The 57,671-nt window shown below is 69.8% G+C and carries 45 protein-coding genes, 1 tRNA gene and 1 pseudogene (2 of these 47 only partly in view); 27 read left to right on the top strand and 20 right to left on the bottom strand.

The features are described 5' to 3' along the window. From trpB to ABCR94_RS22695, 7 genes are all read left to right on the top strand, one after another. Positions 1 to 908: the 3' portion of a tryptophan synthase subunit beta gene (gene trpB, locus ABCR94_RS22665; protein ID WP_347121639.1), read on the top strand. It extends 385 nt beyond the left edge of the window; the window shows 908 of its 1,293 coding nt (coding positions 386-1,293); its start codon lies beyond the left edge, outside the window; it ends in the stop codon at positions 906 to 908. Beyond that, complete coding sequence (gene trpA, locus ABCR94_RS22670) at positions 905 to 1,720, top strand: tryptophan synthase subunit alpha (RefSeq protein WP_347121641.1); 816 nt, start codon at positions 905 to 907, stop codon at positions 1,718 to 1,720. The genes trpB and trpA overlap by 4 nt, the downstream gene beginning before the upstream one ends. Before the next feature lie 72 nt (positions 1,721 to 1,792). Beyond that, on the top strand, positions 1,793 to 2,623 hold the full coding sequence (locus ABCR94_RS22675) for a DsbA family protein (RefSeq protein ID WP_347121643.1): 831 nt from the start codon (positions 1,793 to 1,795) through the stop codon (positions 2,621 to 2,623). A 69-nt stretch (positions 2,624 to 2,692) separates the two neighbouring features. Further along, positions 2,693 to 3,634 carry a prolipoprotein diacylglyceryl transferase gene (gene lgt, locus ABCR94_RS22680; RefSeq protein ID WP_347121644.1) on the top strand — a complete coding sequence of 314 codons (942 nt, stop codon included), beginning with the start codon at positions 2,693 to 2,695 and terminating at the stop codon, positions 3,632 to 3,634. A gap of 217 nt (positions 3,635 to 3,851) precedes the next feature. Further along, positions 3,852 to 4,583, top strand: coding sequence for a VIT1/CCC1 transporter family protein (locus ABCR94_RS22685; RefSeq protein ID WP_347121645.1), 732 nt, complete (start codon positions 3,852 to 3,854; stop codon positions 4,581 to 4,583). Positions 4,584 to 4,882: 299 nt separating this feature from the next. Then, a complete protein-coding gene (gltB, locus tag ABCR94_RS22690; RefSeq protein WP_347121647.1) occupies positions 4,883 to 9,502 on the top strand; it encodes a glutamate synthase large subunit in 4,620 nt (1,539 codons plus the stop codon). Beyond that, entirely contained in the window at positions 9,495 to 10,955 is a 1,461-nt protein-coding gene (locus ABCR94_RS22695; protein ID WP_347121649.1) for a glutamate synthase subunit beta, read from the top strand. The genes gltB and ABCR94_RS22695 overlap by 8 nt, the downstream gene beginning before the upstream one ends. 93 nt (positions 10,956 to 11,048) lie before the next feature. Here the strand turns inward: ABCR94_RS22695 and ABCR94_RS22700 are convergent, their stop codons facing one another. Continuing rightward, the gene (locus tag ABCR94_RS22700; RefSeq protein ID WP_347116969.1) at positions 11,049 to 12,167 is read right to left on the bottom strand and encodes an IS630 family transposase; all 1,119 of its coding nucleotides are present in this window, start codon (positions 12,165 to 12,167) and stop codon (positions 11,049 to 11,051) included. Positions 12,168 to 12,601: 434 nt separating this feature from the next. On the opposite strand from ABCR94_RS22700, the gene ABCR94_RS22705 reads away from it, so the two are divergent. Next, complete coding sequence (locus ABCR94_RS22705) at positions 12,602 to 13,318, top strand: VWA domain-containing protein (protein ID WP_347121651.1); 717 nt, start codon at positions 12,602 to 12,604, stop codon at positions 13,316 to 13,318. Then, positions 13,315 to 13,884: a HutD/Ves family protein gene (locus ABCR94_RS22710; protein ID WP_347121652.1), complete on the top strand. Its 570-nt coding sequence runs from the start codon at positions 13,315 to 13,317 to the stop codon at positions 13,882 to 13,884. Before ABCR94_RS22705 ends, ABCR94_RS22710 begins: the two co-directional genes overlap by 4 nt. Here ABCR94_RS22710 and ABCR94_RS22715 read toward each other — a convergent pair. The 3 genes from ABCR94_RS22715 to ABCR94_RS22725 form a co-directional block, all read right to left on the bottom strand. Then, positions 13,865 to 15,385 carry an FAD-dependent oxidoreductase gene (locus ABCR94_RS22715; RefSeq protein WP_347121653.1) on the bottom strand — a complete coding sequence of 507 codons (1,521 nt, stop codon included), beginning with the start codon at positions 15,383 to 15,385 and terminating at the stop codon, positions 13,865 to 13,867. The genes ABCR94_RS22710 and ABCR94_RS22715 overlap by 20 nt on opposite strands. 121 nt (positions 15,386 to 15,506) lie before the next feature. Continuing rightward, complete coding sequence (locus ABCR94_RS22720) at positions 15,507 to 16,493, bottom strand: acyl-CoA dehydrogenase family protein (protein ID WP_347121655.1); 987 nt, start codon at positions 16,491 to 16,493, stop codon at positions 15,507 to 15,509. After that, positions 16,493 to 17,659, bottom strand: coding sequence for an acyl-CoA dehydrogenase family protein (locus tag ABCR94_RS22725; RefSeq protein ID WP_347121657.1), 1,167 nt, complete (start codon positions 17,657 to 17,659; stop codon positions 16,493 to 16,495). Before ABCR94_RS22725 ends, ABCR94_RS22720 begins: the two co-directional genes overlap by 1 nt. A gap of 44 nt (positions 17,660 to 17,703) precedes the next feature. On the opposite strand from ABCR94_RS22725, the gene ABCR94_RS22730 reads away from it, so the two are divergent. The 5 genes from ABCR94_RS22730 (at position 17,704) to ABCR94_RS22750 (ending at position 22,465) form a co-directional block, all read left to right on the top strand. Beyond that, positions 17,704 to 18,525 carry an SDR family oxidoreductase gene (locus tag ABCR94_RS22730; protein ID WP_347121659.1) on the top strand — a complete coding sequence of 274 codons (822 nt, stop codon included), beginning with the start codon at positions 17,704 to 17,706 and terminating at the stop codon, positions 18,523 to 18,525. A gap of 33 nt (positions 18,526 to 18,558) precedes the next feature. Beyond that, entirely contained in the window at positions 18,559 to 19,170 is a 612-nt protein-coding gene (locus tag ABCR94_RS22735; protein WP_347121660.1) for a TetR/AcrR family transcriptional regulator, read from the top strand. A gap of 30 nt (positions 19,171 to 19,200) precedes the next feature. Continuing rightward, on the top strand, positions 19,201 to 20,358 hold the full coding sequence (locus ABCR94_RS22740; protein WP_347121661.1) for an acetyl-CoA C-acetyltransferase: 1,158 nt from the start codon (positions 19,201 to 19,203) through the stop codon (positions 20,356 to 20,358). 198 nt (positions 20,359 to 20,556) lie between these two features. After that, positions 20,557 to 20,760, top strand: coding sequence for a cold-shock protein (locus ABCR94_RS22745; RefSeq protein WP_015607926.1), 204 nt, complete (start codon positions 20,557 to 20,559; stop codon positions 20,758 to 20,760). Between the two features lie 88 nt (positions 20,761 to 20,848). Further along, complete coding sequence (locus ABCR94_RS22750; protein WP_347121664.1) at positions 20,849 to 22,465, top strand: DEAD/DEAH box helicase; 1,617 nt, start codon at positions 20,849 to 20,851, stop codon at positions 22,463 to 22,465. Between the two features lie 51 nt (positions 22,466 to 22,516). Here ABCR94_RS22750 and ABCR94_RS22755 read toward each other — a convergent pair whose 3' ends face one another. From ABCR94_RS22755 to ABCR94_RS22775, 5 genes are all read right to left on the bottom strand, one after another. Continuing rightward, on the bottom strand, positions 22,517 to 23,455 hold the full coding sequence (locus ABCR94_RS22755) for a tyrosine-protein phosphatase (protein WP_347121666.1): 939 nt from the start codon (positions 23,453 to 23,455) through the stop codon (positions 22,517 to 22,519). Between the two features lie 28 nt (positions 23,456 to 23,483). After that, positions 23,484 to 24,551 carry an NAD(P)H-dependent flavin oxidoreductase gene (locus ABCR94_RS22760; protein WP_347121668.1) on the bottom strand — a complete coding sequence of 356 codons (1,068 nt, stop codon included), beginning with the start codon at positions 24,549 to 24,551 and terminating at the stop codon, positions 23,484 to 23,486. Further along, the gene (locus ABCR94_RS22765) at positions 24,551 to 25,285 is read right to left on the bottom strand and encodes a CoA-transferase subunit beta (RefSeq protein WP_347122021.1); all 735 of its coding nucleotides are present in this window, start codon (positions 25,283 to 25,285) and stop codon (positions 24,551 to 24,553) included. Before ABCR94_RS22765 ends, ABCR94_RS22760 begins: the two co-directional genes overlap by 1 nt. 89 nt (positions 25,286 to 25,374) lie before the next feature. Further along, positions 25,375 to 26,232 (bottom strand): CoA transferase subunit A, encoded by an 858-nt coding sequence (locus ABCR94_RS22770; protein ID WP_347121670.1) that lies wholly within the window; start codon positions 26,230 to 26,232, stop codon positions 25,375 to 25,377. Then, positions 26,229 to 27,023 carry an enoyl-CoA hydratase family protein gene (locus ABCR94_RS22775; RefSeq protein ID WP_347121671.1) on the bottom strand — a complete coding sequence of 265 codons (795 nt, stop codon included), beginning with the start codon at positions 27,021 to 27,023 and terminating at the stop codon, positions 26,229 to 26,231. Before ABCR94_RS22775 ends, ABCR94_RS22770 begins: the two co-directional genes overlap by 4 nt. A 56-nt stretch (positions 27,024 to 27,079) precedes the next feature. Here ABCR94_RS22775 and ABCR94_RS22780 point away from each other — a divergent pair, with 56 nt between their 5' ends. The 3 genes from ABCR94_RS22780 to ABCR94_RS22790 all read left to right on the top strand — a co-directional run bounded on the left by ABCR94_RS22780 (position 27,080) and on the right by ABCR94_RS22790 (position 32,237). Further along, complete coding sequence (locus ABCR94_RS22780) at positions 27,080 to 27,844, top strand: SDR family oxidoreductase (RefSeq protein ID WP_347121673.1); 765 nt, start codon at positions 27,080 to 27,082, stop codon at positions 27,842 to 27,844. A 1-nt stretch (position 27,845) separates the two neighbouring features. Beyond that, on the top strand, positions 27,846 to 28,805 hold the full coding sequence (locus ABCR94_RS22785; protein ID WP_347121674.1) for an SDR family oxidoreductase: 960 nt from the start codon (positions 27,846 to 27,848) through the stop codon (positions 28,803 to 28,805). A 291-nt stretch (positions 28,806 to 29,096) separates the two neighbouring features. Continuing rightward, complete coding sequence (locus ABCR94_RS22790) at positions 29,097 to 32,237, top strand: AAA family ATPase (protein ID WP_347121676.1); 3,141 nt, start codon at positions 29,097 to 29,099, stop codon at positions 32,235 to 32,237. 158 nt (positions 32,238 to 32,395) lie between these two features. On the opposite strand, the gene ABCR94_RS22795 is transcribed toward ABCR94_RS22790, so the two are convergent. Genes ABCR94_RS22795 through ABCR94_RS22805 form a run of 3 tightly spaced genes read right to left on the bottom strand, consistent with a single transcriptional unit; the run spans position 32,396 to position 35,315 of the window. Next, positions 32,396 to 32,896 (bottom strand): hypothetical protein, encoded by a 501-nt coding sequence (locus ABCR94_RS22795; protein ID WP_521977573.1) that lies wholly within the window; start codon positions 32,894 to 32,896, stop codon positions 32,396 to 32,398. Then, on the bottom strand, positions 32,893 to 34,395 hold the full coding sequence (locus ABCR94_RS22800) for an ankyrin repeat domain-containing protein (protein WP_347121677.1): 1,503 nt from the start codon (positions 34,393 to 34,395) through the stop codon (positions 32,893 to 32,895). Before ABCR94_RS22800 ends, ABCR94_RS22795 begins: the two co-directional genes overlap by 4 nt. A gap of 23 nt (positions 34,396 to 34,418) precedes the next feature. Next, the gene (locus ABCR94_RS22805; RefSeq protein WP_347121679.1) at positions 34,419 to 35,315 is read right to left on the bottom strand and encodes a hypothetical protein; all 897 of its coding nucleotides are present in this window, start codon (positions 35,313 to 35,315) and stop codon (positions 34,419 to 34,421) included. Positions 35,316 to 35,557: 242 nt separating this feature from the next. Between ABCR94_RS22805 and ABCR94_RS22810 the strand changes: the two genes are divergently transcribed. Together ABCR94_RS22810 and ABCR94_RS22815 are read left to right on the top strand one after the other, a co-directional pair. After that, positions 35,558 to 36,331 carry a S1 family peptidase gene (locus ABCR94_RS22810; protein ID WP_521977576.1) on the top strand — a complete coding sequence of 258 codons (774 nt, stop codon included), beginning with the start codon at positions 35,558 to 35,560 and terminating at the stop codon, positions 36,329 to 36,331. 195 nt (positions 36,332 to 36,526) lie between these two features. Continuing rightward, a complete protein-coding gene (locus ABCR94_RS22815; RefSeq protein WP_347121682.1) occupies positions 36,527 to 39,616 on the top strand; it encodes an endo-alpha-N-acetylgalactosaminidase family protein in 3,090 nt (1,029 codons plus the stop codon). A 66-nt stretch (positions 39,617 to 39,682) separates the two neighbouring features. Here ABCR94_RS22815 and ABCR94_RS22820 read toward each other — a convergent pair whose 3' ends face one another. Further along, positions 39,683 to 40,147: a hypothetical protein gene (locus tag ABCR94_RS22820; RefSeq protein ID WP_347121684.1), complete on the bottom strand. Its 465-nt coding sequence runs from the start codon at positions 40,145 to 40,147 to the stop codon at positions 39,683 to 39,685. A 72-nt stretch (positions 40,148 to 40,219) separates the two neighbouring features. Beyond that, positions 40,220 to 42,034: a glycoside hydrolase family 35 protein gene (locus tag ABCR94_RS22825; RefSeq protein WP_347122023.1), complete on the bottom strand. Its 1,815-nt coding sequence runs from the start codon at positions 42,032 to 42,034 to the stop codon at positions 40,220 to 40,222. Positions 42,035 to 42,211: 177 nt separating this feature from the next. Here ABCR94_RS22825 and ABCR94_RS22830 point away from each other — a divergent pair, with 177 nt between their 5' ends. The 5 genes from ABCR94_RS22830 (at position 42,212) to ABCR94_RS22850 (ending at position 48,525) form a co-directional block, all read left to right on the top strand. Continuing rightward, positions 42,212 to 43,090, top strand: a complete 879-nt coding sequence (locus ABCR94_RS22830; protein WP_347121686.1) for a helix-turn-helix domain-containing protein — start codon at positions 42,212 to 42,214, stop codon at positions 43,088 to 43,090. Positions 43,091 to 43,101: 11 nt separating this feature from the next. Next, positions 43,102 to 43,407 (top strand): chorismate mutase, encoded by a 306-nt coding sequence (locus ABCR94_RS22835; RefSeq protein ID WP_347121687.1) that lies wholly within the window; start codon positions 43,102 to 43,104, stop codon positions 43,405 to 43,407. A 303-nt stretch (positions 43,408 to 43,710) separates the two neighbouring features. Next, complete coding sequence (gene pepN / locus ABCR94_RS22840) at positions 43,711 to 46,212, top strand: aminopeptidase N (RefSeq protein WP_347121689.1); 2,502 nt, start codon at positions 43,711 to 43,713, stop codon at positions 46,210 to 46,212. A gap of 495 nt (positions 46,213 to 46,707) precedes the next feature. Next, positions 46,708 to 47,070 carry a hypothetical protein gene (locus tag ABCR94_RS22845; protein WP_347121691.1) on the top strand — a complete coding sequence of 121 codons (363 nt, stop codon included), beginning with the start codon at positions 46,708 to 46,710 and terminating at the stop codon, positions 47,068 to 47,070. A gap of 42 nt (positions 47,071 to 47,112) precedes the next feature. Then, entirely contained in the window at positions 47,113 to 48,525 is a 1,413-nt protein-coding gene (locus tag ABCR94_RS22850) for a lysine N(6)-hydroxylase/L-ornithine N(5)-oxygenase family protein (RefSeq protein WP_347121693.1), read from the top strand. A 144-nt stretch (positions 48,526 to 48,669) separates the two neighbouring features. Here the strand turns inward: ABCR94_RS22850 and ABCR94_RS22855 are convergent. Next, positions 48,670 to 50,470, bottom strand: a pseudogene (locus tag ABCR94_RS22855) (bifunctional metallophosphatase/5'-nucleotidase). A gap of 174 nt (positions 50,471 to 50,644) precedes the next feature. Here ABCR94_RS22855 and ABCR94_RS22860 point away from each other — a divergent pair. Together ABCR94_RS22860 and pyk are read left to right on the top strand one after the other, a co-directional pair. Next, a complete protein-coding gene (locus tag ABCR94_RS22860; RefSeq protein ID WP_347121695.1) occupies positions 50,645 to 51,358 on the top strand; it encodes an SIMPL domain-containing protein in 714 nt (237 codons plus the stop codon). 169 nt (positions 51,359 to 51,527) lie between these two features. Next, the gene (pyk, locus tag ABCR94_RS22865) at positions 51,528 to 52,961 is read left to right on the top strand and encodes a pyruvate kinase (protein ID WP_347121696.1); all 1,434 of its coding nucleotides are present in this window, start codon (positions 51,528 to 51,530) and stop codon (positions 52,959 to 52,961) included. 73 nt (positions 52,962 to 53,034) lie between these two features. Here pyk and ABCR94_RS22870 read toward each other — a convergent pair whose 3' ends face one another. Together ABCR94_RS22870 and ABCR94_RS22875 are read right to left on the bottom strand one after the other, a co-directional pair. Beyond that, positions 53,035 to 53,817, bottom strand: coding sequence for a helix-turn-helix domain-containing protein (locus ABCR94_RS22870; RefSeq protein WP_347121698.1), 783 nt, complete (start codon positions 53,815 to 53,817; stop codon positions 53,035 to 53,037). A 109-nt stretch (positions 53,818 to 53,926) separates the two neighbouring features. Beyond that, positions 53,927 to 54,000: transfer RNA gene (locus ABCR94_RS22875), tRNA-Leu, on the bottom strand. 98 nt (positions 54,001 to 54,098) lie between these two features. Between ABCR94_RS22875 and ABCR94_RS22880 the strand changes: the two genes are divergently transcribed. Then, on the top strand, positions 54,099 to 54,749 hold the full coding sequence (locus ABCR94_RS22880; RefSeq protein WP_347121700.1) for an ANTAR domain-containing response regulator: 651 nt from the start codon (positions 54,099 to 54,101) through the stop codon (positions 54,747 to 54,749). A gap of 94 nt (positions 54,750 to 54,843) precedes the next feature. Here ABCR94_RS22880 and ABCR94_RS22885 read toward each other — a convergent pair whose 3' ends face one another. The 3 genes in view from ABCR94_RS22885 to ABCR94_RS22895 are tightly spaced (at most 5 nt apart) and all read right to left on the bottom strand, a layout consistent with a single transcriptional unit that may run on beyond the window. Continuing rightward, positions 54,844 to 55,560 (bottom strand): ABC transporter ATP-binding protein, encoded by a 717-nt coding sequence (locus ABCR94_RS22885; RefSeq protein WP_347121702.1) that lies wholly within the window; start codon positions 55,558 to 55,560, stop codon positions 54,844 to 54,846. After that, positions 55,557 to 56,441 (bottom strand): ABC transporter ATP-binding protein, encoded by an 885-nt coding sequence (locus ABCR94_RS22890; protein ID WP_521977651.1) that lies wholly within the window; start codon positions 56,439 to 56,441, stop codon positions 55,557 to 55,559. The genes ABCR94_RS22885 and ABCR94_RS22890 overlap by 4 nt, the downstream gene beginning before the upstream one ends. A 5-nt stretch (positions 56,442 to 56,446) precedes the next feature. Continuing rightward, positions 56,447 to 57,671, bottom strand: the 3' portion of a protein-coding gene (locus ABCR94_RS22895) for a branched-chain amino acid ABC transporter permease (protein ID WP_347122025.1). 509 nt of this gene lie beyond the right edge of the window; 1,225 of the gene's 1,734 nt are visible here — the last part of the coding sequence; its start codon lies beyond the right edge, outside the window — the gene reads right to left on this strand; its stop codon occupies positions 56,447 to 56,449.

Below are 57,671 nucleotides of genomic sequence, written 5' to 3' on the forward strand. Positions count from 1 at the left end.
GCGTCGCCACCGCCACCGCCTGCGCGCTCTTCGGTCTCGAATGCACCGTCTACATGGGCGAGATCGACACCCAGCGCCAGGCGCTCAATGTCGCCCGGATGCGGATGCTCGGCGCCGAGGTCATTGCCGTGAAGTCCGGCAGCCGCACCCTGAAGGACGCCATCAACGAGGCGTTCCGCGACTGGGTCGCCAACGTGGACCGTACGCACTACCTCTTCGGCACCGTCGCGGGACCGCACCCCTTCCCCGCGATGGTCCGCGACTTCCACCGCGTCATCGGCGTGGAGGCGCGCCGCCAGATCCTGGAGCGCGCCGGACGGCTGCCCGACGCGGCGGTCGCCTGTGTCGGCGGCGGCTCCAACGCCATCGGTCTCTTCCACGCCTTCATCCCGGACGCGGACGTACGCCTCGTCGGCTGCGAGCCCGCCGGGCACGGCATCGAGACCGGGGAGCACGCCGCGACCCTGTCCGCGGGCGAGCCCGGCATCCTGCACGGCTCGCGGTCGTACGTCCTGCAGGACGAGGAGGGCCAGATCACCGAGCCCTACTCGATCTCGGCGGGCCTCGACTACCCGGGCATCGGCCCCGAGCACGCCTACCTCAAGGACAGCGGCCGGGGCGAGTACCGTGCCGTGACGGACGACGCGGCGATGCAGTCGCTGCTCCTGCTGTCCCGCACCGAGGGCATCATCCCGGCCATCGAGAGCGCCCACGCGCTCGCCGGTGCGCTGGAGCTCGGCAAGGAACTGGGCAAGGACGGGCTGATCCTGGTCAACCTGTCCGGGCGCGGCGACAAGGACATGGACACGGCCGCCCGCTACTTCGGTCTGTACGCCACCGACGCCGCGGTCGAGGCCAACGCCTCCGCCGGCAACGGCGCCGCCGAGATCCAGAAGGACGCCAAGTGAGCGGCAACATCAAGCTGTTGAGCGACACGCTCGCGAAAACCAGGTCCGAGGACCGGGCCGCGCTCATCGCCTACCTCCCGGCCGGGTTCCCGACCGTGGACGGCGGCATCGCGGCGGTGAAGGCGGTCCTGGCGGGCGGCGCGGACGTTGTCGAGATCGGGCTGCCGCACAGCGACCCGGTGCTCGACGGCCCGGTCATCCAGACCGCCGACGACATCGCGCTGCGCGGCGGCGTGAAGATCGCCGATGTGATGCGCACAGTGCGCGAGGCGTACGAGGCGACCGGCGCGCCGGTGCTCGTCATGACGTACTGGAATCCGATCGACCGGTACGGCATCGAACGCTTCACCACCGAGCTGGCCGCGGCCGGCGGCGCGGGCTGCATCCTGCCCGACCTGCCGGTGCAGGAGTCCGCCCAGTGGCGGAAGCACGCCGACGCGCTGGGGCTCGCCACGGTCTTCGTGGTCGCGCCCAGCAGCCAGGACGAGCGGCTCCGCACGATCACGGCGGTGGGCTCCGGTTTTGTCTACGCCGCCTCGCTCATGGGCGTCACCGGCACCCGCGTTTCGGTGGGCGAACAGGCCCAGGACCTGGTGCGCAGGACCAGGGCCACCACCGACCTGCCGGTGTGTGTCGGGCTCGGGGTCTCCAACGCCGTGCAGGCCGAGGAGGTCGCCGGGTTCGCCGACGGGGTGATCGTCGGCTCGGCCTTCGTCAAGCTGATCCTTGACGCGCCGGACGAGGCCGCGGGCCTCGCCGCGGTCCGCTCGCTCGCTGCCGAACTGGCTGAAGGCGTCCGCAGGAACAACTGATCGGTTTCGCTCGTATGGGTGGACCTGGACCGGGGAGGCACGCGTGTGCCTCCCCGGTTCGTTGCTGCGGGTGTGAGCGACAAGAACCTTGAGGGAAAACGAACCGCACGTGAGCGGCTCATCCAGGAACGCGAAGCGCAGAAGGTCCGCGACCGGCGCAGGCGGACACTGATCGTGTCCGCTGCCGTGGTGGGTGTGCTGGGGCTGACCGCGGTGGTGGGCATGCTCGCCGTGAACTCCGACTCGGGCGGAGGAAAGAGCGACACCGCGGGACCGCTTCTCGCGCCCAAGGGCACCGACGCCAAGAGCGACCCGATGGTCCCGGTGGGGGCGACGGACGCGCCGTCCACGCTCACCATCTGGGAGGACTTCCGCTGTCCGGCCTGCGCCCAGTTCGAGAACGGCTTCCGGACCACCATCGAGGAGCTGGAGAAAGCAGGTCAGCTCAAGGCCGAGTACCACCTCGCCACGCTCATCGACGGAAACATGAGCGGAACGGGCTCGCTGCGCGCGGCCAACGCGGCCGGGTGCGCGCAGGACGCCGGGAAGTTCGCCCCGTACCACGACGTGCTCTTCCAGAATCAGCCACCGGAGACCGACGACGCCTTCGCCAAGAACAGCCGTCTGATCGAGCTGGCGGGCAAGGTCGACGGCCTCGTCACGGACCCGTTCGAGCAGTGTGTGAACGACGGGGCGCACGACAGCTGGGTGCGCAAATCCAACGAGGCCTTCCAGAAGGGCAACTTCAACGGGACGCCGACCGTGCTGCTCAACGGCGAGCCGGTCTTCCCGAAGAAGGGCGACGAGGAGATCTCCCCGGCGAACCTGAAGAAGTGGGTCACCGAGGCGAACAGGGGCAAAAAGGCCGGGACGGCGACCGCCACCCCGTCCGCCTCCGGCTGAGCCCGTTATCCATACGTTGCCGGGTGGGTTGCCGTACGTCCCACCCGGCAAGGTAGCGTCGACCCTGCCATGGAAATTGCCTATATCCCCAGCCCGTCGACCGGTGTGATCGAGCTCGGACCGATCCCGCTCCGCGGCTACGCGTTCTGCATCATCATTGGCGTTTTTGTCGCCGTCTGGTACGGCAACAAGCGCTGGGTCGCCCGGGGAGGCAAGAGCGGCACGGTTGCCGACATTGCCGTCTGGGCCGTGCCCTTCGGCCTCGTCGGCGGACGGCTCTACCACGTCGTCACCGACTACCAGCTGTACTTCAGCGAGGGCCGGAACTGGGTCGACGCCTTCAAGATCTGGGAAGGCGGCCTCGGTATCTGGGGCGCCGTCGCGCTCGGTGCGGTCGGTGCCTGGATCGGCTGCCGCCGCCGCGGCATCCCGCTGCCGGCCTGGGCCGACGCCCTCGCGCCCGGCCTCGCCTTCGCCCAGGCCATCGGCCGCTGGGGCAACTGGTTCAACCAGGAGCTGTACGGGCGGGAAACCGATGTGCCGTGGGCGCTCGAAATCAGCGAGGGCGCGAACCGCGCAGCGGGCACGTACCACCCGACCTTCCTCTACGAGTCGCTGTGGTGCATCGGCGCCGCGTTCCTGGTGATCTGGGCCGACCGCCGCTTCAAGCTCGGCCACGGCCGGGTCTTCGCGCTGTACGTCGCGGTGTACTGCGTGGGCCGCAGCTGGATCGAGTACATGCGCGTCGACGAGGCCCACCAGGTGCTGGGGCTGCGCCTCAACGTGTGGACCTCGATCGTGGTGTTCGTGCTCGCGGTGGTCTACATCGTCCTCTCGGCGAGGCTACGGCCGGGCCGCGAGGAGATCGTCGAGCCCGATGCCGTCGAGCCGGTCAAGGACGGTTCCGCCGACGACAGCGACAACGACAGCGATGGTGACGACGGCGACAACAACGACAGTGTTGACACCACCAAGGCCGATGACGAAGCCGGTGCGGCGAAGAAACTCTGACCGTACGCACCACCCTTCAGCCTTCCCGGGACCGCCGGACCGTTCATGGTCCGGCGGTCCCGTCGTGCGTGGCGGCGGACCTACGGGCCGCCCACCAGCCGGTAAGTACGGCCTGCCTTGCTGGCGGGAGCCCTGATTCGTGCGTATTTTCGAGGGTGTTGGGAGGGAGCGGGAACCACAAGAGGGCCTGCTCCCGGCGAGAGGGGAACCGCACGAGATGGCCATCATCGAGACCGGGGCGACGCTGCACGTGGCACACCGTGACAACCACACGCACCGTGATGTGAACGGCGGTTGGCTGCGTCCCGCCGTCTTCGGCGCGATGGACGGCCTGGTCTCCAACCTGGCTCTGATGACCGGTGTCGCGGGCGGCTCGGTCGCCCACCAGACCATCGTCATCACCGGGCTCGCCGGTCTCGCCGCCGGTGCCTTCTCCATGGCCGCCGGTGAGTACACCTCGGTGGCCTCGCAGCGTGAGCTCGTCCAGGCGGAACTGGAGGTCGAGCGGATCGAGTTGCGCAAGCACCCCAAGGACGAGCTGGCGGAGCTGGCCGCGCTCTACGAGTCGCGCGGGGTGGAGCCGGAGCTGGCGCGCGCCGTCGCCCAGCAGTTGTCGGTGGACCCGGAGCAGGCGCTGGAGATACACGCCCGCGAGGAGCTGGGCATCGACCCGGGCGATCTGCCGTCGCCGCTCATCGCTGCGGTGTCCTCGTTCGGAGCGTTCGCGCTGGGCGCGCTGCTGCCCGTACTGCCCTATCTGCTCGGCGCCGCGTCCATGTGGCCCGCGGTGCTGCTCGCGCTCGTCGGCCTGTTCGCCTGCGGCGCGCTGGTGGCGCGGGTCACCGCGCGGTCCTGGTGGTTCAGCGGACTGCGGCAGCTGGCTCTGGGCGGCGCTGCGGCCGGTGTGACGTTCGCCCTGGGCGCTCTGTTCGGAACGGCCGTAGGATGAGAAGCTGCGACGCTATGCATCGCTTCGAATAAGTAGTCGGTTACTCGCTGGTTTCATTCTCTTAACAGGCGGGAATGAGCCGGGAGCGCTGCGGGCAAGGAAGCCAGCTCAGCGACGACCGGGCAGACATGATCTGCCCGCCTCTGCACCACTTTCACCGCTATGAGCGGTGTCCGCATGCTGGAACGCGTTATCCGCTTCCCGAGAAGCGCCCCATCATGTAACCTGCACGAAATTTCGCGGAGGGCCAACGTCGTCCCTCGGTACTTACATATGCCACGACGACGACGGGAGAGCCGATGCGTTCCGCGTCCACGCACTCCGCGACCGACAGCACCCTCAACAGTGCCTGGTCGCCCATGGACGGTCGCCCTGCCCCGCAGGGCATGTACGACCCGCGCAACGAGCACGACGCCTGTGGCGTCGGCTTCGTGGCCACCCTCACCGGCGAGGCGAGCCACGCGCTCGTCGAGCAGGCCCTGACCGTACTGCGGAACCTCGAGCACCGCGGCGCCACCGGCTCCGAGCCCGACTCGGGCGACGGTGCCGGAATCCTCCTGCAGGTCCCGCACGCCTTCCTCAATGAGGTCACCGACTTCGACCTGCCCGAGGCAGGCGCGTACGCGGTGGGTATCGCCTTCCTGCCCGCGGACGACTCCACCACCGCCGTCTCACGCATTGAGACGATCGCCGCCGAAGAGGGCCTCGAAGTCCTCGGCTGGCGCGATGTCCCGGTCACCCCCGACCTCCTCGGCAACGGCGCCCGCGCCACCATGCCGGCCTTCCGCCAGATCTTCGTGGCGGACCGTACGAGCACGGGCCTGGTCCTGGACCGCAAGGCTTTCGTGCTGCGCAAGCGCGCCGAGCGCGAGGCCGGGGTCTACTTCCCGTCGCTCTCGGCGCGGACCATTGTCTACAAGGGCATGCTCACCACCGGGCAGCTTGAGCCGTTCTTCCCGGACCTGTCCGACCGGCGCTGCGCGACCGCCATCGCCCTGGTCCACTCGCGCTTCTCCACCAACACCTTCCCGAGCTGGCCGCTTGCCCACCCGTACCGCTTCGTCGCGCACAACGGCGAGATCAACACGGTCAAGGGCAACCGCAACTGGATGAAGGCCCGCGAGTCACAGCTCGCGTCGGATGCGTTCGGCTCTGCCGACAATGGACACAGTGGTGCGCAGAAGCTCGACCGGATCTTCCCCGTCTGCACCCCGGACGCCTCCGACTCGGCGTCCTTCGACGAGGTCCTCGAACTGCTGCACCTCGGCGGCCGCTCGCTGCCGCACGCCGTGCTGATGATGGTCCCCGAGGCGTGGGAGAACCACACGTCCATGGACCCGGCCCGCCGCGCCTTCTACCAGTACCACTCCACGCTGATGGAGCCCTGGGACGGCCCGGCCTGCGTCACCTTCACCGACGGCACCCAGGTCGGCGCGGTCCTCGACCGCAACGGTCTGCGCCCCGGACGCTACTGGGTGACCGACGACGGCCTGGTCGTGCTCTCCTCCGAGGTCGGCGTGCTCGACATCGACCCGGCCAAGGTGGTCCGCAAGGGCCGCCTGCAGCCCGGCAAGATGTTCCTCGTCGACACCGCCCAGCACCGCATCGTCGAGGACGACGAGATCAAGGCGTCGCTGGCCGCCGAGAAGCCGTACCAGGAGTGGCTGGAAGCCGGTGAGATCGAGCTCGAAGATCTCCCCGAGCGCGAGCACATCGTGCACACGCACGCCTCCGTCACCCGCCGCCAGCAGACCTTCGGCTACACCGAGGAAGAGCTGCGCATCATCCTCGCGCCGATGGCCCGCACCGGTGGCGAGCCGCTCGGCTCCATGGGTACGGACTCGCCGATCGCGGCCCTGTCGGAGCGCCCACGGCTGCTCTTCGACTACTTCACCCAGCTCTTCGCGCAGGTCACCAACCCGCCGCTGGACGCCATCCGCGAGGAGCTCGTCACCTCGCTGCTCTCCTCGCTCGGCCCGGCGGGCAACCTGCTCGACCCGACCGCCGCGTCCTGTCGTAGCGTCACCCTGCCCTTCCCGGTGATCGACAACGACGAGCTGGCGAAGCTCATACACGTCAACGCCGACGGCGACATGCCCGGCATGACGGCCGCCACCCTCTCCGGTCTCTACCGCGTCAGTGGCGGCGGCGACGCGCTCGCCGCCCGCATCGAGGAGATCTGCGCCGAGGCGGACGCGGCCATCGAGGCCGGCGCCCGCATGATCGTGCTCTCCGACCGGCACTCCGACGCCGAGCACGCGCCGATCCCGTCGCTGCTGCTCACCTCCGCCGTGCACCACCACCTCATCGGCACCAAGCAGCGCACCCAGGTGGGCCTGCTGGTCGAGGCGGGCGACGTACGCGAGGTGCACCATGTCGCGCTGCTCATCGGGTTCGGCGCGGCCGCGGTCAACCCGTACCTGGCGATGGAATCCGTCGAGGACCTGGTCCGCGCCGGTACGTTCATCGAGGGCGAAGAGCCCGAGCAGGCCATCCGCAACCTGATCTACGCCCTCGGCAAGGGCGTCCTGAAGGTCATGTCGAAGATGGGCATCTCGACCGTCGCCTCCTACCGCGGCGCGCAGGTCTTCGAGGCCGTCGGCCTTGACGCGACCTTCGTCGACAAGTACTTCCACGGCACCGCGACGAAGATCGGCGGCGCCGGTCTCGACGTCGTCGCGAAGGAGGTCGCCGCCCGCCACGCCAAGGGGTACCCGGCCTCCGGCATCTCCGCTTCGCACCGCGCGCTGGACATCGGCGGCGAGTACCAGTGGCGCCGCGAGGGCGAGCCGCACCTCTTCGACCCGGAGACGGTCTTCCGCCTCCAGCACGCCACGCGCTCGCGCAGCTACGACATCTTCAAGCAGTACACGGGCCGGGTGAACGAGCAGTCGGAGCGTCTGATGACGCTCCGCGGGCTCTTCGGCTTCAGGAGCGTCCGCGAGTCGATCCCGATCGACGAGGTCGAGTCGGTGGCGGACATCGTCAAGCGCTTCTCCACCGGCGCCATGTCGTACGGCTCCATCTCGCAGGAGGCGCACGAGACGCTCGCCATCGCCATGAACCAGCTGGGCGGCAAGTCCAACACCGGTGAGGGCGGCGAGGACGCGGACCGGCTGTACGACCCGGCGCGGCGCTCCGCCATCAAGCAGGTCGCCTCCGGCCGCTTTGGTGTGACCAGCGAATACCTGGTCAACGCGGACGACATCCAGATCAAGATGGCGCAGGGCGCGAAGCCCGGCGAGGGCGGCCAGCTGCCCGGCCACAAGGTCTACCCGTGGGTCGCCAAGACCCGGCACAGCACGCCCGGTGTCGGTCTGATCTCCCCGCCGCCGCACCATGACATCTACTCCATCGAGGACCTGGCTCAGCTGATCCACGACCTCAAGAACGCCAACCCGCAGGCCCGCATCCATGTGAAGCTGGTCTCCGAGGTCGGCGTCGGCACGGTCGCCGCGGGTGTCTCCAAGGCACACGCGGACGTGGTCCTCATCTCCGGCCACGACGGCGGCACGGGCGCATCCCCGCTCACCTCGCTCAAGCACGCGGGCGGCCCCTGGGAGCTGGGGCTCGCCGAGACCCAGCAGACCCTGCTGCTCAACGGCCTGCGCGACCGCATCGTCGTACAGACCGACGGCCAGCTCAAGACCGGCCGTGACGTGATCATCGCCGCGCTGCTCGGCGCCGAGGAGTTCGGTTTCGCGACCGCGCCGCTCGTCGTCTCCGGCTGCGTCATGATGCGTGTCTGTCACCTCGACACCTGCCCGGTCGGCATCGCCACCCAGAACCCGGTGCTGCGCGAGCGCTACGCGGGCAAGGCCGAGCACATCGTCAACTTCTTCCAGTTCATCGCCGAAGAAGTCCGCGAGCTGCTGGCCGAGCTCGGCTTCCGCACCCTCGAAGAGGCCGTCGGCCACGCCGAACTCCTCGACACCGAGCGGGCCATGGGCCACTGGAAGGCGCAGGGCCTCGACCTCTCGCCGCTGTTCTACGTTCCCGAGCTGCCGGAAGGCGCGGTGCGCCACCAGACCACGGTCCAGGACCACGGTCTGACCAAGGCACTCGACAACGAGCTGATCAAGCTCGCCGCCGACGCCCTGGCCGCCGACAGTGCCGAGGCCGCCGGACCGGTCCGCGCGCAGGTCGCGATCCGCAACATCAACCGGACCGTCGGCACCATGCTCGGCCACGAGGTGACCAAGAAGTTCGGTGGCGCCGGTCTGCCCGACGACACCATCGACATCACCTTCACCGGGTCCGCGGGCCAGTCCTTCGGCGCCTTCATCCCGCGCGGCGTCACCCTGCGCCTCGAAGGCGACGCCAACGACTATGTCGGCAAGGGCCTTTCGGGCGGCCGGGTCATCGTCCGCCCGGACCGCGGCGCCGACCACCTCGCCGAGTATTCGACGATCGCCGGCAACACCATCGGCTACGGCGCGACCGGCGGCGAGCTGTTCCTGCGCGGCCGCACCGGTGAGCGCTTCTGCGTCCGCAACTCCGGCGCGACGGTCGTCTCGGAGGGCGTGGGCGACCACGGCTGCGAGTACATGACCGGCGGCGTCGCGGTGGTCCTTGGCGAGACCGGTCGTAACTTCGCGGCCGGTATGTCCGGCGGCGTCGCGTACGTCATCGACCTCGACCCGGACAACGTCAACGCCGGCAACGCCGGTGCGGTCGAGGCCCTCGACGAGACCGACAAGCAGTGGCTGCACGATGTGGTGCGCCGCCACCAGGAGGAGACCGCTTCGACGGTCGCCGAGAAGCTGCTTGCCGAGTGGGACACCGCGGTGACCCGCTTCAGCAAGATCATCCCTTCCACCTACAAGGCAGTGCTCGCCGCCAAGGACGCCGCTGAGCTCGCCGGTCTCTCCGTGGAGCAGACCACCGAGAAGATGATGGAGGCAGCGACCAATGGCTGACCCCAAGGGCTTCCTGACCACCGGGCGCGAGGTCGCGAAGACCCGCCCGCCCGGTGAGCGCGTCAAGGACTGGAACGAGGTCTACGTTCCCGGCTCGCTGCTGCCGATCATCAGCAAGCAGGCCGGGCGCTGTATGGACTGCGGCATCCCGTTCTGCCACAGCGGCTGTCCGCTCGGCAACCTCATCCCCGAGTGGAACGACTACGCGTACCGCGAGGACTGGACGGCCGCCTCCGAGCGGCTGCACGCGACCAACAACTTCCCGGAGTTCACCGGTCGCCTCTGCCCGGCGCCCTGCGAGTCCGCGTGTGTGCTGGGCATCAACCAGCCCGCCGTCACCATCAAGAATGTCGAAGTCACCATCATCGACAAGGCGTGGGACAGCGGCGACGTCACCCCGCAGCCGCCCGAGCGGCTCAGCGGCAAGACCGTTGCGGTCATCGGCTCGGGACCGGCCGGTCTCGCCGCCGCGCAGCAGCTGACGCGGGCGGGCCACATGGTCGTCGTGTACGAGCGTGCCGACCGTATCGGTGGACTGCTGCGCTACGGCATCCCCGAGTTCAAGATGGAGAAGTCGCACATCAACCGCCGTATCGAGCAGATGCGCGCGGAGGGCACCAAGTTCCGCACAGAGGTGGAGATCGGCCGCGACGTCGACGCCGCGAAGCTGCGCAGGCGTTACGACGCGGTGGTCATCGCCGCCGGTGCGACGGTCTCCCGCGACCTGCCCGTCCCGGGGCGCGACCTGCGCGGCATCCACTTCGCCATGGAGTACCTGCCGCTCGCCAACAAGGTGCAGGAGGGCGACCTGACGGTCTCCCCGATCACCGCCGAGGGCAAGCACGTCGTGGTCATCGGCGGCGGCGACACCGGCGCGGACTGCGTCGGCACCGCCAACCGCCAGGGCGCGGCGTCCGTCACGCAGTTGGAGATCATGCCCAGGCCGGGCGAGGACAGGGCTCCCAACCAGCCCTGGCCGACGTTCCCGATGCTCTACAAGGTCACCTCCGCGCACGAGGAGGGCGGCGAGCGGGTCTACTCCGTCTCGACCACCCACTTCGAGGGCGATGAGGACGGCAACGTCCAGTCCCTGCACCTCATCGAGGTGGAGTTCAAGGGCGGCAAGTTGGAGCAGAAGCCCGGCACCGAGCGCGTCATCCCCGCGCAACTGGTCACCCTCGCGATGGGCTTCACCGGCACGGACCAGGCGAACGGCCTGGTCCAGCAGTTCGGCCTGGAGCTCGACGCACGCGGCAACGTGGCGCGCGACGACGAGTACGCGACCAACGTCGGCGGCGTCTTCGTCGCCGGTGACGCGGGCCGCGGCCAGTCGCTCATCGTCTGGGCGATCGCCGAGGGCCGCTCGGCGGCGCGCGGAGTGGACCGCTTCCTGACGGGGGCGAGCGACCTGCACGCCCCGATCAAGCCGACGGACCGTTCACTGACGGTCTGACCCGGCTCACTGAAACGTCCCGTACAACGGCGTACGGAACTAGGGGGGACAACCCCCTCTAGTGCGTTGGCCACGAACGTGTGCCGGGTCTGGTCATGCGGCCTTGGGGCGTGGGTGGCCCCAGCGTTGCTGGCGTTCGCTGCGGACCTTGGCGCGTTCGCGGCGCTGGGCGGCCAGGACGTCGGGGTGCCGCGCGTTGGCGTTGCGCCACCGCAGGTAGTCCTGGAGCTTGCGGGCGAGGACGGTGTGGTTGGGGTGGTTCGAGTTGGCCATGACGAAGTTGCGCAGGGGCCCGAACTGCGCCTCGATCGGGTTGGCCCACGACGCGCTCGTCGGCGTCAGGCACAACTCGACCTTGTTCTTCTTCGCCCAGGTCCGGATGGTCGGGGTCTTGTTCGCCGACAGGTTGTCCATGATCACGTAGACAGGGGCGCCGTCGGGGCGAGCGGCCCGGATCGACTTCAGCGCCGAGAGGCTGTGGTCACCGCCCTTGCGGCGGCGGGTCACTCCCCACAGCTGGTCGTCGCCCAGGGAATAGCAGCCGTGGAAGTACCGGATGCCGTGGGTGCGGTGATAGGTGGCCGGCAGCCGGTCCGGTTTCTTCTCCTGGGCCCAGCCGGAGCCGTGGCAGGGGCGGATCGACAGCGGGCCGAACTGGTCGAAGGCGAAACACCGGTCCGGGAAACGACTGGTCACGTGCTCGATGCGGTCGAGTTTGGTGTCCTTGTCGGGATCCTTGGACTCCTTCCAGGTGCGGGTCCGCTGGAAGGAGATCCCGTTCTCGCGCAAGATCTGCCGCAGCCGTTCCCGGCCGATCTTCACCGTCCTCACCCGGTTGCGGGCCAGGTAGTCGGTGAGCTTGCGAAGGCTCCAGTGCGTGAAGGGACGTCCCAGCGTGACCGGGCGGGTCCGGGCCGTCGCGATGATGAACTCGCGTTCGTCATCGCTGATCAGGCGGGGACGGCCTCCCGCCCACCGAGGGTCCAGCGCGGCCAGGCCCTCCTCGTTGAACGCGTGGATCACGTCCCGGACTGTGTCCTCGTGCGCGGCGACCAACTGCGCGATCGCCGTCACGGTGGTCCCCGACGCCGACGCCATGATGATCAGTGCCCGACGCACCCGCACGGACTCGTGGCGGCCCCGCCGAACGATCTGCTGCAGCCTCTGCCCCTCTTGATCAGTCAACCGTCGCGCCCTGACCGGCTCTGCCATCTGCGACCTCACTCATCCTCAACAACAACTACGTTGCATCCAGAGTGAAGCCGACCGACCCCAGCACCCTAAACATCGATCAGCGTGTCGCCAGACCCGGCGAACGTTCGTGGCCAACGCACTAGCCGCGGCGCCTGCCATTCCCCGACCGGAATACGGCAGGCGCCGCGGCGCGTTCCGGGCCGGGTGGCCGATCCTTCGACGGGTGCGGTGCGGGTTGCCTGCGGCGCTGCGCAGCATCCGGGAAGCTCTCAGCCCGTCCGGCATTTGAGGACACGCCCGCAGGGCGTCCCGGGGGTCCGGGGGGTCCGGGGGCTTGCCCCCGGTTTCGGGAATGGGCGGGTAGGGGATCAGCCCGCCACAGGCGCAGGGCATGTCACGTAACCTCTGAACTCCCCCACACCGCGCCCGCATCGACCCGACGGAGTCTCCGTATGGCCATCAGTCTCCAGAAGGTGGAGGAGACGGCGCCCGCGCTCGTCAGCTTCTACAAGAGCGCGGGCGTCTCGCTCAAGAAGCACGGGCTGAAGGGGCAGCGCGCAGCGGTCTATCTGGTTCTCGACTACTCCGGCTCCATGCGCGACTACTACAAGGACGGCACGGTCCAGGCCCTCGCCGACCAGGTCCTCGGCCTCTCCGCGCATCTCGACGACGACGGCATCGTTCCCGTCATCTTCTTCTCGACCGACGTCGACGCCGTGGCCGACATCGCGCTGGAGAACCACCGGGGCCGGGTCGATGCCATTGCCGCCGGGCTCGGGCACATGGGGAAGACCAGTTACCACCTAGCCATGGACGAGGTGATCGGCCACTACCTGGACAGCGGGGCCCAGGACCCCGCCCTGGTCATCTTCCAGACCGACGGCGGGCCCATCAACAAGGTCGCCGCGGAACGGTACCTGTGCAAGGCGGCCAGGCTGCCGATCTTCTGGCAGTTCATCGGCTTCGGCAATACCCGCAGCTCGCAGTTCGACTTCCTCCACAAGCTCGACGAGCTCCCCGTCCCAGCCAAGCGGCCCGTCGACAACGCGGGCTTCTTCCATGCGGGCCTCGACCCGCGCGAGGTCCCCAACGCCGTGTTGTACGACCGGCTGGTACGGGAGTTCCCCGACTGGCTGAAGGCCGCCCGGGCCCTGGGTATCGTGCGATGACCGATCTGCGGGTGCTGAAAGCGGCCGACCTGGCCGCCGTCCCCTGGAAGAACGGCGGCGGCGTCACCCGTGAGATCGCGGCCTGGCCCGAGAGCGCCGGGATCGACGACTTCGCCTGGCGCGTGAGCCTCGCGGACGTTGCTGTCGACGGCCCGTTCTCCGCCTTCCCCGGCGTCGACCGGACCCTGACCGTGGTCGAGGGCGCGGGCATGGAGCTCACGGTCGGCGGCCGACAGCACCTCGTCGACGTACGCGATACGCCCCACCGCTTCCCCGGCGACGTACCCACCGAGGGCCGCCTCCTCGACGGGCCCGTCGTGAACCTGAACGTCATGCACCGCAGGGACCGAGGCGGCATGGCCGTGCTCGTCTCCGTCGTGCGCGGCGGCCTGCCGCTGCTGGTGCCCGCCGGCAGTACGGTCCTGGTCGTCGCCCTGGATGCCCCGGCGCGCCTGGTGAGCGAGTGCGTCACTCTCGACCGCTACGACGTCGCCGTGGCGACCGGATGGCCGGGGATCCTGGAGACCGAGGGGCGCGCGGCGGTCATCACGATCCGCTGTCCGTGACCCCCGCGTCGGCGTTCCGTGGTCCGGTCCACTCGGTCAGCGCGGCCCGGATCGCCCCGGCGTCCGCCTCGTCCGCCGCCCAGGCGACGTGACCGTCGGGGCGGACGAGGAGCGTGGTGCGCCGGTCGCTCGTCCACCGCGTCACGACGAGCCGGTCCTCCCGGCCCGTCCCTGCATGGTCCGGCCCGCCCTGGCCCTGCGGAGTGATCTCCGGAGTGATGAGGACGAACTTGCCCGCACGCAGTGCCTCGTAGAGCCGGCCGCTCTTGAGCTCGACGTCCGGGACGCGCTTGCCGGTGAGCCGGTGGGCGCCGCGTGGGCCGCCGTAGGCATACCCGAGGCCGGTGACCTGGCCGAGGGCGCGGCGGCCCACCGGCCGCACCCGTCCGACGAGGAGGCTCAGCGCGGAGCGGAGCGCGCGCTGGACCGGATTGTGCGCCATTGCCAGCCGTACGATCGCGCCACTGCTGCGCAGCACCGCCTTCCCGACCGGGTGCCGCTCGGCGTGATACGTGTCCAACAGCCCCTCCGGCGCCCACCCGTTGACCACGGCCGCCAGCTTCCAGCCGAGGTTGGCGGCGTCCTGGATGCCGGTGTTCATGCCCTGGCCGCCCGCCGGGGAGTGGGTGTGCGCGGCGTCCCCCGCGAGCAGCACCCGGCCCACCCGATAACTGGGCACCTGGCGCTCGTCGCTGTGGAAGCGGGACATCCAACGGGCTTCGTGCATCCCGAAGTCGCTGCCGAAGGCGCGCACGGCGATGGAGCGCAGCTCTTCGAGGTCGGTGGGCTCGGTGTCGGGCACATCGCTCGACGTACGGTCCCAGCCGCCCACCCGCCAGTAGCCGTCCCCGAACGGGATCACGAAGCCGAAGGCGTCGCCCACACCCCTGACCGCCACGGTCCTGCTCGGCTCCTGCTCCAGCAGTACGTCGGCCAGGACGATCGACTTGATGACGGAGTGGCCGAGGAAGGGCAGGCCCAGAGCCTTACGCACGGCGCTGCGCACCCCGTCGGCCCCCACCGCGTACGCACCGGTCAGCGTGCCGGTCGAGTCGTCCTCGTATCTGACTTCTACGTCCACACTCGCTTCGCCCTGCACGATGCCGGTCACCTCGGTCCCGTACAGGAAGGTCACGCCGTTCTTCTCGGCCCGCCGCAACAGCAGCCTCTCGACCTCGTACTGAGGAGTGATCAGCAAGTACGGGAAGCGGGAGGGCAGTTCGGACAGGTCGAGGGAGAGGTGGTCGAAGAGCCGCATCTCGGTGAGGGGTTGCCCCGTCGCGATGAGCTCGTCCGCGAGGCCCCGGGCGTCGAGCTGCTCAAGGGTGCGGGCGTGCACACCGAAGGCGCGGGTCAGATTGCTGATGCCCGCGGGGCGCCGTTCGACCACGGTGACGGGGACGCCCGCCGCGGCGAGATCACCGGCCAGCAGTAGTCCGGTGGGGCCCGCTCCGGCGACGATGACGTCGCGGACACTGCGGTGCGATGTGGTGCCGTTCATGGCGACCTCCTGATGCCAACACGAGCCGGTCAACGCTTGTTGGCCAATGTAGGGCGGCGGCTGTCTTCATGTCAACGTGCGTTGGCCTACAGGCGTTGGCGAGTGTGGTGTGTTGTCCCCTTCAGTCGGCCAGCACCCGCCCCCGGCACTCCGAAGGCGTCCCCCATGCGTCCCGCAGCGGGCGTGCCTTCCGCAGCCACAGGGAGAGATCCAGCTCCTGGGTGTAGCCGACCGCGCCATGCAGCTGGAGTGCGGCGCGGGCCGCGGCGTACGCCGCTTCGCCCGTCGCCACCTTTGCCGCCGCGACATGCGCCCCGGCCCGGGGCGAGCCGGCTTCGAGGGCGAGCGCCGCTCCGTGCAGCAGGGGCCGGGCGAATTCGAGGCCGATCAGAGTGTCGGCCAGCCGGTGCTTGACCGCCTGGAAGGAGCCGATCGGCGCGCCGAACTGCGTGCGCTGCTTGGTGTACGCCACCGTCCGCGCCAACAGCGCCTCACCCACCCCCAGTGCCTGAGCCGCCGTCAGGAAGGTGGCCCAGTCCGCTGCGCGCGCCGCGGCCTCGCGCACGGCAGGGCCGCTCGCCAGCAACTCCCCGCCGCCCAAAGGGCGGAACAGCCGCCGCGCCGGATCGGCGGACGCCCGCAGCGCTCCCGGAGCGGCGGCCAGCCGCAGCTCGTCGCCCTGGACGACGAACACCGCGTCGGCGGAGTCGGCGTCCAGGGCGTAACCGCCGAGACTCAGGGAGGCGATGCGCCGCCCGGACGCCAGCGAAGGCAGCCACTCCTTGGCGAGGGCCTGCCCCGCTTCGCCCAGTGCCCCCAGCAGCACCCCGGCGGCCGCCGTCTCGACCACCGGGCCCGGCATCGCGTGTCGCCCCAAAGCGGTGTAGGCGGCGGCCAGTTCGACCGGTAGCGGGCCCACGCCCTCGTACACCTCGGGCACCGCCAGCGCGAACACCCCCGCGTCGGCCAGCCGCGACCACAGCGCCCGGCCAGGACCGTGGTCCCCGACCGCCCAGGCCCGTACGACAGCAGGCGTGTCCGCGGCCGACAGCATCGCGTCGAGCGAGCGCGCGAACTCCCGTTGCTCGTCGGTGAGTAGAAAACGCATCAGCGGCGGCCCTTCGGGAGGCCGAGCAGGCGCTCGGCGATGATGTCGCGCTGGATCTCGTTCGTACCGGCGTAGATGGGGCCCGCGAGCGAGAAGAGATACCCCTCGGCCCACTCGCCGTCGGCCAACTCCGCGTCCGGGCCGAGCAGATCGAGCGCCGCCTCGTGCAGCGCGATGTCGTAGTCGGACCAGAAGACCTTGTTCAGGCTCGACTCGGCGCCGATGGTCGCTCCGGCCGCGAAGCGTGAGGCGTTGGCGTACGTGAAGAGCTGGTACGCGCGAGCGCCGATCACCGCGTCCGCGACCCGGTCGCGCATGGCCGTGTCCGCCGGATCCGTGTGCGTACGCCACAACCGGGCCAGCCGGTCGGCGGCGGCGAGGAAGCGGCCGGGGGAGCGCAGGGTCAGCCCGCGCTCGTTGCCCGCTGTCGACATGGCGACCTTCCAGCCCTGCCCCGGCTCCCCGACGACATCCGCGTCCGGCACGAAGACCCCGTCGAGGAAGAGCTCGGCGAACGCGGGCTTCCCGTCGAGACGCCCGATGGGCCGCACGGTCACACCCGGCGCCGACAGGTCGAACATCAGGTACGTCAGGCCCTGATGCGGCTTGGGTGTGCCCTGTTCGGTGCGGAAGATGCCGAAGGCGCGGTCGGCGAAGGCGGCCCGCGACGACCAGGTCTTCTGGCCGGACAACAGCCAGCCGCCCTCGGTGCGTTCGCCGGTCGACCGCAGGGACGCGAGGTCCGAGCCGGCCTCGGGCTCGGACCAGGCTTGTGCCCAGATGACCTCGCCGCTCGCCATCGACGGCAGAAGCCGGGCGCGCTGCTCGGCGCTCGCGTGGTCGAAGAGGGTGGGCGCGAGGAGGTTGATGCCGTTCTGGGAGACCCGGCCCGGCGCGCCCGCCGCGAAGTACTCCTCCTCGAAGATCAGCCACTTGAAGATGTCGGCGCCCCGGCCGCCGTACTCCTCGGGCCAGGAGACGACCGACCACCGGTCCGCGGCCAGCCGCGCCTCCCACCCCCGGTGCGCGGCGAAACCCTCCTCGGTCTCCAGCGACGGCAGCGGCTCGGCGGGCACATGCGCGGCGAGCCAGGCCCGCGCCTCGGCCCGGAAGGCGTCCTCGTCCGGGGTGAAGTCCAGGTCCGTGCGCAGGCCTTCGATAGACATCCTCATCCTTCCCTAACAAGTGTTTGGTAGGTTAACGTACGGCCATGAGCAGCGTCGAGGAGCCGAGCGCACCGGGATATGTGCCGAGCGCACCCGAGTACGTACCGGGGCACGGCCTGCTCCGGGGGCGCGGCGCCGTCATCACCGCGGCGGCCGGAGCCGGGATCGGCGGGGCGACCGCCCGCAGATTCCTGGAGGAGGGCGCGCGGATCGTCATCAGCGACACGCACGCGCGGCGGCTGAAGGAGAGCGAGGAGGTGCTCGCGGCGGAGTTCGGGGCGGACGCCGTCACCTCGATCCCTTGCGACGTCACGGACGAGGCCCAGGTCCAGGCACTGTTCGAAGCGGCCGTGACGCGACACGGCGGCCTCGACATCATCGTCAACAACGCGGGCCTGGGCGGCACTTGCGCACTGGTCGACATGACCGACGAGCAGTGGTCGAAGGTCCTCGACGTGACGCTGAACGGCACGTTCCGCTGTACCCGGGCGGCGCTGCGGCTGCTCAAGGACGCGGAGCGCGGCGGAGTGATCGTCAACAACGCCTCCGTCGTCGGCTGGCGCGCCCAGGCGGGCCAGGCCCACTACGCCGCCGCGAAAGCCGGTGTGATGGCACTGACCAGGTGCGCGGCGGTCGAGGCCGCCGAGTACCGGGTCCGCGTGAACGCCGTGGCCCCCAGCCTCGCCATGCACCCGCATCTGGTGAAGGTCACCACCCCCGAACTCCTGGAAGAGCTGACGGCCCGCGAAGCCTTCGGCCGGTACGCCGAACCCTGGGAGGTCGCCAATGTCATCGTCTTCCTCGCCAGCGGCTACTCCTCCTACATGACGGGCGAAACGGTGTCCGTCAGCAGCCAGCATGCCTAGGAGGTGGCCCGCCACCGGGACGACAATGGACAGGTGCCTACCAAGAAAAAACCCCAGGTGACCGCCTCGCCCGAGCGGCGCCGCGAACTGCTCGACACCGCCGCCGAGGTGTTCGCCGCCCAGGGCTACAACGCCACCACCGTCCGGAAGATCGCCGACGAGGCCGGCATGCTCGCCGGCAGCCTCTACTACCACTTCGATTCCAAGGAATCGATGCTCGACGAGATCCTGTCGTCCTTCCTGACCGAGCTCTGGGACGGGTACGACACCGTGCTCGCCGCCGGTCTCGGCCCCAGGGAGACCATCGAGGCCCTCGTCACCGAGTCCTTCCGCGAGATCGACCGGCACCGCGCCGCCGTCGCCATCTACCAGAAGGAATCCAGGCACCTGGCCTCGCAGCCCCGCTTCCACTACCTCACCGACTCGCAGCAGAAGTTCGAGAAGGCCTGGCTGGGGACGCTGGAGCGCGGAGTTGCCGCCCAGGTCTTCCGCGACGACCTCGACGTCCGCCTCACGTACCGCTTCGTCCGCGACACCGTGTGGGTCGCCGCGTCCTGGTACCGGCCCGGCGGACAGCACAGCCCCGAGGAGATCGCCCGCCAGTACCTGTCGATGGTCCTGGACGGAATCGCCCTGCGTACGTAACGCATCCAAGGAATCCAAGGAGCAGCAGCCATGGCCGAGGCCTACATCGTCGAAGCGGTACGCACCCCGGGCGGCCGGCGCAAGGGCGGCCTGTCGGCCGTCCACCCGGCCGACCTCGGGGCCCACGTCCTCAAGGCCCTGGTCCAGCGCTCCGGCGTCGACCCGGCCGCAGTCGAGGACGTCGTCTTCGGCTGCCTGGACACCGTCGGACCACAGGCCGGCGACATCGCGCGTACAGCGTGGCTGGCGGCCGGGCTGCCCGAGGAAGTGCCCGGCGTGACGATCGACCGGCAGTGCGGCTCCTCGCAGCAGGCCGTGCACTTTGCCGCGCAGGGGGTGCTGTCCGGCACCCAGGACCTGGTCGTCGCGGGCGGCGTACAGAACATGAGCCAGATCCCCATCGCCTTCGCCTCGCGCCAGGCCGCCGAACCGCTGGGCCTGACCGAGGGGCCGTACGCCGGCTCCGCGGGCTGGCGGGCGCGCTACGGCGACCGGCCCGTCAACCAGTTCCACGGCGCCGAACTGATCGCCCGCAAGTGGGGCATCTCACGCCTCGACATGGAGGAGTTCGCGCTGCGCTCGCACCAGCGGGCGCTGCGCGCGATCGACGAGGGCCGCTTCGAGCGGGAGACCGTCGCGCACGGCGACGTGACGGTGGACGAGGGGCCGCGGCGCGACACGACGCTGGCGAAGATGGCGGGTCTCAAGCCCGTCATGGAGGGCGGCACCATCACCGCGGCCTGCTCCTCGCAGGTCTCCGACGGAGCCTCGGCGATGCTCATCGCGTCCGAGCGGGCCGTCGCCGAGCACGGGCTGACCCCGCGCGCCCGCATCCACCACCTGTCGGTGCGCGCCGAGGACCCGATCCGCATGCTGTCCGCGCCGATCCCGGCGACGGCGTACGCCCTGAAGAAGACCGGGATGTCGATCAACGACATCGACCTGGTCGAGATCAACGAGGCCTTCGCGCCGGTGGTCCTCGCCTGGCTGAAGGAGACCGGCGCCGACCCGGAGCGGGTCAACGTCAACGGCGGCGCCATCGCGCTCGGACACTCGCTCGGCGCGACCGGCGTGAAGCTCATGACGACGCTCCTGCACGAACTGGAGCGTACGGGCGGGCGGTTCGGGCTGCAGACGATGTGCGAGGGCGGCGGACAGGCGAACGTCACCATCATCGAACGTCTGTAGAGCTGGTGCTCCGGCGCTGTCGTGCTAAGCTGGGCGAGTTGCAGTTTTGGTACCCATAAACATTATGTGCGCCTGACGGGAATGCTTCCATCAGGCGCATTTTGTTTTCCGGTTCTCCGGATGGGGCTAATTGCGGCGACGTGGAATCCGTACAGTGCGGATTTCCGGATCTGCCCCAGTTTTTTATAGGAGAATGACATGGCTACTGGAACCGTGAAGTGGTTCAACTCGGAAAAGGGCTTCGGCTTCATTGAGCAGGACGGCGGCGGCGCCGACGTCTTCGCCCACTACTCGAACATTGCCACCCAGGGCTTCCGTGAGCTCCAGGAGGGCCAGAAGGTCTCCTTCGACGTCACGCAGGGCCAGAAGGGCCCGCAGGCGGAGAACATCGTCCCGGCCTAATCGCCGCGACGCGTTACCTCCTGGCCGGGGCCCGCACCGTGAAGGTGCGGGCCCCGGCTTGTGCTGTCCCCAGGAAGGCAATTCCCGAATGACTCGCTCCGAACGCCCGGCCGCCGCTCGCTCAGCCCGTCCCGCTCGCAATCGCCCCTCGAAGGCCCAGGGCAAGGCCCCCGCAAAGGGACCCGCCCGTCGGTCCACCCCCCTTCAGGGTGAATTCGCGATGCCGGAGACCATTACCCCGGCGCTGCCGGCCGTCGAGCAGTTCGCAGACCTCGACATGCCCGCAGCCCTGCTCAAGACCCTGGCGGCACTGGGTGTGACCGAGCCCTTCCCGATTCAGGGCGCGACCCTGCCGAACGCGATCGCGGGCCGCGACATCCTCGGCCGCGGGCGCACCGGATCCGGGAAGACCCTTGCCTTCGGCCTCGCGCTGCTGACCCGCCTCGCGGGACAGCGCGCCGAGCCGCGCAGCCCCCTCGCGCTGGTCCTGGTGCCCACGCGGGAGCTCGCACAGCAGGTCACCGACGCCCTGACGCCGTACGCGACCGCCGTGAACCTGCGGACCGCCACGGTCGTCGGCGGTATGTCGATCACCCGGCAGACGACCGCGCTGCGCCGCGGCACCGACGTGCTCGTGGCCACCCCCGGCCGCCTCAAGGACCTCATCGAGCGCGGCGACTGCAACCTGTCGCAGGTCTCGATCACGGTCCTCGACGAGGCCGACCAGATGGCCGACATGGGCTTCCTTCCGCAGGTCACAGCGCTGCTCAAGCAGGTTCAGCCGGACGGGCAGACGATGCTGTTCTCGGCGACCCTGGACCGTAACGTCGACCGGCTCGTGAAGATGTTCCTGAGCGACCCGGTGGTCCACTCCGTCGACCCGTCCGCGGGCGCGGTGACCACGATGGAGCACCACGTGCTGTACGTCGCGGACGAGACCGACAAGAAGGCCGTGGCCACCCGCATCGCGGCCCGCGAGGGCCGGGTGATCATGTTCGTGGACACCAAGCGCGCCGCGGACCGTTTCGCCAAGCGCCTGCTGGCCAGTGGTGTACCGGCGGCGGCGCTGCACGGCGGCCGTTCGCAGCCGCAGCGCAACCGGACGCTCGACCAGTTCAAGACCGGCCAGGTCACCGCGCTGGTCGCCACCAATGTGGCGGCCCGCGGCATCCACATCGACGACCTCGACCTGGTCGTCAACGTGGACCCGCCCACCGACCACAAGGACTACCTGCACCGCGGCGGCCGTACCGCCCGCGCCGGTGAGTCCGGCAGCGTGGTCACGCTGGTGCTGCCCGACGAGAAGCGGGAGATGACCAAGCTGATGTCCGACGCCGGCATCAGCCCGCAGACCGCCAGGGTCAAGTCCAGCGACGAGGAGCTGGCCCGCATCACCGGTGCGCGCGAGCCCTCCGGCGTGGCGATCATCGTCGAGATCCCGCAGCAGCAGCAGGCGCAGCCCAAGCGCAAGCCGCAGGGCGGCGGCCGTGCGAGCGGCGGCAACCGTACGGCCAGTGGCCGTGGCGGTCAGGGCGGCGGCCGTCCTCAGGGCGAGCGCGCCCAGACCGGCGGCCGTGGTGGCCAGGGCGAGCAGGGCGGCGGCGGACGGGCGCCCCAGGGCGAGCGTGCCCCGGGCACCCGGAGCCGTGGCCGTCGTGGCCGCCCGGGGACGGGCGCGCAGGGCGGTAGCCGCGCTGCGGCGTAGCGCCACAGACGCGGCGTTGTGCTGCAGCCGTAGTTCTTCTCAGCAGCCTTCTCAGCGCAGCAGCCGGGCCTGGAGTTTCGCGATCGTGCGGAGGTCCAGGCCCAGGCCTTTGCCCAGATAGTGGTGCAGGCCGCCGTAGTCGGCGGCCACCCGGTCGAGAGCGCTGCGCAAGTAGTCCGTACGTACCTCCTGGAGCGGAATCAGCAGATCCGGGTTCTGCATCAGCCCGGCCTGCTTGAGGCCGGCGCGGACCTTCGCGTCGTACGCCGCTCGATACGTGTTGGACGCCAGGTAGTCGCGCTCGGCCGTCTGTGACGGGACACCGAGCGCGCGCAGCAGCAGGTAACTCGTCCAGCCCGTACGGTCCTTGCCCGACGTGCAGTGGTACAGCAGCGGGGCGTCGCGGTCGCTGTCGGCGATGTCGCGCAGGGTCGCCCCGAACCTGGCCCGGTTCTCCGGGCTCGTGACGAACGTCCGGTAGACCTCCCGCATGAACGCCGCGGCCCGGCCGCCGCCGAGCATCTCCTCCTGCTTGACCGGGTCCCTGGAGCCGATGACGGTCAGCAACTGCGTGAACAGGCCGTTGTCGGTGACCGGGCGTGAGACCGGGGTGAGGCCGGCGGGGAGCCGGTCCACACCGTCGTACTGCACCTCGACCGGGACCCGGTAGTCGACGACCTTCTTCAGGCCGAGCCGGGAGAGTGTGACGACGTCCGCGTCGGTGAGCTTGCTCAGCGCGTCCGCGCGGTAGACCTGCCCGTGGCGGACCGTGTCGCCGCCGTACGTGCGATAGCCGCCCACGTCACGGACGTTGACCGCGCCCACCAGCGGGACCTGGCGGATCTCCTCGCCGAGGTGACGCTGGGCGGCGGGGGCCGGCCCTGCGGCCGGCGCCACGGCGAGCGCCGGGGCGGGCAGCGTTCCGAGGGCGAGAGCGGCGAGAGCGGCGAGGACCGCTCCGGTCGCCGGGCGGATTCGGGCACGGCTCATGTGGACCACTCCTGTGAGGGAGAAGGAATCACCCTGCTGTCGGCAGGGTGCGGAGCGCCTGGAATCGTTCGAGTGTTTCGTTCGCTTCTGCCATGACACGTGCCACCAGCTGTGCGCAGGACGGCAGATCATCGATCAGCCCCGCCACCTGGCCGGACGCCATCACACCGAGATCGGTGCGGCCGTCGACCATGGAGGCCTTGAGCAGCATCGGGGTGTTGGCGGCCAGCAGGACCTGACTCCAGCTGAGGTCCCTGCCGTGTTTCATGGCCAGGCCGTCACGGACCATCGCGGTCCAGCTCAGGCCGGAGATCTTCTTGAAACCAGCGGCCCGGCGCACGGCCTGTGCCAGTGCTCTCGTACGGCCCGCCCGCTCCAGGGAGTCGACCAGATCGCTGCGGAGCATGCGGTGCGGGAGGCCGTCGACGGCCGTGGTGACCGTGACCTCCTTGACGGTCGCCGCGAGGTACTTGGCCTTCACGGCGTCGGGGACCGTCGAGTCGGAGGTGAGCAGGAAGCGGGTGCCCATGCCGATGCCCGCGGCGCCGTACGCGAGCGCGGCGACCAGGCCGCGGCCGTCGCAGAACCCGCCCGCGGCGATCACTGGGATGTCGACGGCGTCGACAACCTGGGGGAGCAGCACGGTTGTTGCCACCTCGCCGGTGTGTCCGCCGCCCTCCCCGCCCTGGACCATCACGGCGTCCGCGCCCCAGGCCGCGACCTTCTCCGCGTGCCGGCGCGCACCGATGGACGGGATGACGACGACCCCCGCGTCCTTCAGTTCCGCGATCAGGTCCCTGGACGGTGCGAGTGCGAAGGAGGCCACCTTCACCCCCTCGTCGATGACGATCCGTACGCGCTCACGCGCATCGCCCGCGTCGGCGCGCAGATTGACGCCGAAGGGCGCGTCCGTACGGGACTTGACCTCGCGCACCGCGTGCAGGAGCCCGTCGGTGGTCATGGTCGCGGAGGCGAGGATGCCCAGCGCGCCCGCGTTGGCGGCGGCGGAGACCAGGCGCGGGCCCGCGACCCAGCCCATGCCGGTCTGGACGATGGGGTATCTGATGCCGGTGAGCCGGGTGAGTGCGGTCTCCATCAGGCCCTGACCTCCCGGTCGCGCAGGCTCTCGGGGTCGAGGACCTCGCGGATCAGGCGCAGTTCGGCGGGGGTGGGCTCGCGGGTGAAGGGCACGCCGGCGGGGACGGTATCGGTGGGGGTGGTATCGGCGGGGACGGTGAGGTCGAAACCGGTCGCCTCGCGGACCTGCTCCGCCGTGACGCCCGGGTGCAGCGACGCGAGGCGCATCGAGTGGTCGGGGGTGTCGAAGTCGAAGACGCCCAGGTCGCTGACGACGCGCGGGATGCGGTGGTAGCGGGTGGCGCTGGGACCTGCGGCGGCGGCGTTGTCGTAGCCGACGCCGCACACCATGTCGACCTTCTCGACGAACACCCGGGTGGAGTGCTTCGGTACCCAGTAACTCGTCGGGTTGTTCAGGGTGTTGACGGGCGCGCCGCGCACGCCGAGCAGCTGTCGGGTGGGCCGGGCCCAGTCGCCGATGCAGGAGATGTTCTGGTTGCCGAAGCGGTCGACCTGGCTGGCGCCCATCATGACGTGCCGCCTGCCGCCGGTGACCATGGCGAGGTGCTGGCGGTACGGGAGCCAGCCCTCCGGTGCGCCGTCCGGGCCGACGAGCAGCGCTTCGCCGTCGGTGAGCAGGAGGTCGGGGGAGAAGGTGCGCCTGGCGAGCCGGGCGCCGATGCCGGGGATGGTGCCCATGGGGCTCGCCAGCACCTCGCCGTTGTCGCGCCAGGCCTCGGCGCAGGCGATCACGCAGTACTCGGCGCGGGTGACGGCAGCCGTACCGGCAGCTGTACGGGCAGCCGTGCCGTCAGCCGTGCCCGGTGTGCTCGGTGCTGTTCTCACTTCTGCTCCTCGTGCCAGGCCTGCACGGCCGACTGGTAGGCCTGCTCGTCACCGGACAGGAAGCGCTCGGCGAACTCGGGCCAGGGGGTGGTCGCGTACAGCTGCTGGAAGGCCTCGTCACGGCCGTAGTCGGGGGCGCACGAAGTGAAGTGCGCGCCGTTCGGCGTCTCGCTCACCCCGGTGACCACGTGGCGCTTGATCAGGAGGGTCTGCGGGGCCGCGTCCTTGGTGAGTTCGGCGGTGTCGACGAGTTGCTCGCAGGAGACGTACGCCGAGTCGGCCGCCTCGCAGAAGAGGTCGTCGAAGTACGGATCGGGGCCCAGGTACTGGCCGTTGCCGAACCGGTCGGCACGGTTCATGTGGACCAGGGCCGCGTCCATGCGCAGGGCAGGTACGGCGACGAACTCCTCACCGTCCTCATAGGGCGAAGTGACGGTACGGAGCTGGGGGTTGACCCGCATCACGTCCGAGCCGAGTCCGGCGCGGACGGGCAGGAACGGCAGCCGGTTCGCGGCGGCGTGCAGCCCCCACATGAACATCGCCTCGTCGATCTCGGTGAGTTCGAAGGCGCCGTTCTGGCGGGCGGTGCGGTAGTGCGGTTCGAGGGGGATCGAGTCGAGGGTGACGAACGCGGTGACCAGCTTGCGGATCTTTCCGGCGGCGGCCAGGAGGCCGACGTCGGGGCCGCCGTACGTGATCACGGTGAGGTCGGTGATCTCGGACCGCAGCAGCGCCCGGACCAGGGCCATGGGCTTGCGGCGCGAGCCCCAGCCGCCGATGCCGATGGTCATGCCGCTGTGGAGGCGGGAGACGACCTCATCTGCGGGAAGCGTCTTGTCGGTCTGGCCGCTCATGGCGTTGCCTCCTTGAGGTCCTTGGCGAGGTCCTTGGCCCTGTCGTTGGCCTTGTCCTTGCCGAAGGTGTCGCGGACGCGGTCGGCGAGGCCGCTGAGGTTGGCCTCGAAGGTGAAGCCCTGCTCGAAGCGGTAACTGCGGCGTACGTCCACCGGGTCGATGCCGTTGATCGCGGCCTTGGCCAGCCGGATGAGCGAGCCGTCCTTCCGTGCGATCTCGCGCGCCAGGCCCAGGGCCGCCTCGCGCAGTCCGGCGCGCGGCACGACCTGCCAGACCGAGCCGTGCCGGTGCAGCTCCTGCGCGCTCACGGTGCGTGAGGTGTAGTACAGCGTGCGCATCAGATGCTGCGGGACGAGGCGGGCGAGGTGCGTTGCGGCGCCGAGGGCGCCCCGGTCCAGCTCGGGCAGCCCGAAGGTGGCGTCGTCGGACGCGACGATCGCGTCCGCGTTGCCGACCAGACCGATGCCGCCGCCCAGACAGAAGCCGTTGACCGCCGCGACGACGGGCACCTCGCACTCGTAGACGGCGGCGAAGGCCTCGGCGCAGCCGTGATTGGCGCCGATGAGGGCGCTGTGGCCGGGGTCGCGCTGCATCTCCTTGATGTCGACGCCCGCATTGAAGCCCCGGCCCTCGGCGGCGAGGACGACGCAGCGGATGTCCGGATCGCGGCCCGCGCCGCGGACGGCGTCGGCGAGGTCGTACCAGCCTTGTACGGGAAGCGCGTTGACGGGCGGGAAGTCGACCGTGACGACGCGGATGCCGTTGTCCGGGCTTGAGGTGGAGACACCCATGAGCGGATCAGCTACCTTTCCACCAAACATTTGTTAGGTACGGAAGGTAGCAGCGAATGGAACTGGACGGGAGGGTCGCCGTCGTCACCGGCGGCACACGTGGCGTCGGCGCGGGAATCGCGCGGGCGTTCCTGGGAGCGGGCGCGAAGGTGGTGGTGTGCGCCCGCAGACCGCCGGACCGGCCGGTGGAATCGGCGGGCCGCACGGCCGTGTTCAAGCCGGTGGACCTGCGTGACCCGGCCGCAGTCCACGACTTTTTCGCCGATGTCGTGGCGACCTACGGGCAACTCGACGTCCTGGTCAACAACGCGGGCGGCACGCCGTACCGGCTCCTCGGAGAGGGCGAGGCGGAGCGGCACGCGCGCGTGGTCGCGCTGAATCTGACCGCGCCGATGACCGTTTCCCTCGCGGCGTACGAGTATCTGCGCACGTCCCGGGGGTCGGTGGTGATGATCGGCAGCGTCAGCGGCAGCCGGCCTTCGCCCGGAACGGCCGCCTACGGCGCGGCCAAGGCCGGGCTGGCGAACCTGGCGGGGTCGATGGCCGTGGAGTGGGCGCCCGAGGTGCGGGTCAACACACTCGTGCTCGGGATGGTCCGTACGGAACTCTCACATCTGCACTACGGCGACGAGGCGGGCATCGCCGCCGTCGGGCGGACGGTGCCCGCGGGGCGGCTGGCCGAGCCCTCGGAGATCGGCGACGCGGCGGTGTTCCTCGCGTCGGAGCGTGCCGCGTATGTAAGCGGTGCCTCGCTGCTCATCCACGGGGGCGGGGAGCGGCCCGCGTTCCTCAACGCCGCAACAGCCGATAAGGAGAGCTGATATGGCCGGAATTGACAGCGGGATGGGCGAAGGGAGCGCCGACAAAGATGTCGAGAGGCTCTGCGACGGACGCGTGGTGATCGTGACGGGCGCGGGGCGGGGGCTCGGACGTGCGCACGCCCTCGCCTTCGCGGACGAGGGCGCGAAGGTCGTCGTCAACGACCTGGGCGTCGGGCTCGACGGGGCGGGAACCTCGGTGAGCCCCGCGCAGCAGGTCGTCGACGAGATCGTGGCTGCGGGCGGCGAAGCGGTGGCGGACGGAGGGGACATCGCCACGTCCGAGGGCGCGGCGTCACTGGTCGCGGCGGCGGTAGGGACCTTCGGCCGGCTCGACACCCTGGTCAACAACGCGGGCTTCCTGCGTGACCGGATGCTCGTCAACCTGGACGAGGACGACTGGGACGCGGTGGTGCGGGTGCACCTGAAGGGGCACTTCCTGACACTGAAGCACGCGGCGGCGTACTGGCGCGCGGAGGCGAAGGCGCGCCGGGAGGTCGCGGCGCGAGTGGTCAACACCAGTTCGGGAGCGGGCCTGTTGGGCAGCGTGGGGCAGGGCAACTACTCGGCGGCCAAGGCGGGCATCCTCGGCCTGACCCTCGTCGCGGCGGCCGAGCTGGAGCGGTACGGCGTCCAGGTCAACGCGATCGCCCCGGCGGCCCGCACCCGGATGACCGAGCAGACCTTCGCCGGAGCCATGGCCGCGCCGGGCGGCGGCGGGTTCGACGCGATGGCCCCGGACAACGTCTCGCCGCTGGTGGTGTGGCTCGGCTCGGCGGCGAGCGCGGGGGTCACCGGTCGGGTCTTCGAGGCGGAGGCCGGCCGGATCACGGTGATGGAGGGCTGGCGCGCGGGGCCGACGGCGGACAAGGGGGCGCGCTGGGCGCCTGCGGAGGCGGGGGAGGCGGTACGGAAGTTGCTGGGGGAGGCGGAGGCGCCCCGACCGGTTTATGGGGCACGCTGATTCGGATTGTCCCGTACCGGTACGCCTTTCCATGACTGGGCAGTTCCCGGGGTTTCCGGTCGTAGTCATTCCGGTCCTCGCCCGCTCGGTAGCGAGTTCGCCGCGTCCGTGAGCTAGCCGCACGCCCCGTTCCCTGCGACAGTCGTTCACGGAAAAACCCTGCACGAACTTATACGGCCCAGTCCGAACTTGCAGTCTGAATCGGCCTGTTGTGTTCATTGATTGTTTCGCACAGTGCGGAGTTTCTTGATTCGTCAACAACGAAGAGATCCGGTGGCGCGGAGGTGTGGCGTGAAGGTTCCGTTCCTTGGGCGGGAAGGGGAGCTCGCCGAGTTGGCGGAGGTGTTGCGTGCGGCGCGTGCGGGGCGACCGCAGATCGTGCTGCTCGAAGGGCCCGCCGGGGTCGGCAAGACGGCCCTCCTGGGGCACTTCCTCGCCGGGGTCGACGTACCCCGGGTGCTGTACGCCAGCGGTGAGGAGGGCGAGTCGGAGCTGGCCTTCAGTGTGCTGGCGCAGTTGCTGCCGGACCGCGCAGGGGCCTGGGCGGACGCCCTCTCCGCCGGGGCCGAGCTCCTCGAAGTCCTCGACGATGTGGTGCTCGTCGTCGACGACGACCAGTGGGCCGATCCGCCGTCCCTCCAGGCCCTGACCTTCGCCCTGCGCCGGCTGCGCGTGGACCGGGTGGTCGCCGTCGTCGTCGTACGCGACGCGGCGGACCCACGGATCCCGGAGGGGCTGCGGCGGCTGTGCACCGCCGGCGGGTCCGTGCGGCTGCCGCTGGCCGGGCTCCCGGCCGCCGAACTGCGCGCCCTGGGGCGGGAGATAGGGGTGGGCGAGCTGTCCGCCCGCGCCGCGGCCCGGCTGCACGCGCACACCGACGGCAACCCCCTGCACGCCGCGGCGCTCCTTCAACAGGCCGGACCCGCCCTGCTGAAGGGGCTGGAGGAGGAGCCGGACGTCGTACTCCCGGCGCCGCAGTCCTTCACCTCGCTCGTCCTTGGCCGACTGGCCGACTGCGGCGAGGAGGCCGCCGCACTCGTCGCCGCGGCGAGTGTGCTCGGCAGCCACTGCGCCCTCGACCGGGCCGCCGCCCTCGCGCGGCTCACCGATCCGCTGCCCGCCCTGGAGGAGGCCGTCGCCGCCGGGCTGCTGACAGACAGGGCCGGGGACCCCGTCGTACGCTTCCCGCACCCCCTCGTGCACGCCGCCGTCTACCAGCAGCTGGGTCCGGTACGCCGCAACGCCCTGCATTTGCGGGCCGCGCAACTCACCGACGACGAAGCCCTGCGGCTGCGCCACCGGGCGCGCGCAGCGACCGGGCACGACGCGGCGCTCGCCGCGGACCTGGCCCGGCTCGGCCGCCGCCTCGCCGCCGATGGCGCGTGGGCCGGCGCCGCGGGACAGCTCGCCGCCGCCGCCCGGCTGAGCGCGGACCGGGCCGGGTACGAGCAACTCACCCTGGAGGCCGTCGAATGCGGGCTGCTCGCCGGCGAGATACCCGACGCCGCCGGCGCTGCGTTACGCATCGCGGGATTCGCGGAGAGCTGCTGGCGCAGCTACCTCCTGGGCCGGCTCTCGCTCTTCGACCTCGACCGGGCCGAGGCGCTGCTCCGTGACGCCTGGCAGCGCTGCGACCCCGAGGCCGACCCGGTGCTCGGAGCCAGGATCGCCGGGCAGTTCGCCGCCTTCTACGGCAGCATGGCACGCGGCACCGACATGGCGGAGTGGGCGGGCCTGGCGCTGCGCCTCGCCCCGGACGACACCGCGACCGACATGATCCGCTACCTGGAGCTGAGCGGCCGGGCGATGAGCGGCCACGCCGCCGAGACACTCGCCGCCCTGGGCCCGCTGCCCGACCCGGCCGTCGCCCCGCCCGCACAGCTGGAGCAACTGATGGGCCGCGGCACGCTCCGCGAGTTCACCGGCGATCTGACCGGCGCCGTACGGGACCTGACCGGTGTACTCGCGGCCTGCCACTCCCGCGCCGCCTCCTTCAGGGTGGTGGCGGCGACCGCGCTCGCCTCGGCCGAGTACCGGGCGGGCCACTGGGACGACGCGATCGTCCACAGCGAGCTGGCGCTGTCCCTCGCCGCCGACAGCGACCAGCCGCACATCGCCCTGTACTGCCGGATGCTGGCCGCGCTGACCTACTCCGCGCGCGGCGCGTTCGCCAAGGCGCAGGCCCATGCGCGGGTGGTACGCGAGTACGCGGCCTGGGGCCATGTGAACCCGGTGGTGTGGGCCGCCCTGTCCGAGGCGTACCTGGCCAGGGCCCGCGGCCGTCCCGAGGAGGTCGCCCTCGCGCTGGACCCCCTGCTCGCGCTGGGCCGGCGGGGCATGTGGGAGGAGCCCGGCGCGATGCCCTGGCCGGACCTCCTCGCCGACGCGTGGACGGCGTGCGGGGAGCTGGAACGGGCCGAGGACGCCCTGGTCGCGTACGAGCAACTCGCGGCCGAGCGCCACCATCACGGCGCACTCGCGCTCGCCGCCCGCAGCCGCGGCACGCTGGAAGCCGCGCGGGGTGACGCGGCCGCCGCGGAGCGGGCCTTCAAGAAGGCCCTGCACCACGCCGACCGCGGCCAGGCGCTCTTCGAACGGGCCCTGCTGCACCTCGCGTACGGGCAGTTCCTGCGCAGGGCCGGCAAGCGCGCCAGGGCCGGCGAGCAGCTGCGGGCCGCGCGCGCGATCCTCCTACGACTCGACGCGCAGCCCGATCTGGTGCGCTGCGCAAGGGAGTTGGCGGCCTGCGGTCTCGAAGTCGGCGAGCACCGTCCGCGCAAGCTGCCGCCGGGCACCGCCCTGGCCGAGGAGACGGAGGCGGCGGTGAGCGCACTTCCCGAACTGGGAAAGCTCGAATTCCGCATCCACCGGGTCAAGTGCCTCGACTCGACAAGTGAGATCGGGAAGGACGAGATCTATCTCGGCGGCACCTGCGTGGACGAAAGCGGAGACACCAAGAAGATCTCCCAGTTCAAGGTCCGCAGTTTCGACACGGGAAACGAGCAGGTGTACTCGCCGCCGCGGCAGTTCACCTTCTTCAATCTCCGGGAGGGCACCAACTACCCGAAGTCGTACTTCGTGACACTCGTCCTCGCGGAGGTCGACTGGGGCGGCTTCGCGAATTTCCTGAACGACCTGCTCGACAAGGTGAAGGCAAAGGTGATCGCCGCACTCACGGCGGCGATCGGCATCAGCGGGGGAGCGATCGGCATCATCATCGGCACAGCCGTCGGGTATGTGGTCGGCCAGGTCTTCGAATACCTCAAGAAGCTGTGGGGCGACGAGATCTTCAAGCCGGTGACGCTGAGCACGATCGTCCCGTCCCTGACCAGTCGTTGGGCGGGCAAGCAGGACAGCCCCGAGCGGACCGTGACCTACTCCGGATATGGAGGCAAGTACCAGGTGGTCTACGACTGGCGGATGTTCGCCTGAACGGACCGGGTCCTCACCCGGCCTGGTGAGCGGAACGAACCGAGCGAGTACCGGTGGTGCGAATCTGCCGCCGTCCGTCCACGGGGGTGACGGGCGGCGGCTCTCCCGCGTCCACCCATGGCCATGATCTGGACAGGGAGGATCTCCACCGGGCCGGGTCAGGAGGGTGGAGGGCCTTGCAGCACGAGGGTGAGGCTGTGTTCGGCGTCGTCGTTCAGCGCGTCGTGGAAGGCCTTGTTGTAGGCGTCGTCCCCGGCCACCTCGCGGGCTCGCAGCTCCCATTGGTCACGGACCTCGGCGAGCTCGGGTATGCCGCGATTCGGGTGGTCGAGCATGCGCCAGAAGGTGTTCCCGGTGCCAGATGTGCGGGCGGCCCCGATGCCGTTGCCCTGAACCGCGTTCGCTCCGGTGAGGAGGTCGAGAGCGAGGGCGATTCCGAGGCTGTCGTTGAGGTTGTGCTTGCTGGTGAGCATGGCTCGGGCGTGGCGTTCGGCGTCGTGCGCGCGGCCCTGGAGCAGGTCGATGAAGGCGAGTTGGTGGAACGCGTACGACCGCGCCCAGTGCTCGCCGTACTGGATGCTGAGACGGCGCAGGCCAATGGCCGCTTCAAAGGCCTCGGCGAGTTGGCCCCGCAGCCCGCACGCACCCACCCCGGTCACCGGTTGCGCGGCGGCGTCCGTTCCAGGCGGCGGCGCACCGTCTCGTCCTCGACGTACTCCAGCGTCTCCAGCGCGGCGGCGTACGCGTACCCCTGCGGATCCGCGCTGCCGAGTATCCGCGCCAACGCCTCCACTGCCCGCGGATCCTGCCGCACCGCCAGCCCCCGCGCCGCCTCCGCCGCCGTGTCCGGGTCCCGGTCGTCGAGGCGGGCCGCGAGAGCCTCCCGGATGTCCGGGGTGTCGGCCTCGATACCGGCGAGCGCCAGCGTCGCCCAGTCCCGCACATCGTCGTCAGGGTCCCCGCTGAGCGCGATCAGCGCCGCGGCGCCCGCCGCGTCGTCACCGGGGACCAGCCCGACCAGGGACAGCGCCACCCGGTGGCGCACCTCCGCGTCGGGATGCGACGCATGGCGCAGGATCTCCGGCAGGGCCGCCGGGTCGCCCTGCTGCCCGAGCCCCAGCACGGCCGCCCTGACCAGCTCCGCGTCCTCGGCCTCCCGCGCCAGCTCCCGCAGCAGCGGCAGCGCGCGCGACGCGAACGGCCTGCTGGCGTCGTCAAGGCCGAGCTGCGCCAGCACATCAGCGGCGAACGCCCGCCGCAGCGGGTCACCGCTCGCGCACCACGCCGTCGCCGCCTGGAAGGTCTCCTCGTCGCCCCGCCGCCACAGCGCGGCCACGGCCTCCATCCACTCGTCCCGGTCGGGATCGGCGCCGCGCAACGCCCGCTCGGCCAGCTCCGCGAAGGGCGTCCGTACGCCCAGCTTCTCCTCAAGCACCGTGGCTATCGCCGCGTGCCCGGTCTGCTGCTCCCTGCCCGCCACGAGATCGCCGTCCCGCACCAGCTCGACCACGACGGTCACCGCGCCGTCCTCGTCGATCCGGCGTATCACCGTCTCGGCCTGCGTCGCCCCATAGGTGTCGCGCAGCCACTCGCGCAGCTCGTGTTCCACATCGATTTCCAGCCAGCGCCGCGCCTCCGCCAGCGCCTCCCGCTGCGCGGACGCACCGTGCCGCAGGAGGGTCCGTACCGTCTCGGCGGAACCGCGCCGCGCCGCCAGCACCAGCGGCGGCTCACCGCCCGGACCCGGCAGGTCAGGGTCGGCGCCGTGCTCCAGGAGCGCCTCCACGGTGCCCGCGTGCCCCTGTCCGACCGCCCAGGCCATCGCCGTGAACCCGAACTGCTCCCGCAGGTCGGGCCGCGCGCCCGCCGCCAGCAGCGCCTCCACGACCTCGGTGTGACCGCCGACCGCGGCCCCGCACAGCGGCAGGTCGCCTGCCTCTGGGCCGCTCGCGCGGTCGGGGTCGGCGCCCGCGGCGAGCAGCAGCCGCACCATGCCGGGCCGGTCGTTGACGGCCGACAGGTACAGCGCGGTCTCGCCGTCGTCGTTGGCGACCTCCGCGGGGATCCCCGCGCGCAGCAGGCGCACCAGGGCGTCGTCCTCGCCGCCGTACACCTCGTCGAACAGGTCCTGCGGCGTCGCCTTCGCCTTGGCTGTCATGTTTCGACCCTACGTGCGCGGGTTCAGGTGTCGCATTCGAGAATCGTGCGGCACAGTGCGCAGCGGGCCCGCACCCGGCCGCGCACCGGGACGCGAATGCGCTGGTGACAGGTGGGACAGTCGAAGGACACCCGCAGTTGCCCGGCGCCGCCGCTCCCCTCGAAGGCGTACGCCGATGCGCTCTCGCGGCGGCCGCCGTGCTCCTGCGCGTACCGCCGCTCCTTGGCGTACCGGCGGCGGCCCGCCCAGCCCGCGGCCACCAGCGGCGGCTGCTGCTCGTCGCGGCGGGCCAGCGCGAGGCCCTTGGTGTACGCCGTGTAGGCCTGCGCGCTGGTGAACCAGGGGGCAGGGTCCTCGCCGAACGCGATCGCCCGCTTCGCCAGGACGTAACCGAACTCCTCCGGCGTGAGATAGCCGAGCTTCTGGCTGGACGCCCCGTCCTCGCGGAACGCGTCGAGCAGCAGCCAGCCGGCGCCGAGATACGTCGTCACGGTGTCGGTGAGGATCTCGTTGTCCCGGGTGCCCGCGAAGGCCAGGCCCAGGCGGTGCAGCAGGACATGGGTGACCTCGTGGGCGAGCGCGGCCCCGATGTCGTTGCGGTGGGTCCGGAAGCGGGCGTTGAGCTCGATGAAGTACTCCGGCCCGGCGGCGAGCTCGACACTCGCCGCGTGCTCCATCTCCCGGAAGCTCACGATCATGCGGGCGTCCGGCAGCCGCAGATGCTGGACGAGGACGCGGGCCACCCGCTGGGTGCCCAGGTGCAGATCGTCCTGGTCGCCGAAGGCGACATCGACGGGAAAGACGCTCGGGGCGTACGAGCGCACACCGTCATGACCGATCCGCTTGTGGAGCGCGGTGAGGGCCGACCGCACGGTGGTGAGATGCGGATACCCGTGTACGACCGCACTGTCGCTCGCCACGACCGCACCCCCACATACCCCCACAGGACGGTGAACAGGTCTCCACTGTAAGCCGATTTCGACGCTCTTGGGGCTCGTTGGCGGTGGCCGGAAACCATCCCTTGTCGGGTAGGCGATCAACTCCACATAATCCAGCAACGCCTTGACGGGCCCATGCCAGCTTCGGGTTGGTGCGGTGTCCGTCGTGCGAAGAGTGACCCCCCACGATCACCCCCACGAAAGGCACTCCGTTGAAGAACGTCATGCGTGCTTTCAAGAGATGCGCCGCAGTCGGCGCCGTGGTTCTCGCCGCCGCCACCATCCAGCCCGCCGGTGCCGTCGCGGCCCCGCCGCCCGCCCCGCCCGTCGTCGGCGGAACCCTCGCCGCACAGGGAGAATTCCCCTTCATGGTCCGGCTCTCCATGGGCTGTGGCGGCTCGCTCTACGCAAAGGACATCGTGCTGACCGCGGCGCACTGCGTGAGCGGCTCGGGCAACAACACCAGCATCACGGCCACCGCCGGTGTCGTCGACCTGCAGTCCTCCAGCGCCGTCAAGGTCAAGTCCACCAAGGTCCTGCAGGCCCCCGGCTACAACGGCAAGGGCAAGGACTGGGCGCTGATCAAGCTCGCCAAGCCCATCGAACTGCCCACCCTGAAGATCGCCACGACCACGGCGTTCAACCAGGGCGACTTCACCATCGCGGGCTGGGGCGCGGCCACCGAGGGCGGCGGCCAGCAGCGCTACCTCCTCAAGGCGAAGGTCCCCTTCGTCAGCGACGCCGACTGCGCCAAGGCGTACGGCAACCAACTCACGCCGGGCGAGGAGCTGTGCGCCGGCTTCGTCGGCCAGGGCGGCACCGACACCTGCCAGGGCGACTCGGGCGGCCCCATGTTCCGCAAGGACGAAGCCAACGCCTGGATACAGGTCGGCATAGTCAGCTGGGGCGAGGGCTGCGCACGACCGGACTACCCGGGCGTGTACAGCGAGGTCTCGACCTTCGCCGCGGCGATCAAGAGCGCCGCGGCCGGTCTCTGAACGTAAAGCGCACAAGCCAACAGCCGCAGCGGCCGTGAGGCTGTAAGGCTCTGAGGCCCTGAGGCTCTCAGACGGAGGAGGGACAGGCCGCGGACGCATTAAGTCCAACACCTGTCCCTCCTTTGTCCATAGGCCCTCTCCTCCCATGCGGCGCATCGTGACGGGCACGGTCAACCGTCACGAGGAGGAGCCAGCGTGGATTCGTACATACAGGGCCGGGGACCGAGTCGCAGAACCGTGGCGGGCGCGGCCGCACTCGCCGGCATCGGCGCGGCCGTCGGAGCCCCGGGCCTCGCCACCGCCGCCCCCGCCCCCGCCACCGGCAACGAGACCCGACTGCGCTCCCGCGAGCTCGATGTGCGCGTCGACTCCGGCTTCCCGCGCATCGTGTCCTACACCGACCGCGGCACCGGCGCGACCCTGCACGCCCAGGAGGACCCGGTCACCTCGGTCCTCATCGACGGAACGGCCCATACCCCCCGGGTCACCACCAGAGCCCTCCACGACCGGGCCGCGTACACCCTGGCCTTCGACGGCGGCACCGAGATCGGCGTCGAGATCCGCGTCGACGGCATGCGGGTCCACTGGCGGGTCACCCGCATCGCCGACACCCCCGCACTGCGCGTCGGCACCCTCCGGATCCCCGCCCTGGCCTTCCTGTCCGTACGCAGCGACCAGCCGGGCGCGACCCTGCTCGCCGCCCGCGTCGAGATCGACAAGGCCAAGAGCGGTGACACCCTGGTCGAGGTCGCCCCGGACACCACACCCGACACCGCGCCCAAGGGCTGCGCATACGCCGTCGTCGCCCACGACCGGCTCGGCGGCGCCGTCGAGACCAACACGACGTACGACAAGCCGACCAGTGCCGACGGCACCACCTGGGAGAACGGCCGGCTGTGGCGGCAGACCGTGCAGCGGGACGGTTACGTCAAGGCGCAGGTGACGTGCGGACAGTGGACCCACCGGGCCGCGACCGCGCCCACCGGCGCCACCGAGCCCCTCCCGTACGCCACCATCGTCGTCACCGGCGACCGCAATGACGACTCCATCGTCACCTGGCAGGACGCGGCCATCGCCTTCCGCGACATCATGGTCGACCCGCTCGGCGCCGACGAACAGCATCTGCGGGTCGTCCCGCATATCCCCTTCAACTTCGCCAGCCAGGCCACCAATCCGTTCCTCCAGACCCTCGACAACGTCAAGCGGATCTCCCTCGCGACGGACGGGCTGCGCCAGTACACCCTGCTCAAGGGCTACCAGTCGGAGGGCCACGACTCGGCGCACCCCGACTACGCGGGCAACCCCAACAAGCGCGCCGGCGGCCTCGACGACCTCAACACCCTCGTCAAGGAGGGCCGTAAGTGGGGCAGCGACTTCGGTGTCCATGTGAACGCCACCGAGTCCTACCCCGTCGCGAACGCCTTCTCCGAGACCCTCGTCGACAAGGCGAACGAGCAGTGGGACTGGCTCGACCAGAGCTACCGCATCGACCAGCGGCGCGACCTCGTCTCCGGCGACATCATCAAGCGCTTCAAGGACCTGCGCGAGGAGACCGACCCCGCGCTCAACATGCTCTACATCGACGTCTTCCGGGAATCGGGCTGGACCTCGGACCGGCTCCAGCGGGCGCTGCGCGAACAGGGCTGGCAGGTCACCACCGAATGGGGACACGGCCTTGAGCGCTCGTCCCTGTGGTCGCACTGGGCCACCGAGGTCGACTACGGCGGCGACACCTCACGCGGCATCAACTCCCAGCTGATCCGCTTCATCCGCAACCACCAGAAGGACGTCTTCGCCGACAAGTGGCCCACGCTGCTCGGCATCCCGCGCACCGGCAACTTCGAGGGCTGGGTCAACAAGACCGACTGGAACGTCTTCTACCGGCTCATCTGGACCGACAGCCTGCCCGCCAAGTATCTCCAGGCGTACCCGGTCAAGACCTGGACCGAGCACGAGATCACCTTCTTCGGCCCGACCGGGACCACTGTCGACGACAAGGAAGGCACCCGCCGCATCACCACCGACGGGCGCCTGGTGTACGACGACGGGAGCTATCTGCTGCCGTGGGAGCCGCGCAGGGCAACGGACCCGGCCAAGCTCTACCACTACAACCCGGCGGGCGGCAGCACCAGTTGGCAGCTGCCGCGCGGCTGGGCCGACAAGTCGAAGGTGTCGCTACACCGGCTCACCGACCAGGGCCGGGTGCACGTCCGCGACCTTCCGGTCCGCTCCGGCAAGGTCACCATCGACGCCGATGCGCACCAGCCGTACGTCCTGCACCGCGACCGGGTAGGACAGGCGGGTGACCCGCACTGGGGACAGGCCACCCCCGTGCACGACCCGGGCTTCCACTCGGGAACCCTGGACGGCTGGACGGCCAGTGGGCCCGCCTCGGTGGAGCTCAGCGCGCTGGGGGACTACGAGCTGGTGATCGGCGCGGGCGGCGCCGCAGCCGTCGGGCAGCGCCTCGCACGCCTGGCGCCCGGCACGTACGCCGCGTCCGTGCAGGTCGAGGTGGGGGAGAAGGCGGGGGAGCGACGCCGGGCCGCACTCACCATACGGACCGCGGACGGCACCCTCGCCGAGAACTGGACCGACTCGTCCACGGCCGTCAACCTCGTCGCGGCCGACCGCAAGCACGACACCCGCTTCCAGCGGATGTTCACGTACTTCACCGTCCCCGAGGGCGGCGGCGGAGTCGACCTCACCCTGCGGGCCGCGGCGGGCCACGCGCGCGTGCGCTTCGACAACGTACGGATCGTCCCCGCCACCCGCCCCGCGAAGGAAGGGACAGTGGCCTTCGAGGACTTCCAGCAGGTGCCGCAGGGCTGGGGCCCGTTCGTGAAGGGCGACGCGGGAGGCTCCACCGACCCGCGCACCCACATCGCGCAACGGCACGCCCCGTTCACACAGCGCGCCTGGCACGGCAAGGCGATCGACGACGTCATCGACGGCTCCCAATCCCTCAAGTCGCGCGGCGAGAACGACGGCTTGGTCTACCGGACGGTGCAGCACACCGTCCGCTTCGAGGCAGGCAGGCGCTACCGGGTGTCCTTCCGCTACGAGAACGAGAAGGCAGGCCAGTACGCATGGATCACCGGCGTGGACGAGCCGGCGGCCTGGGAACTGACCCGCGTGCCCCTGCCGGTGGCGACCGTCCCCACGGTCCTCACCCACGAGTTCACGGCGCCGGCCGATGGTGAGACCTGGGTGGGCCTGCGCAAGGTCGGGGAGGACGGTAAGGCGGAGTTCGTCCTCGACACCTTCGAGGTGAGCGAGGTGTAGGGGGTGTCGTTCGGATCAGGCCGGGCTTCCGCAAGCCGGGAGCCCGGCCCGTCCGGCACGGCTCGGCTACGCGGCCCGTCCGGCATGGTCGGATCCTGAGCGCAGCGCCAGAGCGCACCAGATGGCCGTCGCCGCCAGCGCGCCTGCGGCCAGCGCACCCAGCGCCGGTGCCTCCGGCCGCCAGCCCATGGAGATCCGAGTGCCCAGGAGGACGAGCACCACTGCGATCGACCCCGGGGCATAGAGCGGCACCCTGAGGGCGGTGGCCCGCAGTGCGGCTGCCGCCACCAGGCCGGTCGCGGTCCAGGCGATCAGATACGGCCACACCGCCCCCGGAGCGGCGGGCGGCAGCCCGTACTCCTCGGGGCCGATACGGAACAACGCGCCGATCCACCCCAGGCCCACCCCGATGACGGCGACACCCCCCACCCACACGGCATGGCGCCACAACGGGCCGGGCGGCACGGGCTCCTCGTCGCCTTCAGGGGGAGAGATCTCGTCGGGGCTGTAGAGGTCGGGGGACTGAATCACATGGAGAAGGACGCGGTTCGGCGGACGGACGTTGCGCACTGGAAGCGAAGATCGTGTGACCGGTGCTCCCCGTCACGGGCCGGGGGCGATCCAACCGAGCCGAACCGTCAACTCACCCGCCTCCGCTCCCTCCAGCTCCAGCACCCAGATCTCGTTGGTACCCTCCCGCAACACCGGCCCCGGAACATACAACGACCACTGCGGCCCCACCCCCCAGTACCGCCCCAGGCAGAACCCGTTCACCCAGACAAAGCCCCTGGTCCACCCCCGCAGCTCCAGCCCCGCGTCCCCCGCGCCCCGCACATCGAACGCCCCCCGGTACAGCCCCGCCGCACCCGCACCCGCACTCGCACCCGCACTCGTGCCCACCCCCGCCTCACGGAACGGCACCCGGCCGACCGACTCCGCGTCGTCGAACGCGTCCAGCCGCAGCCCCCTGGCCCGTACCCCGTGCACATACTGCCGCTCGTGCAGCACCCCACCCGTGATGCCCTTGGGCTCGGCGAGACGCGGCCCGTAGTTGACCCGGCCCAGCGACTCCACCCACAGCTCCACCACCGCGGGACCCTCGACCGGCTCCGCCAGAGCCGTGTACGCGTCGGCCCCGCCCTCCAGCACACCCGCCCGCACCCCGTCGACGTACACCACGGCCAGATCCCGCAGTCCCCTCACGCCCAGCGGATACGCCCGGCGCGGCCCCGGCAGCCGCACCCGGTAGCGGACCAGACCACGGTCCACGCCCAGCTCCTCGAACGTCGGCGGCACGGCCGTCTCCGTCTCCACGCCCCCGAGCACCTCCAGTACGTCACCCAGCGGCGCCCACTGGGAGAGCCGTGCGCCGGTCGGCGCGGCCAACAGGGCTGGCGCGGGCGGTACTTCGGGGATCGGGGCTTCGCCGTTCTGGTGGAGCGCCAGGATGTCGCGGAACAGCCAGAACTTCTCCGTGGGCCGCCCGTACTCGTCGATGGGCGCGTCATAGTCGTACGACGTGACGGTCGGCTGGAGGGCGCCGTCGTGCAGCTCGCCGGAGCGGTTGGCCCCCGCCCAGCCCGCGAAGTTCGTACCGCCGTGCGCCATATAGAGATTGACGGAGGCCCCGCAGTCGAGGATCTCGCGCAGCGCGTCCGCCGCGTCCGCCGCATCGCGTACGACAGGATCCGCGCCCCAGTGGCCGAACCAGCCGCACCAGAACTCCATGCACATCAGCGGGCCGGACGGCCGATGACGCCGCAGCACCTCGAAACCCGCACGCGCCCCGGACCCGAAGTTGGCCGTCGCCAGCACCCCGGGCACCGAACCCCCGGTCAGCATGTGATCCTCGGGACCGTCCGAAGTGAACAGCGGCACAGTGACGCCGAGCTCGCGCAACAGCCCCGTCAGATACCGCAGATACACCTGGTCCGAACCGTAACTCCCGTACTCGTTCTCCACCTGCACCATGATCACCGGACCGCCCCGGCCCAACTGCCGCTGCACCACCTGCGGCAGCAGACGCCCGAACCACCGCTCCACATGACCCAGATACTCGGCATCACGCGTGCGCACACGCGTGCCCAGCGCCCCGGTCAGCCAGTGCGGCAGCCCACCGTTCTCCCACTCGGCACAGATGTACGGACCGGGGCGCACGATCGCCCACAGGCCCGCCTCGTGCGCCGCGTCCAGGAAGCGGCCGAGGGCGTACACATCATGGAACCGGCCGGGCTGCGGCTCGTGCAGATTCCACGGAACGTACGTCTCCACACAGTTGAGCCCCATGGCCCGCAACATCGCCAGACGGTGCCCCCACTGCGCCTCGTGCACCCGGAAGTAGTGCAACGCCCCCGACAGCACCCGCACCGGCCGCCCATCGACCTGAAAGTCCTGCTCACCCACCGTGAAGTCCACCACGGTCCCCGCCCGTCTCTCGCTCATTTGTGGCATCTGCGGGGCCTCACCCACAGCGCCTCACCTTCACCCCCTGGCGGCAGACCGGTCCATGGACAAAGATCAGCGCTGTTTGGACACAAGGAAACACAACGCCACACAAGGACACCGCCTGAGCACCGGGGGGAGGAACAAAACAGGATGTACCACACCTGGATGCGCTATTTCACACCCAGCCCCGCCCATCACCGGCTCGGCCTGGTCTGCCTCGGAGTCGGCATGCAACACGGCACGCTGCCCACCGTCGGCCCCCGCACCCTCGACCACCACGTCGCCATCGTCATCAGCGCCGGCTCCGGCTGGTTCCGCAGCACCGACGGCCGACACATCGCCGTCACCGCGCCCGCACTGATCTGGCTCACCCCCGGCACCCCGCACCACTACGGACCCGACCCGGTCACCGGCTGGGACGAGAGCTTCGTCGACTTCACCGGCCCCGCCACCGCGACCTACACCGAACTCGGCTACATCGAGCCGGACCGACCCGTCGTCCCGCTCTCCGACACGGTGGGCGCCCGCACCGCCGTCAGCCGCATCGCCCGCGCCGCACGCCGCGGCAACCCCCTCCTCGAAGTCGAGACGGGCGCCGCCGTCCACGAACTCCTCGTGGCCCTGCGCCGTGCCCGCGCGGACGTCGGCGCCGACGGCGACCCCGTCCTGCAGTCCCTCGCCCGAGACGCCTTCCAGCCCCTGTCCGTAGCCGAACACGCCGCACGCCACGGCATGACCCCCGCCGAACTGCGCACCGCGGTACGCCGCAGCGCGGGATGCAGCCCCAAGGACTACCTCCTCGGCATCCGCCTCGGCCGCGCCAAGGAACTCCTCGCCGCCACCGAACTCCCCGTCGCCGCCGTGGCCCGCCGGGTCGGCTACGACGACCCGGCGTACTTCTCACGCCTGTTCACCCGACGTGTCGGGACAGCCCCGGTCCGCTTCCGCGAACAGCAGGGCCGCGCCGTCCACGGCGGCTGGAGCACCCAGATACCGGACCCGCGCCATCCACCGACCATCGCCACGTAAGCTCGTTGACCATGACCTCCAGCGAAATCGACGAGTCCGCCATCGCCGAGCTGAACCGCCTGCGCGACAGCATCGACAACATCGACGCGGCCGTAGTCCACATGCTCGCCGAGCGCTTCAAATGCACCCAGCAGGTCGGCCACCTCAAGGCGGCCCACCAGCTCCCGCCCGCCGACCCGGACCGCGAGGCCCGGCAGATCATCCGGCTCCGCGAACTCGCGGAAAGCGCGAAACTGGACCCGGCGTTCGCGGAAAAGCTACTCAACTTCGTGATCGCGGAGGTCATCCGCCACCACGAGACAATCGCCCGCACATAGCCTCCCTGCCGGCCTGTCCGGGGCCACGCCAGCCCGTCCGGCGTTGAGGGACCGATACCGTTACGTGGGCGGTCCGTACCCACCCCACCCCACCCCGCGCCCCATCCCACCCCGCCCATTTCAGCCCGTCCGGCGTTTGAGGACCGAGGTCTGGGGCGGAGCCCCAGTTTCGGGAAGGGCGGGTAGGGGAAAGCGCCGCAGGCAACCCGCACCCGCGCGCTGCCGCACCCGCACCGCAATCCCACCGCACTCCCAACAACACAACCCAGTGCGCCCCCACCCGCCATCAGGCAGCATGTCCCCATGCCCGTACTGACGCGCGACGAAGCGCAGACCCGTGCCCAACTCCTCGACATCCACCGCTACCGCATCACCCTGGACCTGACCGGCGGCGAGGACACCTTCGACTCCCGCACCGTCATCCACTTCACCGCACGCGCCACCGGGGACACCTTCGTCGAGCTCAAGCCCGCCACCCTGCGCACCGTCACCCTCGACGGGCAGCCGCTGGACCCCGCGACACTCGCCGAGAACCGCCTCGAACTGACCGGCCTCACCGCCGGCGAGCACGAGCTGCGCGTCGACGCGGACATGCGCTACTCCCGCACCGGCGAAGGCATGCACCGCTTCACCGACCCCACCGACGGCGAAACGTACCTCTACACCCAGCTCTTCATGGAAGACGTACAGCGCGTCTTCGCCGCATTCGACCAGCCCGACCTCAAGGCCGTCTTCGAGCTGACCGTCACCGCCCCCGAAGAGTGGACCGTCCTCGGCAACGGCATCGCCGAGCACCACGGCGAAGGCCGCTGGAAGCTCGCCCCCACCCCCCTGATCTCCACCTACCTCGTCGCCGTCGCCGCAGGCCCCTGGCACTCCGTACGCACCGAACACGCGGGCCTGCCCTTCGGCATCCACTGCCGCCGCTCCCTCGCGCCGTACCTGAACGCCGACGCCGACGAAATCCTCGACATCACGCGCGCGTGCTACGACCGCTACCACGAGAAGTTCGAAGAGCCCTACCCCTTCGACTCCTACGACCAGGCCTTCGTCCCCGAATTCAACGCGGGCGCCATGGAGAACCCCGGCCTCGTCACCTTCCGCGACGAATTCATCTACCGCTCCGCCGTCACCGACACCGAACGCCAGACCCGGGCCATGGTCATCTCGCACGAGATGGCCCACATGTGGTTCGGCGACCTCGTCACCCTCCAATGGTGGGACGACATCTGGCTCAACGAGTCCTTCGCCGAATACATGGGCTACCAGACGCTCACCGAAGCAACCCGCTTCACCGAGACCTGGACCGACTTCGCCGTCGCACGCAAGGGCTGGGGATACGACGCCGATCAGCGCCCCTCCACCCACCCCGTCGCCCCGAACCCGGACGCCGTCCCCGACACCGCGTCCGCCATGCTCAACTTCGACGGCATCTCCTACGCCAAGGGCGCCTCGGCCCTGCGCCAACTCGTCGCCTGGCTTGGCCAGAAGGACTTCCTGGCAGGCATCAACATCCACTTCGCCCGCCACAAGTTCGGCAACGCCACCCTCGCCGACTTCATCGAATCCCTCGCCCACACCACCGACCGCGACGTCCACGCCTGGGCCGAGCAATGGCTCGGTACCACCGGAGTCGACACACTCACCCCCGACCCCACCGAAGCCGACGGCTCCTGGTCCCTGAACATCACCCACGACGGCAGCCGCCCGCACCGCATCGCCGTCGGCACCTACGACCACACCCTCGGCGAACCCACCACTCCCCAACGGCTCGTCCTGCGCGACCGCTTCGAGATCGACATCCCGCAGAACGACTCCCACAGGACGTTCCCGGGCCGCCGCCCCGCCCTCGTCCTCCTCAACGACGGTGACCTCACCTACGCCAAGGTCCGCCTGGACGCCACCTCCTGGGACACCGCCGTACGATCCCTCTCCGGCCTCCCCGACCCGCTGACCCGCGCCGTCGTCTGGAACGCCGCCCGCGACATGGTCCGCGACGGTGAACTGCCCCCGGGGGCCTACCTGAACGCCGCCCGCGCCCACCTCCCGTACGAGACGGACCTGGCGATCGTCCAGGGCGTCCTGGTCTTCGCGGCCACCCAGATCGCCGACCGCTATCTCAGCGACACCGACCGCCCCGCGGCGCTGGCCACCCTCACCACGATCTGCCGCGACCTGATCCGCCGCACCGAAGACGGCAACGCACCCGGCCTGCGCCTCACCGCCGTACGCCACTTCATCGACGCGGCCACCCAACCCGACACCATCCAGGACTGGTTCGGCTCCGGCAGCGTCTCCGGCGGCCCCGAACTCGACCCCGAACTGCGCTGGCGCATCCTCCGCCGTCTCGCCGTACTCGGCGCCACCGACGAAGCCGCCATCGCCGCGGAGCTCACCCGCGACCCCACCGCCACGGGCGAGGAAGGCGCGGCCCGCTGCCGGGCCGCTCTGCCCACACCCGAGGCCAAAGCCGCGGCGTGGTCGAGGATGTTCGAGGAGGACACCCTCTCCAACTACCTCTTCACGGCCACCGCCCAAGGCTTCTGGCAGCCCGAGCAGGCCGACCAGGTAAAGGATTACGTCGCCCGCTACTACCGCGACGCCACGACCCTGGCCGACCGCCGCGGCCCCGCCATCGCCGAGGCCGCGGGCCGCTACGCCTTCCCGCTGTTCGCGGTGAACGCGGACGCGCTGCGCCTGGGCGAGGAATTCCTCCGGGACAACGGCATGATCCCGGCGCTGCGCCGCAAACTGGTCGACCAACTGGACGACCTGCGCCGGGCACTGGCCGTACGCAACAACTGAGGCACCGAAGGACAACCGGGCGGGCTTCAGAACCGCCGGGCGGGCGCGGACCCCGGAGCTGCCGGGCGGGGCTCGAACTGCACGAGCCCGCCCGGCGCAGTTCGTCGCGCAGGGCCTCCACGTCCCCCGCGTTCAGCGCCCGGCACCCTTCCCCCACCCAAATCCAGCCTGTCGAGGGGGTCCCTCCCATGCCCTTAAGGCAATGGGGGAGTTTGAGGACCGGGGTCCGGGGCGGAGCCCCGCCACGCGGCGGCAGCCGCACCATGACACAGCGGGAAGGGGCGGGTAGGGGAACAGCGCCGCAGGCACCCCAGCCCGCTGGCACCCCGCCCGCCCAACTCCCCGCGCCCACCCCCCCGTACCCTCTGCGTAAAATTCACCCCTTCGTCCGCGTACGGCAGTACCACTTTCGGGTCCGGATCGTTGAGCACTCCGGACGCCCCGGCTCATGCCCGCACACGTCGGCGCGCCGGCCCCGCACCCGAAGGACCCCGCATGAGTACGCCGCCGCCCCCCGGCACCGCCATCCCGCCCCTCGCCGGCGGCGTGGACGGGCCCACCGCCCTGCGGCCGCTGCTCGCCACCGTCCTCGACGCACTCCACGAAGGCGCCGTCGCCCGCGGCGGACCACTGCCCCCGGGCGGAACCGCCGCTGTCGCGAAACGACTGCGCGACACCGTCGGGCCCGTCATCCCCACCCACGGCACCGGCGCGCAAGAAGCCCTCTACACCCTCGTCCGCGCCCGCGTCGACGGCCGCCTCTGGCTCAAAGCCACCCTGCTCAACCCCCACACCACAACCAGCGACCTCGAAGCACTCCTGAACGCACCCCTGAACCCACTCCGAACGCACCCCTGATCGCACTCCTCAACCGAACCTCCTGGAAGGCCGTACTCACCGATGACCGTCCCCCAGCCCCCAGAGCCCGAACACCCCCACGACCTGGTGGGCATCGGCATCGGCCCGTTCAACCTCTCCCTCGCCGCCCTCGCGGACGGCATCCACGGCGGCATCACCTCCACCTTCTACGAACAGCGCCCCGCCTTCCACTGGCACCCCGGCCTGCTCATCGACGGCGCCACCCTCCAAGTCCCCTTCCTGGCAGATCTGGTGACCCTCGCCGACCCCGCGAGTCCCTGGTCGTTCCTCAACTACCTGCGCACCCGCGAACGCCTCTTCCCCTTCTACTTCGCCGAGCGCTTCCACATCCAGCGCGCCGAATACGACGCGTACTGCCGCTGGGTCAGCACCAACCTGCCCGGACTCCACTTCGGCCACCAGGTCGACGCCGTCCGCTGGAACGCCGAACGGGCCGCCTTCGAAGTTGACTTCACCCAACTCGACGCCGACGGCGAAGCCGAAGCCCTCGGCCGCGCGTACGCCCGCAACATCGCCGTCGGCGTCGGCACAGAGCCGTACATCCCCGAACCCCTCAGACCCCTCGCCGAGGCCCCCGCCGTCCCGGTCATCCACGCCGGCGAGTACCTGGACCACCGCGAACGCCTCCTCGGCGCCGAGCACATCACCGTCATCGGCTCCGGCCAGTCGGGCGCCGAAGTCTTCCTCGACCTGCTGCGCGCCCGCCCCGCCGGCCGCGAAAAGATCACCTGGCTCGCCCGCAGCGAGGCCTTCGCCCCCATGGAGTACTCCAAGCTCGGCCTGGAGCACTTCACCCCCGACTACAGCCGCTACTTCCACGCGCTGCCCGAACCCGTACGCGACGAGCTCGTGCCCCGTCAGTGGCAGCTGCACAAGGGCATCGACGCCGACACCATCACCGCCATCCACGACGAGCTCTACCGGCGCACCATCCACGGCGGCTGGCCCGACGCCGTCATGACCCCAGGAGTCTCCGTCCGTACGGCGGGCCGCGTCGCCACCACCAAGGTCGAACTCCACCTGGAACACATCCAGCAGGGCACCCGCTCCCGGCTCACCACCGACGCGGTCGTGCTCGCCACCGGCTACCGCGAGCGTCCCCTCGGACAGCTCCTCGCGGGCCTCGACCCGTACATCCGACGCGACGCCCAGGAACGCCCCCGCGTCGACGACCGATTCCGGCTGATGCTCGACTCCTCCGTCACCGGCTCGGTGTACGTACAGAACGCCGAGCAGCACACCCACGGCGTCGGCGCCCCCGACTTGGGCCTGGCCGCGTGGCGCAGCGCGACCATCCTCAACTCGCTCACCGGCACGGAGGCTTACCCCATGCCGCGCCGCACGGCGTTCACCAGCTTCGGCCTGGAAAACCGCGAGGCGCCCAGAATCCCGTCCCAGCAGCCGCAGCTGACACCGCTGGCCCAGGGCAACTGAGCGAAATTTCAGCCCGTCCGGCGGTCTGGGGCTCGCCCCCACCACGCGGCGGCAGCCGCACAATGCCACAGCGGGAAGGGGCGGGTAGGGGACGGCGCCGCAGGCAACCCGCCCCCTACCCGCACCGCACCGCATACCCCCGCCCTAAAACACCGCCACACCCTCCCGCGTCAACCGCCACCCCACCACCGCGAACTCCGCCGGATCAACCGTCCCCTTGGCCGTCACCCAAGCAATGATCGTGTTCCGGATCTCCTCTGAATTCGCCCACACCTGCTTCGCCCCCGCGATATGCGGAAACGCCCCACCACCACTCGCCCGGTAATTGTTGACTGCCATCACAAACCGCGCGGCCGGATCAATGAGCTGCCCCCCGAAGGACAGCTTCACGATCCGTGCCCCCACCGCCTTCGCGATATCGATCTCGTACGTCAGACCCGACACCGCGTCGTAGTTGTAATCCGGAATCCCCCCAGAATTCGTCAACTTCGCCGTATCCACCGGCGCACCCGCCGCCGTCTGCACGTAGTACCGCGCCGAGTACTCCAGGTACTCCTTGATCTGCGCCCCGGTCAGCACCCGCGCCTCAAGGGTGTTCTCGAACGGGTACAGACCGGCCGCAGCCCGGATGGTGACCTGCCCCGCCGGCACCGCCGCCGTACGCGAGAAGCACGACGCCTGCGAAACGATCGGCAGGCCCGCGTACTCCCCACCCGCCAGAGCCGCCCGCACCGTCTCGACCTGGACATGGTTGATCAGATCGATGAGCGGCTCGTCCTTCCACGGCGCATCGGCCGAGGCCATCGCCGACACCGACGAGCCAATGACCTGGTTGACGTACGCCACGACCTTCTTGTGCTCGTCACCGAGCAGCCGCGTGATCCTGCGGTCCTCCGCGGCCGTATTGGAGTTGAGGACCTTCGAGCCCACCTTCTCCACGGTCCAGCCGCCCTTCGCCCACACCAGATCGAAGTCGAACAGCGTCAGCCGCTGCCCCCACTTGAGCGGCTCGGACAGCAGGACCTTCTTGCCGGTTTCCTTGTTCTCCACGAAGTACTCGGCGATCTCGGTGTGCGCGTGCCCGACGAGAATCGCATCGATGCCGGGGACCTGCTCGGCCACCAGACCCGCCGCGTTCTCGACGTACGGAAGCTGGTCACGACGACGTACCGCTGGAACCCGAGTGCGCCGAGACGATGACGACATCCGCCCCCATCGACCGCAGCTTCGGCACCCACTTCGCCGCCTGCTCCTCAAGCCCCGGAAACGTCATCTTCCCCTGCACATTCGCCTTGTCCCAGATGGCGATCCCCGGATTGGTGAGCCCCAGAATCGCCACCCGGACATCACGGCCGTGCGGAGTCCGCAACCGCTTGATGACATACGGCGCGAACGCGGGCCGGAGCGTCTTCGCGTCCAGGGCATTGGCACCGAGCAGCGGGAACTCGCACTGCTCCTCGAGCTTCCGCAGCACCGGGATGCCGTAGTTGAACTCATGGTTGCCAAGAGCCGCCGCGTCGTAACCGATCGCGTTCATGGACTGCGCCATTGGATGCACCGGACCGTCCTTCGCCGTGATCGGGTCGACCTTGGCGTAGTAGTACGACAGCTGGGTGCCCTGGATGGTGTCGCCCGCGTCGATCAGCAGAGTGTTGCGCCGGCCCTTCTCCTTACGAACCTGCTCGACGAGCGTGGAGATCTTCGCCAGGCCCACATCGTTGTGGTCCTTGTCGTCGAACTCCTTGTCCGTGAAGTAGTCCCAGTTGAAGACATTGCCGTGCAGGTCGGTGGTGCCCATGACCGTGAAGGAGTACCGCTTCGGGGGACGCCCGTGCCCGTGACCACGGCCGTGGGCCTCGGCGGGGGCGACGGCGCTTCCCACGACGGCCACACCGGCCCCGGCGGCGGCCGAGCGGCCCAGGAACGTCCTACGGTTCAGCGGCATGCTGCTGTCTCCTCGGTTCACTGTGAGACGTCGTCGACGTCGTCCACGACGTCGTTGTGCAACGCGCGTAGATTCTGACCCAGGAGCCACATCCCACAACACCCCCTACGGGTTTCGATCTGATGACTGCCACGACGACTGCCGGTTGTCCGACCCGGGTGCGACAGTGGCTGAGTGACCGACGAACCGAAAACCGCAGCCCCCTACGGCACTCCTGACGCACCCCGCCTCGCGGTGCAGGGCGAGGCGCGCCTCGAATTCGACCCGGAGATCGCCAGTATCGGCATCACCGTCAGCGCCCGCGGCACCGACAGGCGCACCGCGCTCGAAGACCTCACCCGACGCAACACCCTGGTGCTCGACCTCATCAAGACCTACGGCGAAGCCGTCGAAAGGCTGGAGACCGGCTCCCTCTCCATCAGCCCCGAGCTGACCAAACACGGCCGCGGCGAACGCATCCGCGCCTACCACGGCCATGTCTACGTCACCGCAGTCCTCAGCGACTTCACCGCACTCGGCGAGCTCACCACCCGCCTCGCCGACCTCGAACTCACCCGGATCGACGGCCCCTGGTGGAGCCTGCGCCCCGAATCGCCCGCATACGGCGAAGTCCGCCGCCAAGCAGTGAAGGAAGCCGTCAAACGCGCTCGCGAATACGCCCACGCACTCGGCACCGACCTTTCCGCCCTGGTCGAACTGGCGGACCCCGGAGCGGACGAATCCCACCCCGTCCACGCCGACTTCAAAATGGGCTTCGCAGGCCGTTCACGCTCCGCGGCCGGCCCGGAAATGGCGGAAGACGCCCCCGCGCTCGACCTCGAACCCCAACGTCAGGCCGTCCATGCCCTGGTGAACGCACGGTTCATCATGAACCGACCCCAGCTCTGAAGCACCGCCACACCACTCCGGAGAGGAACTCACGCGACACCGAACCCAATTGCTCATCAGAGCGCACCCGCGCACAATTCAACACTTGTCAATAACCTTTCACCCAAAGGTTGTTGAGGAGTCATGCTCGGCCAATTCTCTACTCATGGGTAAGGTTTAGGCTCGACCCATGCGCCGAGCAAAGATCGTCTGTACCCTTGGGCCCGCCACCGACACATACGACCAGATCAAGGCACTGGTCGAAGCCGGAATGGACGTCGCCCGATTCAACCTCAGCCACGGCACCTACGCCGAGCACGAGGAGCGCTACCAACGCGTACGCAAGGCCTCCGAAGAGACCGGCCGCAGCGTCGGCGTACTCGCCGACCTTCAAGGCCCGAAGATCCGCCTCGGCCGCTTCCGCGAAGGCCCCGTACTGCTTGAACGGGGCGACGAGTTCACCATCACCGTCGAACCGATGGAAGGCGACCGCCACACCTGCGGAACGACCTACGAGGGCCTCGCCGACGACGTCGCCACCGGCGAACTCATCCTCATCGACGACGGCAAGGTCGCCCTCGAAGTCATCGCCGTCGAAGGCCCCCGCGTCCGCACCACCGTCGTCGAAGGCGGCATGGTCTCCGACCACAAGGGACTCAACCTCCCCGGCGTCGCCGTCTCCGTCCCCGCCCTCTCCGAAAAGGACATCGACGACCTCCGCTGGGCCCTGCACATCGGCGCCGACGTCATCGCCCTCTCCTTCGTACGCAGCGGACGCGACATCGAGGACGTCCACCGCATCATGAAGGAGGAAGGCCGCCACCTCCCCGTCATCGCGAAGATCGAAAAGCCGCAGGCCGTCGAGAACATCGACGACATCGTCGCGGCCTTCGACGGCATCATGGTCGCCCGCGGCGACCTCGGCGTGGAAATGCCCCTGGAGCAGGTCCCCATCGTCCAGAAGCGCGCCATCAAGCTCGCCAAGCGCAACGCCAAGCCCGTCATCGTCGCCACCCAGATGCTCGACTCGATGATTGAGAACTCCCGCCCCACCCGCGCCGAAGCCTCCGACGTCGCCAACGCCGTCATCGACGGCACCGACGCGGTGATGCTCTCCGGCGAGACCAGCGTCGGCAAGTACCCCGTCGAAACGGTCAGGACAATGGGCCGCATCATCGAAGCAGCCGAGGAGGACATCCTCGCCAAGGGCCTCCCGCCCCTCACCGAACGCAGCAAGCCCCGCACCCAGGGCGGAGCCGTAGCCCGCGCGGCAGCGGAAATGGGCGACTTCCTCGAAGCGAAGTTCCTCGTCGCCTTCACCCAGTCCGGCGACACGGTCAAGCGCCTCTCCCGCTACCGCTCACCCATCCCGCTGCTCGCCTTCACCCCCGACCCGGCGACCCGCTCACAGCTCAACCTCACCTGGGGAGTCGAGACCTTCCTCGGCCCGCACGTCGACTCCACCGACGCGATGGTCGCCCAGGTCGACGAACTGCTCCTGAAAATCGGCCGCTGCCAGAAGGGCGACGTCGTGGTCATCACCGCCGGCTCCCCGCCCGGCGTGGCCGGCTCCACGAACCTGGTCCGCATCCACCACATCGGCGAGGACGAAGCCCCGAAGTAGCGTGCACGAGCGTTGCGGCGGCGTACGAATGAGGCCCCTTCCGATCGGAAGGGGCCCTTCTCATGGCCACGGGTCAGTACTTGGGCCCGATGTGGGCGTCCATGAGCGCGACGGAAGCACGCTTGGCGACCGAGATGTTGTAGAGCTGGCCGTGCCGGGTGCAGTGCTTCCACTCGATGCCGAGGCGGTCGAGGGTGTCGGTGTAGAGCTGACGGATGTCGTCGGAGACGTTGGTGAACCAGTAGCGGGGATACTCGTACCGCTTCCGCTCGCCGCCCACGAGGCGCGTGGTCCAGTTCATGTTCCGGCATCCGTCGGAGTGGACGAGGCCTCGGAGAAACTCCCATGGGTGCTCGTCGACTATGTGCTGCTGCCAGGGCTCCAGTGCGATCTCACGCTCGTGCTTCTTGCCTGGCCCGTGCTGGGGAAACAGGCACGGCCAATGCCGACCGTAGCTGGTGACGGCCACGCACCCCGGCCGCTGGAGTACGTACACCTTGTCCGCTGGACGTACCGCTGTGATGGCGTCGCGGCACAGGCCGATGAGTTCCGGCCAGGCGTCGGCGCACGCTATGCGCAGGTAGTAGCCGACTTGGCGGTGTGGACTGATGCAGCCGTCGCCCAAGTAGAGGCCCAACAAGTAGGCGTACGCGACGGTGTCGTCCGGAACGCCGGGTGTGGAAAGGCATCTTGGGCACGGTTTGGCCTGCCCGAGCATGCGCGGTAGTGGTTCGACCCGGATCTGCCAGTCACGGATCGCGGACCGGGAGATACCGGTCCGCTTACTGACGGAGTTGAGGCTGTGGCCTTGGGCGACGAGTTCCAAGGCCTGCTTTCGAGCGGCGAGGTCGTACATTCGACCGAGCCTGGCTGGATCTTCGCAGCTCGGTGAATGATTGCTCGCAGGTTCACGCGAGTGGGTGAAATTCACCGCTTCTCGCGTGACCTTGGAATCTAAGGAAAAGTGCCCCAGGTGGGATTCGAACCCACACTGTCGGCTGTTTGAGAGCCGCCTCTCTAACCATTGGAGTACTGGGGCCTTAGAAAGGAAGGACGGAGGCCGCCCTGTGTGACCCAACCATACCGTAGCTAGGTAGGCTCTTGGGGAGCTGTATCTGCCGTGTATCGAGGAGCCCTGTGACCACCCCCGAGTCGCCCCAGCCCGCCGCCGACGACGACAAGTCGCACGTCCCGCCGCTGACGACCCGTGTCGTCATCGCCGAGGACGAGGCCCTCATCCGCCTCGACCTCAAAGAGATGCTGGAGGAAGAGGGCTACTCGGTCGTCGGCGAGGCCGGAGACGGGCAGCGCGCCGTTGAACTCGCTCGTGAGCACCGGCCCGACCTGGTCATCCTCGATGTGAAGATGCCCGTCCTGGACGGCATCTCCGCCGCCGAACAGATCACCGCGGAGTCGATCGCCCCCGTCCTGATGCTGACCGCGTTCTCGCAGCGCGATCTTGTCGAGCGGGCGCGGGACGCGGGTGCGATGGCGTACCTGGTGAAGCCGTTCAGCAAGAGTGACGTCGTACCGGCCATTGAGATGGCGGTCTCGCGGTTCACGGAGCTGAAGGCGCTGGAGACCGAGGTCGCGGATCTGACGCAGCGACTGGAGACGCGGAAGCTGGTGGACCGGGCGAAGTCGGTGCTGCAGACGCAGTACGGGCTGACGGAGCCGGCCGCGTTCCGGTGGATCCAGAAGACGTCGATGGACCGCAGGCTGTCGATGCAGCAGGTCGCGGAGGCGGTCATCGAGGACGCCGAGGAGAAGAAGGCCGCGAAGGGCTAGCAGGCCCGGTCTGCAAGCCGGTACGCCGGTACGTACGAAGAGGCCCGTTCCCGGGATTCCGGGAGCGGGCCTCTTCGTACGCGTACTGAGAGCGTCAGTCCTCGCCGAGGTACGCCTTGCGGACGGACTCGTCGTGCAGGAGGTGCTGGCCCGTGCCGGAGAGCACGATCTTGCCGATCTCCATGACGTGGCCCTGGTCGGCGAGCGACAGCGCGGCCTGGGCGTTCTGCTCGACGAGGAGGATCGTCGTGCCTTCGGCCTTGAGGCTGACGATGGTCTCCATGATCTTCTGCATCATGATCGGGGAGAGGCCCATGGAGGGCTCGTCGAGCATGAGCAGTTTGGGCCGGGACATGAGGGCGCGGCCCATGGCGAGCATTTGCTGCTCGCCGCCGGAGAGGGTGCCCGAAGCCTGCTTCCGACGCTCTCCCAGAATCGGGAAGAGGTCGTAGGCGCGCTGGATGTCCTTTTCGATGCCCGCCTTGTCGGTGCGGAGGAATGCCCCCAGTTGGAGGTTCTCCGCGATGCTGAGGCGGGGGAAGATGTGACGTCCCTCGGGGGAGTGCGCGAGCCCGAGTGCCACGATCTTGTGGGCGGGCACGCCGTGGAGAGGCTTGCCCTCGAAGGTGATTCTCCCGCTGCTGGGCTTGAGGAGCCCCGAGAGGGTGCGGAGGGTGGTGGTCTTGCCTGCGCCGTTGGTGCCGATGAGCGTGACGACCTGGCCGGCTTCGACGCTGAAGGAGATTCCCTTGACGGCTTCGATCTTGCCGTACGCGACCTTGAGGTCTTCGACCTCTAGGAGTGCGGTCACTTGGTCTCGTCTCCTTCCGTGCTGGTGGGGCTGGTAGTGCTGGTGGTGCTTTGAGCCTCGGCCGCTTCGACTTCGGCCACCTCGTCGGAGCCGGGGGCGCCTTCGAAGGGGGTGCCGAGGTAGGCGGCGATGACACGCTCGTCGCCCTGCACGACTGCGGCGGTGCCTTCGACGAGCTTTTCGCCCTGTACGAGGCAGGCGACGCGGTCGGAGAGGTTGAAGATGAAGCGCATGTCGTGCTCGATGACGAGTACGGCGATGCCCTGGTCCCGGATGGCGAAGACGAGTTCTTCGGTGGTGCGGGTTTCCTGGGGGTTCATGCCGGCTGTGGGTTCGTCGAGGAGCAGGAGGCCGGGTTCGCTGGCGAGTGCGCGGGCGATTTCCAGCTTGCGCTGGTCGCCGTAGGGCAGGTTGCGGGCGAGGTGGTCGGCCTTGTCCTGGAGACCGATGAACTCCAGGAGTTCCATGGCGCGTGCGTGCGACGTGGCTTCGGCCTTCTTGAAGCCGGGGCCGCGCAGCAGGGCGGACCAGAGGCCTTCCTTGGTCCTGGTGTGGCGTCCGACGAGGACGTTTTCCAGGACGGTCATGTTCGAGAAGAGCCGGATGTTCTGGAAGGTCCGGGCGATGCCTGCCTGGGTGACGAGGTGGGGCTTGGGCGGCAGGACGGTGCCCTTGTAGGTGACTTTGCCTTCGGTGGGCACGTAGAGGCCGGTGAGGCAGTTGAAGAAGGTGGTCTTACCGGCGCCGTTGGGCCCGATGAGGCCGACGATCTCGCCTGCGTTGACGGTCAGGTTGACGTTGCGAACGGCGGTCAGGCCGCCGAAGCGCATTGTCACGCCGCTGGCGTCGAGGACCGGGGTGGTCTCGGTGGTGGTCGTCATGTCGTTCACGCCCCCGCCTTCGTGACGCCGACGCCGCCGGACAAGCCCTTGTCCGGTACGTCGAGTTGGTCGTTCTCGTGGTACTCAAGCTGGGCGCGCCGGTTGGCGATGAGGCCTTCGGGGCGGAAGCGCATGAGCAGGATGAGCGCGATGCCGAAGCCGAGCAGCTGGTAGTCCTGAAGGAACTGCAGCTTGGCGGGGATCATGTAGAGGAGCGTCGCGCCGATCAGGGGTCCGCTGATGGTTCCCATGCCGCCGAGGATGACGGCGGCGAGGAGGAAGGCGGAGTTGGGCGGTACGGGGCCCGCGAAGACGTACATCTCGGGGACCACGGTGCTCTGGACGTGTGCCTGGACCGTGCCGGCCAGGCCGGCCAGGGTCGCGCCGAGGGCGAAGGCGATGAGTTTGACGCGGAAGCCGTTGATGCCCATGGCGGTGGCGGCGGTCTCGTCCTCGCGGATGGCGACCCAGGCGCGCCCGATGCGGGAGCTGCCTGCGCGGCTGAAGACGAGGATCACGAGGATCATCGCGAGCAGCATGAGCATGTAGTAGTTGGCGTACGAACCGAGCTCGAAGCCGCCGATGGTGTGGGGTTCGCCGAAGTCGTATCCGAAGAAGACGAGGTCGGGGATGTTCGGTACGCCATTGGGGCCGTTGGTGACCCGTGGGCCCGATACGCCGTCGAGGTTGCCGACGGTGATGCGGAAGATCTCACCGAAGCCGAGGGTGACGATGGCGAGGTAGTCGCCGCGGAGCCGCAGGGTCGGGGCTCCGATGACGACGCCGAAGATCAGGGAGACGAGTCCGCCGGTGAGGACGGATGCCCAGAACGGGAACTGGACGTCGAACGCGGATGCGGTGGTGCCTGAGACGAGGGCGGCGGTGTATGCGCCGACGCCGAGGAAGGCGACGTATCCGAGGTCGAGGAGCCCGGCGAGGCCGACGACGATGTTCAGCCCGAGTGCGACGGTCGCGAAGATGAGGATGTTGACCGCGATGAGGGTGAACTGGTCGGTGTTCTGGGTGAAGGGGAAGGCCGCGGCGGCGACGAAGGCCGCTGTCAGTGCGATGGGGCGGTACTTGGTGGTGAGCCCCGAGAGCCGCGCCATGAGGCCGGCCTTGAAGATGGCGGCGACGGCGAAGCCTGCGGTGATCATGTAACCGGTGAAGAGCTCGGCGTACTCGGTGTCGATGCCGTAGGTGACGACGAACAGGCCGATGCCGAAAGCG

It is taken from the genome of Streptomyces changchenzhani, assembly GCF_039766235.1.
In the GTDB taxonomy this organism is placed as follows: domain Bacteria; phylum Actinomycetota; class Actinomycetes; order Streptomycetales; family Streptomycetaceae; genus Streptomyces.

Coding starts and splice junctions, on each gene's coding strand:
- lgt (WP_347121644.1), top strand. CDS start 2,693: ATGGAAATTGCCTATATCCCCAGCCCGTCGACCGGTGTGATCGAGCTC.
- ABCR94_RS22685 (WP_347121645.1), top strand. CDS start 3,852: ATGGCCATCATCGAGACCGGGGCGACGCTGCACGTGGCACACCGTGAC.
- gltB (WP_347121647.1), top strand. CDS start 4,883: ATGCGTTCCGCGTCCACGCACTCCGCGACCGACAGCACCCTCAACAGT.
- ABCR94_RS22695 (WP_347121649.1), top strand. CDS start 9,495: ATGGCTGACCCCAAGGGCTTCCTGACCACCGGGCGCGAGGTCGCGAAG.
- ABCR94_RS22700 (WP_347116969.1), bottom strand. CDS start 12,167: ATGGCAGAGCCGGTCAGGGCGCGACGGTTGACTGATCAAGAGGGGCAG.
- ABCR94_RS22705 (WP_347121651.1), top strand. CDS start 12,602: ATGGCCATCAGTCTCCAGAAGGTGGAGGAGACGGCGCCCGCGCTCGTC.
- ABCR94_RS22710 (WP_347121652.1), top strand. CDS start 13,315: ATGACCGATCTGCGGGTGCTGAAAGCGGCCGACCTGGCCGCCGTCCCC.
- ABCR94_RS22715 (WP_347121653.1), bottom strand. CDS start 15,385: ATGAACGGCACCACATCGCACCGCAGTGTCCGCGACGTCATCGTCGCC.
- ABCR94_RS22720 (WP_347121655.1), bottom strand. CDS start 16,493: ATGCGTTTTCTACTCACCGACGAGCAACGGGAGTTCGCGCGCTCGCTC.
- ABCR94_RS22725 (WP_347121657.1), bottom strand. CDS start 17,659: ATGTCTATCGAAGGCCTGCGCACGGACCTGGACTTCACCCCGGACGAG.
- ABCR94_RS22730 (WP_347121659.1), top strand. CDS start 17,704: ATGAGCAGCGTCGAGGAGCCGAGCGCACCGGGATATGTGCCGAGCGCA.
- ABCR94_RS22740 (WP_347121661.1), top strand. CDS start 19,201: ATGGCCGAGGCCTACATCGTCGAAGCGGTACGCACCCCGGGCGGCCGG.
- ABCR94_RS22745 (WP_015607926.1), top strand. CDS start 20,557: ATGGCTACTGGAACCGTGAAGTGGTTCAACTCGGAAAAGGGCTTCGGC.
- ABCR94_RS22750 (WP_347121664.1), top strand. CDS start 20,849: ATGACTCGCTCCGAACGCCCGGCCGCCGCTCGCTCAGCCCGTCCCGCT.
- ABCR94_RS22755 (WP_347121666.1), bottom strand. CDS start 23,455: ATGAGCCGTGCCCGAATCCGCCCGGCGACCGGAGCGGTCCTCGCCGCT.
- ABCR94_RS22760 (WP_347121668.1), bottom strand. CDS start 24,551: ATGGAGACCGCACTCACCCGGCTCACCGGCATCAGATACCCCATCGTC.
- ABCR94_RS22770 (WP_347121670.1), bottom strand. CDS start 26,232: ATGAGCGGCCAGACCGACAAGACGCTTCCCGCAGATGAGGTCGTCTCC.
- ABCR94_RS22775 (WP_347121671.1), bottom strand. CDS start 27,023: ATGGGTGTCTCCACCTCAAGCCCGGACAACGGCATCCGCGTCGTCACG.
- ABCR94_RS22780 (WP_347121673.1), top strand. CDS start 27,080: ATGGAACTGGACGGGAGGGTCGCCGTCGTCACCGGCGGCACACGTGGC.
- ABCR94_RS22785 (WP_347121674.1), top strand. CDS start 27,846: ATGGCCGGAATTGACAGCGGGATGGGCGAAGGGAGCGCCGACAAAGAT.
- ABCR94_RS22800 (WP_347121677.1), bottom strand. CDS start 34,395: ATGACAGCCAAGGCGAAGGCGACGCCGCAGGACCTGTTCGACGAGGTG.
- ABCR94_RS22810 (WP_521977576.1), top strand. CDS start 35,558: ATGCGTGCTTTCAAGAGATGCGCCGCAGTCGGCGCCGTGGTTCTCGCC.
- ABCR94_RS22830 (WP_347121686.1), top strand. CDS start 42,212: ATGTACCACACCTGGATGCGCTATTTCACACCCAGCCCCGCCCATCAC.
- ABCR94_RS22835 (WP_347121687.1), top strand. CDS start 43,102: ATGACCTCCAGCGAAATCGACGAGTCCGCCATCGCCGAGCTGAACCGC.
- pepN (WP_347121689.1), top strand. CDS start 43,711: ATGCCCGTACTGACGCGCGACGAAGCGCAGACCCGTGCCCAACTCCTC.
- ABCR94_RS22845 (WP_347121691.1), top strand. CDS start 46,708: ATGAGTACGCCGCCGCCCCCCGGCACCGCCATCCCGCCCCTCGCCGGC.
- ABCR94_RS22850 (WP_347121693.1), top strand. CDS start 47,113: ATGACCGTCCCCCAGCCCCCAGAGCCCGAACACCCCCACGACCTGGTG.
- pyk (WP_347121696.1), top strand. CDS start 51,528: ATGCGCCGAGCAAAGATCGTCTGTACCCTTGGGCCCGCCACCGACACA.
- ABCR94_RS22870 (WP_347121698.1), bottom strand. CDS start 53,817: ATGTACGACCTCGCCGCTCGAAAGCAGGCCTTGGAACTCGTCGCCCAA.
- ABCR94_RS22890 (WP_521977651.1), bottom strand. CDS start 56,441: ATGACGACCACCACCGAGACCACCCCGGTCCTCGACGCCAGCGGCGTG.